Source organism: Neisseria sp. P0020.S005 (assembly GCF_051957055.1).
In the GTDB taxonomy this organism is placed as follows: Bacteria; Pseudomonadota; Gammaproteobacteria; order Burkholderiales; family Neisseriaceae; genus Neisseria; species Neisseria subflava_A.
This window is the reverse complement of record NZ_JBQCWV010000007.1, coordinates 1-55197: the sequence shown is the minus strand read 5'-3', so window position 1 is coordinate 55197 and position 55197 is coordinate 1. Positions and strand designations below refer to the sequence as shown.

Genomic DNA, 55197 nt, shown 5'->3' with positions numbered 1-55197 from the left:
TTCATGGATGACAGTAAGATACGACGCAAAGCATTACCTAAAGTATGACCAAAACCACGTTCAAATGGCTGCATAGACACCTTGGCCCGTGTGGAAGACAAAGTATCTACATCGATTTGACGAGGTTTCAAAAATTCGGTTGTGCTATTTTGCATTTAACTGTCCCTCATTGAGCTAGCATTATTTAGAGTAGAACTCTACCACCAGCTGTTCATTAATATCGCCAGACAATTCTGAGCGATCCGGCATATTTTTGAATACGCCTTCCAATTTGTCGGCATCAACAGATACCCAGCTTGGCAAGCCAATTTGAGTAGCCAGGCTCAATGCTTCTTGGATACGTACCTGTTTCTTAGCTTTTTCACGAACAGCTACAACATCACCTGCTTTAACTTGGAAAGAAGGGATATTAACAACTTGACCGTTTACGACGATAGCTTTGTGAGAAACCAATTGACGTGCTTCAGCGCGAGTAGAGCCGAAACCCATACGGTAAACGACATTGTCCAAACGAGACTCCAGCAATTGCAACAGCAGTTCACCGGTAGAGCCTTTACGACGAGCTGCTTCCGCGAAGTAACGACGGAATTGACGCTCTAATACGCCATAAATACGACGGATTTTTTGTTTTTCACGTAATTGCAAACCGTAGTCTGACAAACGTGGTTTTTTCGCACCGTGTTGACCAGGTGCAGAATCCATTTTACATTTGGAATCCAAAGAGCGACGTGCACTCTTCAAAAACAGATCCGTACCTTCGCGACGTGCTAATTTACATTTAGGGCCAATATAACGTGCCATGTTTTAAATCACTCCAATATTAAATACGACGTTTTTTAGGCGGACGGCAACCGTTATGAGGCAACGGGGTAACGTCAGTAATGCTGGTAATCTTGAAACCAAGAGCGTTTAAAGCACGTACAGAAGATTCACGACCAGGACCAGGGCCTTTAATGCGAACTTCTAAATTTTTAACGCCATACTCTTGGGCAACTTTACCAGCTGCTTCTGCTGCAACTTGTGCTGCAAATGGTGTACTTTTACGAGAACCTTTAAAACCAGCGCCGCCAGAGGTAGCCCAAGACAATGCATTGCCTTGACGGTCAGTGATTGTAATGATGGTATTGTTGAAAGATGCATGAACGTGCACAATACCTTCGCTTACGGTTTTACGTACTTTTTTACGTACACGCGAAGCTGTGTTTGCTTTAGCCATTAATCAAATTCCTTAAAATTTATTTCTTACCGGCAATCGCTTTGCGCGGACCTTTACGGGTACGAGCATTTGTGCGAGTGCGTTGACCACGACAAGGCAAGCCACGACGATGACGGAAGCCGCGATAGCAACCCATATCCATCAGTCGTTTAATGCTCATCGTTACTTCACGACGCAAATCGCCTTCAACTTCATATTTAGCAACTTGCTCACGCAAAGCGTCTAATTGAGCCTCGTCCAAATCTTTTGCTTTAGTAGTAGGAGCAATATTTGCTGCCTCACAAATCAATTTAGCACGAGTCGCACCAATACCATAAATAGCCTGAAGGCCAATTACGATATGGGCATTATTAGGGATATTTACCCCTGCAATACGAGCCATATTTTTTCCTTTTTAGGGCAAAGTATGTCACTATACCACAAAATCAATAGTTAAGAAAACTAGCTTCTTAACCTTGACGTTGTTTGTGACGTGGGTCAGTACAAATTACGCGAACTACACGATTACGACGAATAATCTTGCAATTGCGACAAATTTTCTTTACAGAAGGTTGTACACGCATTTTATTTCCTTTTATCGTTTATCTTGCTCGGAAAACAATCCGAGCACGGGTTAAATCATAAGGAGTTAATTCAACTGTTACCTTATCACCTGGAGAAATACGGATATAGTGCATCCGCATTTTGCCAGATATATGACCAAGTACTACATGATCATTTTCCAGTTTTACTTTAAATGTTGCATTGGGCAAAGTCTCAAGGATTTCGCCCTGCATCTGTATGGTATCTTCTTTAGCCATAAGCCTACTTACGTGACAAAGATTTCATATCTGGACGACTCATCAAGTCTTCATACTGACTACTCATTCGATATGAATTGATTTGTGTCCTAAAATCCATTGTAACGACAACCAAAATGAGCAGAGATGTTCCACCTAAATAGAAAGGAACCTTCAATGCTGTCGTTAAAAATTCAGGTATCAGACAGATTGTAGTGATATACAAAGCACCAAATAATGTCAGTCTCAGTACAACTTTTTCCAAATATCTAGAGGTTTGCTCACCAGGGCGAATACCTGGCACAAATGCACCACTCTTCTTCAAATTTTCAGCCATCTCTTTAGGGCTAAATACTAAAGCAGTATAGAAATAGCAGAAGAAGATAATAGTTGTGGCAAATAATACAATATATAAAGGCTGTCCGTGTTGCAGCATTGCAGCAACCTTATGAAGAACAGAATTCGTACTATTTGAACCAAACCAACCTAAAAGTGTAGACGGAAATAAAATGATACTGGAAGCAAAAATAGGAGGAATAACACCTGCCATATTTAGCTTGAACGGCATATGAATGCTTTGTCCTGGCATCATTCCAGAGCCAAACTGTCTTTTAGCATAATGCACAGGAACTTTACGCTGAGCACTCTCAAAATAAACTACAGCATAGATCAACAGCAAAATACCAATCACAATTGATACCACCATCAACATACTCATAGAGCCTTGTTCAGTCAAAGTTAGCATCCGGACAATACCGGATGGAATACCCGATACAATGCCTGCTGTAATAATTAAAGAAATACCATTACCAATACCACGCTCGGTAATTTGCTCCCCTAACCACATCAGAAACATAGTACCTGTAACCAAACAGACTACTGTAGAAATATGAAACTCAAGCGAACTCGTTACAACAACACCTTGTTGATAAACAAATGTTGCAACACCAAAGCTTTGCAATACAGCCAATAATACCGTCCCATACCTAGTATATTTCGTAATTATTTTCCTACCAGCCTCACCTTCCTTCTTCAAAGCTTTTAAAGAAGGAACAATTTCAGAAGCAAGCTGAACAATAATCGATGCCGAAATATAAGGCATGATACCAATTGCAAATATACTAAAGCGCTCCAACGAACCACCCGAGAACATATTTAACATTCCGAATATGCCGTTTGCAGCGCCTTCGTATAACTTAGCTAATGCAACAGCATCTACGCCCGGTACCGGTATATGAGCACCAATACGGAAAACGACTAAAGCACCTAAAAGGAACACCAGACGTTTTTTCAGATCACCAAATTTGGATAATCCTGATAAAGATTGTTGATTAGCCACTGTAGTGCAAGCCTTATTCTTCTACTTTACCACCGGCAGCTTCAATAGCAGCTTTAGCACCTTTAGTAGCTTTTACACCTTTCAAGGTAACTGCTTTTGAAATTTCACCAGAAGCAATAACTTTTACATTAGAAGCAGTTGCAGAAATCAGACCAGCTTGTTTAAGAACCAAGACATCAATCTCGTTCACAGCAATCAGATTTAATTCACTCAAACGAACTTCAGCATTAGCGGCAGCAGTCAAAGATTTGAAACCACGTTTCGGCAGACGGCGTTGCAAAGGCATTTGACCGCCTTCAAAACCTACCTTGTGGAAGCCACCAGAACGGCTTTTTTGACCTTTATGACCACGACCACCTGTCTTACCCAAGCCGCTACCAATACCACGGCCTACACGACGACTAGCGTGAGTAGCACCCTCAGCAGGTTGAATAGTATTCAAAAACATATTAAGACTCCACTTTCAACAAGTAGCTGATTTTATTGATCATGCCACGGTTTTCAGGGGTATCCAAAACCTCTACAGTATGTTCACGGCGGCGTAAACCTAAACCACGAGCACATGCACGATGAGATTCAATTGTACCAATCAGGCTCTTAACCAATGTAACTTTAATCTTTTTTTGCTCAGTCATGGTTAGCTCCCAAAATATCTTCTACTGTCAAGCCACGTTTAGCAGCAATATCAGCAGGGGTATACAGTTTAGACAAACCGTCTAATGTAGCGCGTACAATATTGTAAGGATTAGTAGAACCATGTACTTTAGCTGAAATGTTATGGATACCCATAGCATCAAATACTAAACGCATTGGACCACCAGCTTTTACACCGCTACCTTCTTTAGCAGGTTGCATAAATACCTTAGTAGCACCATGACGGCCAATAACCTCATGATGAATAGTACCATTTTTCAAAGGTACTTTAATCATAGAGCGTCGAGCTTGATCCATTGCTTTTTGAACAGCAACTGGTACTTCTTTTGATTTACCTTTGCCCATACCGATGCGGCCATCACCATCACCAACAACAGTCAGTGCAGAGAAAGCCATGATACGGCCACCTTTAACTACTTTAGTCACGCGATTAACTGCGACCATCTTTTCAATCAGGCCGTCACCGCGTTCTTCAATTTCATGTTTTGCCATCTGAAAGTCTCCAAATATTAGAAGCTTAAACCATTTTCACGTGCAGCTTCAGCTAAAGCTTTCACACGACCGTGATATTGGAAACCTGAACGGTCAAAAGCAACTTTTTCAACACCCACTGCTTTAGCTTTTTTAGCAATACGCTTACCAACTACAGCCGCTGCTTCAACGTTGCTACCTGATTTCAGGCTACTACGTACTTCAGCTTCCAATGTAGAGGCTTGAGCCAATACTTTATCACCTTCAGCACTAATTACTTGAGCATAAATATGATTATTGCTGCGGAACACACATAATCTTACCATTTTCAAGTCCGCAATACGCGCACGGGTTTTGCGTGCACGACGGAGTCGGGTTGTATGTTTATCCATTAGTGAACCTCAATTATTTTTTCTTGGCTTCTTTCATCACTACTACTTCACCTACATAACGAACACCTTTACCTTTATAAGGCTCAGGAGAACGGAATGCACGAACTTCAGCAGCGACTTGGCCAACCACTTGTTTATCTGCACCAGTCAAAACGATTTCTGTTTGGCTAGGAGTTTGAACAGAAACACCTTCAGGCATTTCGTATACGATTGGATGAGAGAAACCCAAAGACAAGTTCAGAACTTTGCCTTGAGCTTGGGCACGATAACCCACACCAATCAATTGAAGTTTTTTCTCAAAACCTTCAGAAACACCCTTAACCATGTTATTAACCAATGCACGAGCAGTACCAGACATAGCATTAGCCTGTTTACTGTCATTTTTTGCAGCAAAAGTCAATTTACCATCGTTCAGTTCAATAGCAACATCGGAATGCAAAGGAAAAGACAATTCGCCGTTTTTACCTTTGATAACCAATGCATCTGTTCCGAATTTTACTTCTACACCAGCAGGAACAGTCACTGGGTTTTTTGCGACGCGTGACATTTACTTTTCTCCACTAGGCTACGATGCACAACAACTCACCACCAACACCCTCAGAACGGGCTTTGCGATCAGTCATTACACCTTTAGAAGTACTAACAATAGCGACACCCAAGCCATTCATTACGCTAGGGATCTCACTTGATGCTTTGTAAATACGCAAACCTGGACGTGAAACACGTTTAATTTGCTCAATCACAGGACGACCTGCATAGTATTTCAATTGAATTTCCAATACCGGTTTTGCATCAGCAGAAACCGCAAAATCCTCGATATAACCTTCTTCTTTCAAAACTTTTGCAATTGCACATTTCAGTTTAGAGGAAGGCATGGCAACTACTGCTTTATTAGCACGTTGCGCATTGCGAATACGAGTCAACATATCGGAAATAGGATCATGCATACTCATTATTTATACTCCTATTACCAGCTAGCTTTAACAACACCAGGGATCTCGCCACGCATAGCGATTTCACGGATTTTAATACGGCCCAAACCAAATTTACGGAAAGTGCCACGAGGACGACCTGTTAAAGCACAACGACGACGTTGACGTACAGGTGCTGCATTACGAGGAATGGATTGAAATTTCAAACGTGCTTCAAAACGTTCTTCTTCAGTCGCATTAGCATCATTAATAACAGCGAAAATTGCCTCACGTTTAGCTGCAAACTTTTTCGCCAATGCTTGACGTTTCAGCTCACGATTAATAAGTGCTTTCTTAGCCATGATTATCCTTTAAACGGAAACTTGAACAGTGACAACAAAGCTTTCGCTTCTTCATCAGTTTTTGCAGTAGTTGTAATAGTAATATTCAAACCACGCAAAGCATCGATTTTATCGTATTCAATTTCCGGGAAAATAATTTGCTCACGAACGCCCATATTGTAATTGCCACGACCATCAAATGATTTACCGCTTACACCACGGAAGTCACGTACGCGAGGCAACGCAATAGTAATCAAACGATCCAAGAATTCAAACATTTGATCACGACGCAAAGTTACTTTGCAACCAACTGGATAGTTATCACGGATTTTAAAACCCGCGATAGATTTACGAGCAACAGTAACAACTGGTTTTTGACCAGCAATTTTCTCTAAATCAGAAACAGCGTGTTCCATAACTTTTTTATCAGCAACAGCTTCACCCACACCCATATTCAAGGTGATTTTTTCAATACGTGGAACTTCCATTACTGATTTGTAACCAAATTGTTTAACCAATTCAGGAACAACTGTATCTTTATAAAACTCTCTCAAACGAGCCATGTTATCTCCTTATGCTCCAATGATAGAGCCATTTGATTTGAAGAAACGAACGCGTTTAACTTTGCCTTCATTTTCAATCAGCTTAATACCAACACGGTCTGCTTTATTAGTTTCCGGATTCAGGATTGCAACATTAGAAATATCCAAAGGCATTTCTTTAGTAATAATGCCACCCTCAATACCGCGCATTGGATTAGGTTTTTGATGGCGTTTTACAACATTAACACCCTCAACAACAACTTTATCACCCAATACTCGAACTACTTGACCTTGCTTACCTTTATCTTTACCGGTAATCACTACAACCTGATCGCCTTTAATGATTTTATTCATCGCGCTATTCCTTATAATACTTCAGGCGCCAATGAAACGATTTTCATAAATCGCTCAGTACGCAATTCACGGGTTACCGGACCAAAAATACGAGTACCCAGAGGTTCAAGTTTATTATTCAACAACACAGCAGCATTGTTATCGAATTTAATTAACGCACCATCAGGACGACGCACACCTTTAGCAGTACGAACAACTACCGCATTGTATACATCACCTTTTTTGACACGACCACGTGGGGCTGCATCTTTAACTGCAACTTTAATAATATCGCCAACAGAAGCGTAGCGACGCTTAGATCCGCCTAATACTTTGATGCACATTACGCGACGCGCACCAGAGTTATCAGCCACATCTAAGATGGTCTGCATTTGAATCATATTAGTACCTTTAAATTAACCAACTTAATTTACCACTTTCATATAACTCGCACCTTACTTTAAGCTGCTTATTAAATGAAACCATCACGGTTCTAGTAAACCAGTCTTGGATCCCGAAGGGAGAGAAACTTCCATAAGAAGCTGGAAGATAAGAAACGAAGTTTACACGCAAATTAACTTTGCTGCAAGACTTCGTTTCTTATTAAGCTACATTACTGTGTTTTAAATCAAACAGTACGCGCTTTCTCAACCAATTCTTTTACAACCCAAGACTTGGTTTTTGACAAAGGACGAGATTCCTCGATTACCACTACATCACCAATGCCATATTGATTGTTTTCATCATGAGCATGGATTTTAGTTGATAAACGAATAATTTTACCGTACAAAGGGTGTTTAACTTTACGTTCAACCAATACTGTAACAGTTTTGTCCATTTTGTCGCTTACCACTTTGCCTTGCAAAGTACGAACATTTTTAGCTTCGCTCATTACTTAGCACCTTTTTCAGTTAAAATGGTTTTAATACGAGCAATATCGCGACGTACACGTTTCAACTCGCTAGATTTACCCAACTGACCGGTTGCATTTTGCATGCGTAAGCCAAACTGAGCTTTCAACAAGTCCAACAAATCAGAGTTTAATTGCTCAATAGATTTGTCTTTCAATTCATTTGCTTTCATTATTGACCCACCTGTCTTACTACAAAGGTTGTAGGAATAGGCAATTTGGCAGCGGCCAATTCAAATGCTTCACGAGCCAAAGACTCAGGAACACCGTCCATTTCGTACAATACTTTGCCTGGTTTAACTTCAGCAATGTAATATTCCACATTACCTTTACCGCCACCCATACGAACTTGGATAGGTTTCTCAGTAATTGGTTTATCAGGGAATACACGGATCCAAATACGACCGCCACGTTTAATATGACGAGTCATAGTACGACGAGCAGCTTCGATTTGGCGGGCAGTCAAACGACCACGGCCTACGGCTTTCAAACCGAACTCACCGAAACTTACTTTGTTACCGCGGGTAGCAATACCGGTGTTACGGCCTTTTTGTTGCTTGCGATATTTCAGTCTAGTTGGCTGCAGCATTACGTCCACCTGCCTTTCTTTGTTTCTTCTCATGCTCAGGTTTAGAAGATTTAATATTACCTTCTGTATAAACCCAAACTTTCAGACCCAGTACACCATAAGTAGTGTGTGCTTCGCTAGTTGCATAATCTACGTTCGCACGCAAAGTATGCAAAGGTACACGACCTTCACGGTACCATTCGCTACGAGCGATATCAGCACCATTCAGACGGCCTGAAGTCATGATCTTGATGCCTTTAGCACCAGAACGCATTGCATTTTGCATTGCACGTTTCATAGCGCGACGGAATTGAACACGTTTTTCAAGCTGCTGGGCAATACCATCAGCAATGATTTGCGCATCCAATTCAGGACGACGAATCTCTTCAATATTGACATGAACAGGCACACCCATCAGAGCTTGCAAGTCACGTTTCAAGATTTCGATATCCTCACCTTTTTTACCAATAACCACACCTGGACGAGCAGAGTGAATGGTAATACGCGCAGATTTTGCAGGACGTTCGATCACTACGCGACCAACTGAAGCATTGGCCAGTTTTTTACGCAAGTAATTACGAACATCAATATCTTGTTTCAAAACAGTAGAAAAGTCGGTGCTTTTAGCAAACCATTTTGAAGCCCAGTCTTTAGTTACCGCCAGGCGAAAGCCTGTAGGGTTAATCTTTTGTCCCATAGCTTTTCCTTAGTTGCCCACTGTCACATTAATATGACAAGTTTGTTTCTCGATGCGGTTACCGCGACCTTTGGCACGAGCTTGGAAACGTTTCAAGCTTGGGCCTTTGTCAACAAAGATAGTTACCACTTTCAATTCGTCAATATCAGCACCATTGTTGTGCTCGGCATTGGCGATTGCTGATTCCAATACTTTTTTAATCAGCTCAGCACCTTTTTTAGGGCTGAATGCCAAGATATTCAAAGCTTGGGCAACGTCTTTACCACGAATTAAATCAGCCACCAAACGAGCTTTTTGAGCTGAAATACGGGCGTTTTTATGTTGTGCACTTACTCTCATGATTCACCTTATTTCTTTTTAGCCTTTTTATCAGCCAAGTGGCCTTTAAAGGTACGGGTCAATGAGAACTCACCTAATTTATGACCAACCATATTGTCGCTGATGAACACAGGCACGTGAGTGCGACCGTTGTGAACAGCGATAGTTAGACCGATAAAATCAGGCAAAATGGTAGAACGACGTGACCAAGTTTTAATTGGGCGTTTGTCGTTGCTTGCACGAGCAGCATCTACTTTTTTCAGCAAATGCAGGTCTACATATGGGCCTTTTTTTAATGAACGAGCCATACTAATTAACCTTTATTTGAGTAACGACGACGAACAATCATGTTATCCGTGCGTTTGTTATTACGAGTGCGGTAGCCCTTAGCAGGAGTACCCCATGGGCTAACCGGTTCGCGAGCCTCACCAGTACGGCCTTCACCACCACCATGTGGGTGATCAACAGGGTTCATTACAACACCACGAACGGTCGGACGAATACCACGCCAGCGGTTAGCACCAGCTTTACCGATTTTTTTCAGGCTTTGTTCTTCGTTACCAACTTCACCGATAGTTGCACGGCAATTTACGCTAATTTTGCGTACTTCACCAGAACGCAAACGAACTTGTGCGTAAGCACCTTCTTTTGCAAGCAATACCGCAGAAGCACCAGCAGAACGCGCAATTTGCGCACCTTTACCTGGTTTCATTTCGATACAGTGAATAGTTGTACCAACAGGAATATTGCGGATCGGTAGAGTGTTACCTACTTTGATAGCAGCCTCAGCACCGGAAACCAATACTGCACCTGCTTGAATACCACGAGGAGCAATGATGTAGCGACGCTCACCATCTGCATAGCACAACAGTGCGATAAATGCAGTACGGTTAGGGTCATATTCGATACGCTCTACTTTTGCAGGGATACCGTCTTTGTTACGTTTAAAATCTACTACGCGGTAATGATGTTTATGGCCACCACCTTTATGACGGGTAGTAATATGACCATTGTTGTTACGACCGGCAGTAGAATTTTTCTTTTCGAGCAGAGGTGCATAAGGTGCACCTTTGTGCAAACCTTCTGTTACCACGCGAACCATGCCGCGACGGCCTGCAGAGGTCGGCTTCATTTTAACGATTGCCATTTTGTTTATTCCTTATCTGCAGCTGCAGCAGCGGCTTCCAAATCCAACTCTTGACCGGCAGCCAGACTTACATAAGCCTTTTTAACATCGCTGCGACGACCTAAAGTGCGACCAAAACGTTTAACTTTACCTTTAATGGTAACAGTAGTAACGTTTGCAACTTGAACGCCGAACAACAACTCAACGGCTGCTTTAATTTCAGGTTTGGTTGCATTTGCCAAAACTTTAAACGTCATTTGGTTACGTTTTTCAGCCAATACGTTGCTTTTTTCAGAAACGATAGGTGCCAAGATTACTTGAGTCAAACGTTGTTGATTCATACCCATTGCTCCTCTAATTGTGCAACTGCATCTTTAGTGATAACGACTTTTTTGTAACGCAGCAAGCTGTAAGGATCAACTTGTTGAGCTTCCAAAACCAATACGTTAGGCAAGTTGCGTGAAGCCAAGTAAACATTCTCGTCGAGCTGTTTAGTTACAAACAGAACTTGCTCCAAACCCAAATTTTTCACTTGTTCAGCAAAAACTTTGGTTTTAGGAGTTTCAGTAGTCAATGCTTCGATTGCAAACAAACGTTCATCACGAGCCAATTGGGACAAAATAGTCGCCATACCGGCACGGTACATTTTACGGTTCACTTTTTGAGTGAAGTTTTCATCTGGTTTGTTTGGGAATGCACGACCACCTTTACGCCACAGCGGAGAAGAAGTCATACCGGAACGAGCACGACCGGTACCTTTTTGGCGCCATGGTTTTTTAGTAGAGTGGTTTACTTCGGCACGAGTTTTTTGAGCACGATTACCAGAACGGGCATTTGCCAAGTAAGCAGTAACCAGTTGGTGAACCAGAGCTTCATTGTATTCACGAGCAAACAAAGCATCAGAAACAGCCAAGCTGCCAGATACTTGTCCTTTAGCGTCAATTACTTTCAATTCCATTACGCACCTACTTTCACGCTAGGACGAACCACGACGTCGCTGTTAACCGAACCCGGAACAGCACCTTTAACCAACAAGAGTTGGCGTTCAGCATCAACACGTACAACTTCCAATTTTTGAACAGTTGCTTTAGTGTTACCGTATTGACCTGCCATACGCTTACCAGGGAACACGCGACCAGGGTCTTGTGCCATACCGATAGAACCAGGAACACGGTGAGAACGGGAGTTACCGTGGGAAGTACGTTGAGCACCGAAGTTATGACGTTTAATCGTACCAGAGAAACCTTTACCTTTAGAGGTACCGGTTACATCTACCAATTGACCAACTTCAAACATAGAAACGGTAATTTCATCACCGGCTTTCAATTCAGCCAGTTTTTCTTCAGTCAAAGCAAACTCAACCAAACCGCGACCGGCTTCAACACCTGCTTTAGCAAAGTGACCGGCTTCAGTTTTGTTGACACGATTAGCTTTTTTCTGACCAAAGGTAACTTGTACAGCAGTGTAGCCGTCAGTATCTTTGGATTTCACTTGTGTAACGCGGTTGGCAGACATATCCAAAACAGTTACCGGAACAGAAACACCCTGTTCGTCGAACACGCGAGTCATACCAACTTTGCGTCCAACCAGACCTAAAGTCATGATTATTTTCCTTTTAAGTAAAGGGGCGGGCTACGATTGGCCTGCCTTTCAGACAAAGTTAAACTTGATACGGATGTACCAAGTCCGCCATTATAATTGACAAATCAAAGAAATATCAACAAAAATTTCAATTTTACTTCTTAAACCCATCATTTTTTTCGGATGAAGTGTTGCCAAATATCTGAAAATTTTCAGACGGCCTAAGAATTCTATAAAAAACCGAACAGCTAAGCTGTTCGGTTTTTCAGTTCTTATTGAACTTTAATTTCTACATCCACACCTGCTGGAAGATCCAGTTTCATCAGTGCATCAGTAGTTTTGTCAGTCCAGTCCACGATGTCCATCAGACGCAAGTGGGTACGGATTTCCAATTGTTCACGAGAAGTTTTGTTCACGTGAGGAGAACGCAAAATGTTGAAACGTTCGATTTTAGTTGGCAAAGGAATCGGACCTTTAACAACAGCGCCAGTACGTTTGGCAGTTTCAACGATTTCTTGCGCAGAACGGTCAATCAGACTGTAATCATAAGCTTTCAGGCGGATACGGATTTTTTGGTTTGCCATTTATCAATATCCCTCAATTAAGCGATTACAGAAGAAACCACACCCGCACCTACGGTACGACCACCTTCGCGAATCGCAAAGCGCAGACCTTCTTCCATAGCGATTGGCGCAATCAGTTCTACAGTAATGGTTACGTTCTCACCTGGCATTACCATTTCTACGCCTTCTTCCAAAGTAACTGCACCAGTTACGTCAGTAGTACGGAAGTAGAATTGTGGACGGTAGTTAGCGAAGAATGGAGTGTGACGACCACCCTCTTCTTTGCTCAGTACGTATACTTCTGCTTTGAATTTGGTGTGAGGAGTGATAGTACCTGGTTTAGCCAATACTTGACCACGTTCTACGTCTTCACGTTTAGTACCACGCAGCAATACGCCTACGTTGTCACCTGCTTGACCTTCGTCCAGCAGTTTGCGGAACATTTCAACACCGGTACAAGTGGTTTTTTGAGTTTCTTTCAGACCTACGATTTCGATCTCATCACCAACGTGGATGATACCGCGCTCTACACGACCGGTTACTACTGTACCACGGCCAGAGATAGAGAATACGTCTTCGATAGGTAACAAGAAAGGTTTGTCCACAGCACGCTCAGGTGTTGGGATGTAGCTGTCCAAGGCAGCAGCCAATTCGAAGATTTTTTCTTCGTAACCAGCGTCACCTTCCAAAGCTTTCAGTGCAGAACCTTGTACGATTGGGCAGTCATCACCTGGGAAGTCGTAGCTTGACAACAAGTCACGGATTTCCATTTCAACCAGTTCCAACAGCTCGGCATCGTCAACCATGTCGCATTTGTTCATGAATACGATGATGTAAGGTACACCTACTTGGCGAGCCAACAGGATGTGTTCGCGAGTTTGTGGCATAGGACCGTCAGCTGCGGAACATACCAAGATCGCGCCGTCCATTTGGGCAGCACCGGTAATCATGTTTTTAACGTAGTCGGCGTGGCCCGGGCAGTCTACGTGTGCGTAGTGACGGGTTTCAGTTTCGTATTCTACGTGTGAGGTATTAATGGTAATACCGCGGGCTTTTTCTTCAGGAGCGTTGTCGATTTGGTCGTAAGCTTTTGCAGCGCCACCGAATTTTTTAGCCAAAATAGTAGTCAAAGCAGCAGTCAGAGTGGTTTTACCATGGTCAACGTGACCGATGGTGCCAACGTTTACGTGCGGTTTGCTACGTTCAAATTTTTCCTTAGCCATGAGCTAATTCCTTTACATATAAAGATCGATTAAAGAACAATGGCCGTCTGAAAATTTATTTTCAGTTTCAGACGGCCTTTTCTGATTAGCCTTTGCGGGCTTCAGTTACAGCAGCAGCTACGTGAGCAGGAGCTTCAGCGTATTTTTTGAACTCCATGGAGTAAGTAGCGCGACCTTGGGTTGCAGAACGCAAGTCGGTTGAGTAACCGAACATTTCTGCCAGAGGTACTTCGGCGCGAACTTTCTTACCACCGATACCGTCATCATCCATACCCAATACAACGCCACGACGACGGTTCAAGTCGCCCATTACGTCACCCATGTATTCTTCAGGTGTTTCCACCTCAACTGCCATGATTGGTTCCAACAGAGCTGGATTGGCTTTACGCATACCTTCTTTAAAGGCTTGAGAAGCTGCCAATTCGAAGGCCAGTTGCGAAGAGTCAACATCATGCGAAGAACCGAAAATCAAACGTACACGAACGTCAACAACTGGGTAACCGGCAACGATACCGTTAGGCAAAGTATCGCGAATACCTTTATCGACAGACGGAATAAATTCGCGAGGAATCACACCACCTTTAATTTCATCGATAAATTCGTAGCCCGCACCACCTGGTTCCATAGGTTCCATTTTGATCACAACGTGACCGTATTGACCTTTACCACCAGATTGTTTGGCATGTTTGTATTCAGCTTCAACTTCTTTGCGGATGGTTTCACGGTAAGCCACTTGAGGCGCACCGATGTTTGCTTCCACACCGAATTCGCGTTTCATACGGTCAACAATAATTTCCAAGTGCAGCTCACCCATACCGGAAATAATGGTTTGACCGGATTCTTCGTCTGTACGAACGCGGAAAGAAGGGTCTTCCTTAGCCAAACGGTTCAGGGCAATACCCATTTTCTCTTGGTCGGCTTTGGTTTTTGGCTCAACAGCAATGTGAATTACCGGCTCAGGGAATTCCATGCGTTCCAAGATGATTGGTGCGCTTTCAGCACACAGAGTTTCACCCGTGGTAACGTCTTTCAAACCGATTGCAGCTGCAATATCACCAGCGCGTACTTCTTCGATTTCAGTACGATCTGCAGCAGTCATTTGCACCAGACGACCGATACGTTCGCGAGTACCTTTTACAGAGTTCAATACGGTATCACCGGATTTCACCACACCAGAGTAAACGCGGATAAATGTCAATTGACCAACGTATTTATCATTCAACATTTTAAACGCCAATGCAGAGAATTTCTCTTCATCGCTGGCTTGACGGCTGTCGGCTTCTTCAGTGTTAGGGTTAACACCTTGAACTGGAGGAATGTCGGTAGGAGCAGGCAGCAATTCTACAACTGCGTCCAACATACGTTGAACACCTTTGTTTTTAAATGCTGAACCGCACAACATTGGTTGAATTTCACCGGCCAAAGTACGTTGACGCAATGCGCCTACGATTTCTTCTTCGGTCAGCTCATCACCGCCCAAGTATTTGTCCATCAATTCTTCGCTGGCTTCTGCTGCAGCTTCAATCATGTTTTGACGCCATTCTTCGGCAGTCTCAACCAATTCAGCAGGAATATCGCCATAGGTAAAGGTTGTACCTTTATCGGCTTCATTCCAAATAATGGATTTCATTTTCAACAGGTCAACAACACCGCTGAAGCTGTCTTCCGCACCAACCGGAATCACGATAGGTACTGGGTTTGCGCGCAAACGGGTTTTCATTTGCTCAACAACGCGGAAGAAGTTGGCACCTTGACGGTCCATTTTGTTTACAAATGCCAAGCGAGGTACTTGGTATTTGTTAGCTTGACGCCATACGGTTTCAGATTGAGGTTGAACACCGCCTACTGCACAGTAAACCATTACCGCGCCGTCCAATACACGCATAGAACGCTCTACCTCTACGGTGAAGTCAACGTGTCCCGGGGTGTCGATGATGTTGAAACGGTGCTCAGGGAACTGTTTCGCCATACCAGACCAATAAGAAGTCACAGCAGCAGAAGTAATGGTAATACCACGCTCTTGCTCTTGTTCCATGTAGTCGGTAGTAGCCGCGCCGTCATGCACTTCGCCCAATTTATGAGTCAAACCTGTATAGAACAGAATACGTTCTGTTGTGGTTGTTTTACCCGCGTCAATATGGGCAGAAATACCAATATTGCGATACAGGCTGATAGGGGTCTTACGAGCCATTTTGTTAGCCTTTCGATATTAGAAACGGAAGTGAGAGAATGCTTTGTTAGCTTCAGCCATGCGGTGTACTTCTTCACGTTTTTTCAACGCACCGCCACGACCTTCAGCCGCATCAATCAGTTCGCCTGCCAAACGCAGGTCCATAGATTTCTCACCACGTTTACGGGCCGCATCGCGAACCCAGCGCATTGCCAAAGCCAGACGACGTGAAGGACGAACTTCAACAGGAACTTGGTAGTTTGCACCACCTACACGGCGGCTTTTCACTTCCACGATAGGTTTGGCGTTTGCAATGGCTTCGTTAAACACTTCGATTGCTACTTTGCCGGTTTTTTTCTCAATTTGTTCCAGCGCACCGTAAACGATACGTTCTGCAACAGATTTTTTACCGTCAATCATCAATACGTTCATGAATTTAGTCAGCTCAACGCTGCCGAATTTAGGATCTGGCAGTACGTCGCGCTTAGGGACTTCTCTACGTCTTGGCATTTTAATTTCCTTTAATCTATTCAGTTGGGTCAATTCCCATGAATACCCAATTGAGCATTCACTTACTCGGCCGTTATTCAGCTTAGGCGGCCGACGTGCCTATTTGAGTCCCGATAATTATTTAGGACGCTTAGCACCGTATTTAGAACGGGCTTGTTTACGGTCTTTAACACCTGCAGTATCCAAAGAACCGCGTACAGTGTGGTAACGTACACCTGGCAAGTCTTTTACACGACCGCCGCGAATCAATACGACGCTGTGCTCTTGCAGGTTGTGACCTTCACCGCCGATATATGAAATTACTTCAAAACCGTTAGTCAGGCGAACTTTACATACTTTACGCAATGCAGAGTTAGGTTTTTTAGGGGTAGTTGTGTATACACGGGTGCACACGCCACGTTTTTGCGGGCAAGCTTCCAGTGCAGGCACTTTGTTTACGTACACAGGCTTTTGACGGCCTTTGCGTACCAATTGGTTAATAGTTGGCATATTTTCTCGTCCTGTTGAGTTAAATACTTGCCGACACCATGTCGACAAGATTGGAATTATATTTTTATTGCAAGGGTTTAGTCAAGCAAATGACTGATAAAGTTTGGTGTTTTCCAATTTATGTCTAAATTTTAGAAACAAAGGTCGTCTGAAACATTCAGACGGCCTTTACCATTTTAAATATGGTTCTCTACTTATTTTCTCCATTGCTTTCCTTATTTATTCAGACGGCCTTAAACTCCACCCTCTTTTAAGTCCTCTAAAAAATAAAACCGCAAGACTGGCTTGCGGTTTTATTTTCACAATAATCGCTCGGGATTATTCGTCTGAAGCTTCGGTTTCAGAAGTTTCTTGATCGGCTTGCTGCCATTGTTGATGACGGCTGCGGTGGTAGGTCAAACCTGTACCGGCAGGAATCAATCGACCGACAATCACGTTCTCTTTCAAACCGCGCAGCTCGTCTTGTTTGCCCATAATAGCAGCCTCGGTCAAGACGCGGGTTGTTTCTTGGAACGATGCCGCAGAAATGAAGCTGTCTGTAGACAAGGAAGCTTTGGTAATACCCAGCAACACGTTTTCGTAACGTGCCGGCTCTTTGTCTTCAGCCATGGCTTTTTCATTGGCAAGCATTACATCGCCACGCTCAACTTGTTCGCCGGTAATGAACTCTGTATCACCGGAATCGACAATGTTCACTCGACGCAGCATTTGACGGATGATGACTTCGATGTGTTTATCGGAAATCTTCACACCCTGCAGGCGGTAAACCTCTTGTACCTCTTGAACAATGTAGCGAGCCAATGCTTCGATACCTTGCAGACGCAGAATATCGTGTGGATCTACGGCACCGTCTACGATGGTTTCACCGCGGTTTACCACTTGACCGTCGTGTACCAAAATCTGTTTCTCTTTAGAAATCAGGGTTTCGTATGCTACACCGTCTACGTCGGTAATAATCAGGCGCTGTTTACCTTTGGTTTCTTTACCGAAGGAAACGGTACCGGTAATTTCAGCCAACATACCTGCATCTTTCGGCACGCGTGCTTCAAACAATTCGGCTACGCGTGGCAGACCACCGGTAATATCGCGGGTTTTAGAAGACGCTTGTGGAATACGTGCCAACACATCACCCTTACCGACTTCCTGACCTTCACGGATGGTAATCACCGCACCGACCGGGAATGCCATAGAAACTGGGGTAGTCGTACCAGGGATGCAAATTTCCAAACCATTTTCATCCAACAGTTTGACAGTCGGACGCAACAGTTTAGAAGCACTAGAAGAACGACGTTTACCGTCAATCACGACCAAAGTAGACAAACCGGTTACATCGTCAGTTTGTTTCGCAACGGTAACACCCTCTTCCACGTTTTCGAATTTCACCATACCTGCGTGTTCGGTAATCATCGGACGGGTATGCGGATCCCAAGTTGCCAAAGTTTGACCGGCTTTAATGGCTTCACCGTCTTGTACCAGCAGGATTGCACCGTAAGGTACTTTGTGACGTTCACGTTCGCGACCGATATCGTCGTGAATCACTACTTCACAAGAACGGCCGATGACAACCAACTCGCCTTTGTTGTTGGCAACGTAACGCATTTGGCTGCTGAAACGAGCTGTACCATTGGATTTGGCTTCCACTTGGCTGGCAGCAGCCGCACGAGATGCCGCACCACCGATATGGAACGTACGCATGGTCAGCTGAGTACCTGGCTCACCAATAGATTGTGCAGCAATTACACCTACAGCTTCACCAGCGTTAACCAGTTTACCGCGCGCCAAGTCGCGGCCATAACAGTGTGCACACAAACCATGACGGGTTTTACAAGTAATTGGCGTACGGACTTTAACCTCGTCAACACCAGATTGGTCAATGATATCGACTAATTTCTCAGTCAGCAGTGTACCTGCCTCAACCAATGTTTCTCCTGTTGAAGGATCAACAACATCTGATGCTGTAACACGGCCTAAAATACGATCGCGCAACGCTTCAATTACGTCACCGCCTTGTACTACTGCTTTCATGACAAAGCCGTCTGAAGTACCGCAATCATCTTCAACAACGACCAAGTCTTGAGTTACGTCTACCAGACGACGGGTCAGGTAACCAGAGTTTGCCGTTTTCAACGCGGTATCTGCCAAACCTTTACGCGCACCGTGGGTCGCAATAAAGTATTGCAATACGGTCAAACCTTCGCGGAAGTTAGAGGTAATCGGCGTTTCGATAATAGAGCCGTCAGGTTTGGCCATCAAACCACGCATACCGGACAACTGTTTAATCTGAGCTGCAGAACCACGGGCACCAGAGTCGGCCATCATGTAAATAGAGTTGAAGGATTCTTGATCAACTTCGTTGCCGTCACGGTCGATGACTTTTTGTTTGGACAGGTTGTCCATCATCGCTTTAGCGATCTTATCGCCGGCACGACCCCAAATATCGACCACTTTGTTGTAACGTTCACCGTTGGTTACCAAACCTTGACGGTATTGATCTTCGATTTCTTTAACTTCGGCATTAGCCTCGGCCAGCAAAGCTGCTTTTTCTTTCGGAATTTCCATATCGTCAACCGCAATGGAAATACCGCCTTTAGCCGCAAAACCGAAACCGGTGTACATCAAGTGGTCGGCGAAAATAACTGTGTCACGCAGACCGCACAGACGGAATGATGCGTTAATCAGTTTAGAAATTTCTTTTTTCTTCAGCGCTTTGTTGATGTACTCGAACGGCAGGCCTTTAGGCAAGATTTCGCTCAACAATGCACGGCCGACAGTTGTTTCGTAACGGTTAACAACAGGCTCAAACTCACCTGCTTCGTTTTTCACCCATTCACGCAGACGTACGGTAATTTTCGTACCCAGTTCAACCTGTTTGGTATGGTATGCACGATGCACTTCTTTCACATCGGCAAACAGGCTGCCTTCGCCTTTGGCATTGATACGGTCGCGGGTCATGTAGTACAGACCCAATACGATATCTTGAGAAGGTACGATGATTGGTTCGCCGTTGGCTGGAGACAATACGTTGTTTGAAGCCAGCATCAGCGTGCGTGCTTCCATTTGTGCTTCCAAGCTCAATGGAACGTGTACAGCCATTTGGTCACCGTCAAAGTCGGCGTTAAATGCGGCACACACCAATGGGTGCAGCTGAATCGCTTTACCTTCGATCAGGATAGGTTCGAACGCTTGAATACCCAAACGGTGCAGGGTTGGCGCACGGTTCAACATAATCGGATGTTCGCGGATTACTTCTTCCAAGATATCCCATACTTCAGGTACTTCTTGTTCTACCAATTTTTTCGCAGCTTTAACGGTAGAAGCCAAACCTTGTTTTTCCAATTTGTGGAAAATGAATGGTTTGAACAGTTCCAAAGCCATTTTTTTCGGCAGACCACATTGGTGCAGACGCAGGTATGGGCCTACGGTAATCACGGAACGACCGGAGTAGTCCACACGTTTACCCAGCAGGTTTTGACGGAAGCGGCCGCCTTTACCTTTAATCATGTCTGCCAATGATTTCAGCGGACGTTTATTGGCACCGGTCATGGCTTTACCGCGACGGCCGTTATCCAACAGAGAGTCAACTGCTTCTTGCAACATACGTTTTTCATTACGAACGATGATGTCAGGCGCATGCAGTTCCAACAGACGTTTCAGACGGTTGTTACGGTTGATAACGCGACGGTACAAATCGTTCAAATCGGAAGTGGCAAAACGACCACCATCCAATGGAACCAACGGACGCAAATCAGGCGGCAATACCGGCAGCACATCCATAATCATCCATTCCAGCTTCATGCCGGAACGATGGAAGGCTTCCAATACTTTCAAACGTTTGGCGATTTTTTTGATTTTGGTATCAGAACCGGTAGACTCCAACTCTTGACGCAGGATTTCGATTTCGCCGGTAATGTCCAAGGTACGCAGCAATTCGCGGATACCTTCTGCACCCATTTTGGCATCGAAGTCGTCGCCGTATTCGTCCAGTTTGTTGTAGTAATCGTCTTCAGTCAGCAATTGACGACGTTGCAACGGAGTCATGCCGGGATCGGTTACCACAAATGCTTCAAAGTACAATACGCGTTCGATATCGCGCAAAGTCATGTCCAGTACCATACCCAAGCGGGAAGGCAGAGATTTCAAGAACCAAATATGGGCAACAGGTGCAGCCAATTCAATGTGGCCCATGCGTTCGCGGCGCACTTTGGACAGGGTCACTTCTACGCCACATTTTTCACAGGTTACACCTTTAAATTTCAAGCGTTTGTATTTACCGCACAAACATTCATAGTCTTTGACCGGGCCAAAGATTTTGGCGCAGAACAAACCGTCGCGCTCAGGTTTGAATGTACGGTAGTTGATGGTTTCAGGTTTTTTAACTTCGCCATAAGACCATGAGCGGATGGTTTCGGGAGAGGCAATACCGATTTTGATGGCATCAAACTCTTCTTCCATGCCGGCAGTTTGCAACGGATTAAATAAGTTCAACAAATTCATTTTTGCTCCTTGAAGGAAGTATTTTTACTGCATGGCGGATTTTCGATATTGGGAAACGGTACTTTTGATTTCAGACGGCCTAAATGCCGATTGCTTCATTCTTATTCTGAAACCGCTTTTTCAGACGACCTTAAAAGGCCGTCTGAAAACTTCTGTTTAGTAGCGTTCCAAATCGATATCCAAGCCCAGTGAGCGAATCTCTTTAACCAATACGTTGAAGGATTCAGGCATACCGGCATCGATTTTGTGTTCGCCTTTGACGATGTTTTCGTACATTTTGGTACGGCCGTTCACGTCGTCAGACTTCACAGTCAGCATCTCTTGCAGCGTGTATGCCGCGCCGTATGCTTCCAATGCCCAAACCTCCATCTCACCGAAACGTTGGCCACCGAACTGAGCTTTACCGCCTAGAGGTTGCTGGGTAACCAGACTGTATGGACCGGTAGAACGGGCATGCATTTTTTCGTCAACCAAGTGGTGCAGTTTCAGATAGTGCATCACACCAACTGTAACCTTGCGGTCAAATGCTTCGCCTGAACGGCCGTCATACAGCGTGATTTGAGTTTTACTGTCGTTGAAGCCCAGTTTCTCAACCTCAGGATCTTCACTTGGGTAAGCCAAGTTCAACATTTCGCGGATTTCAGACTCTTTCGCACCGTCGAATACAGGAGAGGCGAAAGATGCACCTTTGCGCAGGTTGGAAGCCAATTCGATGATTTCTTCATCTGTCAGGCTATCCAAATCTTCTTTCTTACCGCTACCGTTGTAGAGTTTGTTCAAGAATTCACGCAACTCGCTGGCTTTGCGTTGCTCTTTCAGCATGCGGTCGATGCGTTCGCCGATACCTTTTGCTGCCCAACCCAAGTGAACTTCCAAAATCTGACCGATGTTCATACGGGAAGGTACACCCAACGGGTTCAGTACGATGTCTACCGGACGGCCGTCAGCCATGTAAGGCATGTCTTCCACTGGCAGAATGCGTGATACCACACCTTTGTTACCGTGGCGACCCGCCATTTTGTCACCGGCTTGCAGACGGCGTTTGATGGCGATAAATACTTTCACCATTTTTTGTACGCCCGGTTGCAACTCGTCGCCTTGGGTCAGTTTTTTCTTCTTGATCTCATACAACTCATCCGCTTCTTCGCGTTTTTGTTGCAGGCTCAATTTAATCAGTTCCAACTGTTTGGCCAAGTCTTCGTCAGCCAGACGGATGTCAAACCAATCATGTTTGCTGGACAGGCTTGCCAAATATTCGGTAGTGATTTCACTGCCTTTAGCCAGCTTCATCGGACCACCATTAGCTTTTTGACCCACAATCATACGTTCGATACGGTCGAATGCGTCATTATCGAAAATACGCAATTGATCGCCCAAATCTTGACGGTAACGTTTCAATTCAGAATCAATAATGGATTGAGCACGTTTGTCGCGTTGGATACCTTCACGAGTGAAGACTTGAACGTCGATAACGGTACCGCTCATGCCGGTAGGCATACGCAATGAAGTATCTTTTACGTCAGATGCTTTTTCACCGAAGATGGCACGCAGCAGTTTTTCTTCAGGAGTCAGTTGGGTTTCGCCTTTAGGTGTTACTTTACCTACCAAGACGTCACCTGCTTCTACTTCTGCACCGATATACACGATACCGGATTCATCCAAACGGTTTTGCATACGCTCAGACAAGTTCGGAATATCGCGGGTAATGTCTTCCGCACCCAGTTTAGTGTCACGTGCAACAACGTTCAGTTCTTCAATGTGAATCGAAGTATAACGATCGTCCGCAGCCACTTTTTCTGAAATCAGAATCGAGTCTTCGTAGTTGTAACCGTTCCATGGCATGAAGGCGATGGTCATATTTTGACCCAAAGCCAACTCGCCCAAATCGGTGGATGCACCGTCGGCCACCAAGTCACCACGTTGCAACACATCGCCTGCTTTTACGGCCGGACGTTGGTTGATGTTGGTAGATTGGTTAGAACGGGTGAATTTAACCAAGTTGTAAATATCGACACCCACTTCACCGGCAGTCGCTTCATCATCATGAACACGAACTACAACACGGTTGGCATCTACATACTCAACCACACCGCCGCGGCGGGCAACGATTGCAGTTGCAGAGTCAACGGCAACAGATCGCTCGATACCGGTACCAACCATCGGTTTTTCAGGGCGCAGACACGGTACAGCCTGACGTTGCATGTTGGCACCCATCAATGCACGGTTCGCGTCATCATGTTCCAAGAATGGAATCAGAGATGCTGCAACGGATACCACTTGGCCTGTTGCCACGTCCATATATTGAACGCGGTCAGGCGTTGCCATAATGGTTTCGCCTTTTTCACGACAAGTAACCAAGTCGCCGATCAGATTGCCGTCTTTGTCCAAATCGGCATTCGCCTGTGCAATCACATAACGGCCTTCTTCGATAGCAGACAAGTAGTCGATTTCTTCAGTTACTTTACCATCGACAACACGGCGGTAAGGGGTTTCCAAGAAACCATAATCATTGGTACGCGCATAAACGGACAATGAGTTGATCAAACCAATGTTTGGACCCTCAGGTGTTTCAATAGGACATACACGGCCATAGTGGGTCGGATGTACGTCTCGCACCTCAAAGCCTGCACGTTCGCGAGTCAAACCGCCCGGACCCAATGCAGATACACGGCGTTTATGGGTTACTTCAGACAATGGGTTGGTCTGATCCATAAATTGGCTCAATTGGCTGGAACCGAAGAATTCTTTAATCGCAGCAGAAACAGGTTTCGCATTGATCAAGTCATGCGGCATCAAGTTCTCAGATTCTGCTTGGTTCAAACGCTCTTTAACTGCACGTTCTACACGAGCCAAACCGCTGCGGAATTGGTTTTCAGTCAACTCACCCACAGAACGAACACGACGATTACCCAAGTGGTCAATATCGTCTACTTCGCCATGACCGTTACGCAGTTCAACCAATGTAGCAATAGAAGCAACGATGTCTTCAACACTCAGAACGTAACCGCCTTTTTCAGCTGCTCCGGCCAAAGTTTCATTCAGCAAACGGCCATACCAAGAGTTTTGTTGTGCTTCAGACAATTTTTGTTCGTATGTGCGCGTATTAAATTTCATACGGCCTACGCGAGACAAATCATAGCTGTCTTCACTGAAGAACAAGCGGTTGAAGAGCTGCTCAACAGCTTCTTCGGTAGGCGGTTCGCCAGGACGCATCATGCGGTAAATCGCTACGCGTGCAGCTTGCTGATCAGCAGTTTCGTCTGTACGAAGAGTGCTGGAGATGTAACCGCCTTGATCCAATTCATTGATATAAAGGGTCGTAATTTCTTTTACGCCATGGATATCAAGTTTAGCCAACAGTTCTTCTGTAATTTCATCGTTAGCAGAAGCCAATACCTCGCCGGTTTCCGGATCAATCAGGTCGGCAGCCAATGCTTTGCCAATCAGGCTTTCTGGCTCTACATCCAAACGAGTCAAGCCTGCATTGGTAATATCACGGATATTTTTCGCAGTAATGCGTTTACCTTTGGCGACCAGTACATTGCCTTCTTTATCCAATATATCAACTTTGGCAGTTTCACCTTTCAGACGGCCTGCAACCAGATCAGTTTGAACACCGTTTGAAGACAAATAGAAAGTTTCTTTATCGTAGAAAATATCCAAGATTTGTTCATTGTTGTAGCCCAAAGCTTTCAACAAAATCGTAACCGGCATTTTACGGCGACGGTCGATACGGAAATACAGCAAATCTTTTGGATCAAATTCGAAATCCAACCATGAACCACGGTAAGGAATAATACGAGCAGAGAACAACAGCTTACCGGAAGAATGTGTTTTACCACGGTCATGCTCAAAGAACACACCAGGAGAACGGTGCAGCTGGGAAACAATCACGCGCTCAGTACCATTGATAACAAAAGAGCCACTTGGCGTCATCAATGGGATTTCGCCCATATACACTTCGTTTTCACGAACTTCTTTTACAGTCGGCTTAGATGCTTCTTTATCCAAAATCACCAAACGGATACGGGCACGCAATGGAGCCGCATAAGTAATGCCGCGCAATTGACATTCAGGAATATCGAACAAAGGCTCGCCCAATGTGTAATGCACAAACTCCAAGCGCGCATAACCGTTATGGCTCACAATCGGGAAAATAGAATTAAATGCTGCTTGCAGACCATCATCAGTGCGTTGGTCAAAAGCATTTTCCAGCTGCAAAAATTTCGCATAAGAATCAATTTGGGTTGCCAGCAGGAAAGGAACATCTAAGACATTCTCTCGCTTTGCAAAACTCTTACGGATACGTTTTTTCTCGGTAAACGAATAGCTCATATACACTCCGAAAAGCAATTTTAAATAATAGGCCGTCTGAAACAACGGCATGCATCAATCTGATATTTACATTTATTTGCAATGATTTTATAAAGGCTATGCAAATAAATGTAAACAATGCCTGATGCTTATTTTAAGAAGTAAAATAAGGCTGGCAGAAAACTGCCAGCCTTCATAGGAAGCATCAAATTATTTGATTTCGACTTTAGCGCCGGCTTCTTCCAGTTGTTTTTGGATGTCTTCAGCTTCAGCTTTAGAAACACCTTCTTTCAGAGTTTTAGGTGCACCGTCAACGATGTCTTTAGCTTCTTTCAGACCCAAGCCAGTGAGAGCGCGGACAACTTTAATCACGCCAACTTTTTGATCACCGGCAGAAGCCAATACTACGTCAAATTCAGTTTTTTCTTCAGCAGCAGCTGCACCAGCACCTGCAGGGCCTGCAACTGCAACTGCAGCAGCAGAAACACCAAATTTTTCTTCAAAAGCTTTAACCAGGTCGTTCAATTCCATTACGGTCAAAGAACCAACGGCTTCCAAAATGTCTTCTTTAGTAATAGCCATGCTATTTATACTCCAAATATTGTATTAAAAAATAATTGATTAAATGAAACAAAATCGATTAAGCGGCTTCTTCGCCAGCTTTTTTCTCTGCCAAAGCAGCCAAACCACGTGCAAAGCCTGATACAGGAGCTTGCATAACGAACAACAGTTTGGACAACAGCTCTTCGCGGCTTGGAATAGAAGCCAACTCAGCAACCTGAGCAGCATCCATTACTTCGCCATTGTAAGAACCGGCTTTAATGATAATTTTGTCATCTTTTTTCGCGAATTGGTGCAGCACTTTAGCAGCAGCAACAGCATCTTCAGAAGCAGCATAAACCAATGGACCAACCATTTGATCGGCCAAATCTGCGAATGAAGTACCCTCTACTGCACGACGAGCCAGAGTATTTTTCAGAACGCGCAAGTAAACGCCTTCTTTACGTGCATTTGCACGAAGCTCAGTCATGCTGGAAACACTGATACCGCGATATTCAGCGACTACGAGAGTTTGTGCGTTAGCAATTGCTGCGCTAATTTCCTCTACGGCCACTTTCTTGGTTTCAATATTGAGACTCAAGGTCTACCTCCCACTGTTTATAAACAGGATACCGAAATGATATCCCACCAGCGCGGTAACCTAAAAAGACATCTTACAAGCAATCTTGCAATGTGTTTCAGGACTACCGTCTGCGTAGGGCAGTTACGATTAAATCTTACGATCCCTACGGTCTTGGACATCTACTTAATTTTAAGTAGCCCAAATTCAGGTAATCCAGAAAACCGGATCACCTGAAAATTTCTTAGTTGTTCACGCTTGCAGTATCAACGCGAACACCCAAACCCATAGTGCTGGATACAGCAACTTTTTTCAGGTACTGGCCTTTAGCAGCAGCAGGTTTGGCTTTAACGATAGCATCCAGCAACGCATTGAAGTTTTCTTTCAAGTCAGCTTCAGCGAAAGAAGCACGACCGATAGTTGCATGAACGATACCGGCTTTATCTGTACGGTATTGTACTTGACCTGCTTTTGCATTTTTAACTGCTTCAGCAACGTTAGGAGTAACAGTACCTACTTTAGGGTTTGGCATCAGACCACGAGGACCTAAGATAGTACCCAATTGACCAACGATACGCATTGCATCAGGAGAAGCAATAACAACGTCAAAGTTCAGGTTACCAGCTTTGATTTCAGCGGCCAGATCTTCAAAACCGACAATATCTGCACCAGCTTCTTTAGCAGCATCTGCATTTGCACCTTGGGTAAATACAGCTACGCGAGTTGTTTTACCGGTACCTTTAGGCAGAACGACTGAACCACGAATAACTTGGTCAGATTTACGAGGATCAACACCCAAGTTGAAAGATACATCAACAGACTCGTCAAATTTAGCAGTAGCAGCTTTTTTAACCAAAGCAATTGCTTCGTCGATTGCGTACAGTTTGTTAGCTTCAACAGAAGAGCGCAGAGCTTTCAAGCGTTTAGATACTTTAGCCATTATACAACATCCTCCACGTCCAAGCCCATTGAGCGAGCAGAACCTGCGATAGTACGAACAGCCGCATCCAAGTCAGCAGCAGTCAAATCAGGCTCTTTAGTTTTAGCAATTTCTTCCAACTGAGCGCGAGTCAATTTACCCACTTTGTTAGTCAGAGGATTAGAACTACCTTTTTGCAGACCAGCAGCTTTTTTCAACAAGATAGAAGCCGGTGGAGTTTTCATCACAAAAGTGAATGATTTATCTGCAAATGCAGTAATCACGACTGGAATTGGCAAACCAGGTTCCATACCTTGGGTTGCAGCATTAAATGCTTTACAGAATTCCATGATGTTCAAACCACGCTGACCCAAAGCAGGACCAACTGGGGGAGATGGATTGGCTTTACCTGCAGGAATTTGCAGTTTGATGTAGCCGATAATTTTCTTTGCCACTTAAGGACTCCTAAAAACGGGTATAACGCGGAACCATTCCGCTTCCCAAACAGAATTTGCGATTATATCCGCTTAAAAAAAAATTTTCAAGCGAATTAAACCACTTAAATCTTTTCAACCTGACCGAACTCTAATTCAACCGGTGTTTCACGACCAAAAATCTGAACTGAAACACGCAGTCTATTACGCTCGTAGTTAACTTCATCAACAATTCCATTGAAATCAGCAAATGGGCCTTCATTCACACGAACCTGCTGACCAACCTCAAATTCAACTTTTGGTTTTGGCTTCTCAACACCTGTTTTGGCTTGTTGCAAAATAGCATCTGCATCTTTTTGAGAAATTGGGATTGGACGATTTCCGCTACCACCTACAAAACCATTTACTCGAGGGGTACTCTTAACCAAGTGCCATGAATCATCGGTCATTTCCATTTCGACCAACACATAGCCTGGATAGAATTTACGCTCACTGATGGTTTTTCGGCCATTCTTGATATCTACCACTTCCTCTACAGGAACGAGAATCTGACCGAAATATTCTTCCATGTTTTCACGAGCAATACGCTCTTTCAATGTTTTTTGAACATTTTTCTCGAAACCGGAATAGGCCTGCACCACATACCAACGCTTTGACATCTTTACCCTTTCCTATTTAATAAAACATCAAAAAACAACCATGAAATAATTGTATCTGCCGCATAAATGAAGGCTGCTAAAACTGCAACGAAGATAATCACGAATACAGTCATTTTGACCGCTTCATCACGACTCGGCCAAACTACCTTCTTGAACTCAGTCCAAGAGCTCTTAAAATATGCAAACAGACCTTCTTTCTTTTCAGGAGCCGGCTTATTACTTACCACAACTTCCTTTTTATGATGGTCTTCTTTGCGTCCAGACGGATGTTCTGTCATCTTTACTCACTTATCAATACCCCACCCGCCCTCATTTTAGATAGTGGCATTGATCCATTAATTAATTCCAAATAATCTTAAAACTTAAGTACAAAAAAATTAACCGGCACAAGGCCGGTTAATTTTTTATTTGGCAGGCCAAGAGGGTCTCGAACCCCCAACCCTCGGTTTTGGAGACCGATACTCTACCAATTGAGCTATTGGCCTCTAAACTTAAGCGATTACAGAAGAAACCACACCCGCACCTACGGTACGACCACCTTCGCGAATCGCAAAGCGCAGACCTTCTTCCATAGCGATTGGCGCAATCAGTTCTACAGTAATGGTTACGTTCTCACCTGGCATTACCATTTCTACGCCTTCTTCCAAAGTAACTGCACCAGTTACGTCAGTAGTACGGAAGTAGAATTGTGGACGGTAGTTAGCGAAGAATGGAGTGTGACGACCACCCTCTTCTTTGCTCAGTACGTATACTTCTGCTTTGAATTTGGTGTGAGGAGTGATAGTACCTGGTTTAGCCAATACTTGACCACGTTCTACGTCTTCACGTTTAGTACCACGCAGCAATACGCCTACGTTGTCACCTGCTTGACCTTCGTCCAGCAGTTTGCGGAACATTTCAACACCGGTACAAGTGGTTTTTTGAGTTTCTTTCAGACCTACGATTTCGATCTCATCACCAACGTGGATGATACCGCGCTCTACACGACCGGTTACTACTGTACCACGGCCAGAGATAGAGAATACGTCTTCGATAGGTAACAAGAAAGGTTTGTCCACAGCACGCTCAGGTGTTGGGATGTAGCTGTCCAAGGCAGCAGCCAATTCGAAGATTTTTTCTTCGTAACCAGCGTCACCTTCCAAAGCTTTCAGTGCAGAACCTTGTACGATTGGGCAGTCATCACCTGGGAAGTCGTAGCTTGACAACAAGTCACGGATTTCCATTTCAACCAGTTCCAACAGCTCGGCATCGTCAACCATGTCGCATTTGTTCATGAATACGATGATGTAAGGTACACCTACTTGGCGAGCCAACAGGATGTGTTCGCGAGTTTGTGGCATAGGACCGTCAGCTGCGGAACATACCAAGATCGCGCCGTCCATTTGGGCAGCACCGGTAATCATGTTTTTAACGTAGTCGGCGTGGCCCGGGCAGTCTACGTGTGCGTAGTGACGGGTTTCAGTTTCGTATTCTACGTGTGAGGTATTAATGGTAATACCGCGGGCTTTTTCTTCAGGAGCGTTGTCGATTTGGTCGTAAGCTTTTGCAGCGCCACCGAATTTTTTAGCCAAAATAGTAGTCAAAGCAGCAGTCAGAGTGGTTTTACCATGGTCAACGTGACCGATGGTGCCAACGTTTACGTGCGGTTTGCTACGTTCAAATTTTTCCTTAGCCATGGCAATATCCTATAATCTAAGCTTTTTGAAAATAAAGGGTAATAATGAGATGGTGCCCATGGGCAGATTTGAACTGCCGACCTCTCCCTTACCAAGGGAGTGCTCTACCCCTGAGCTACATGGGCGAAATTGTTTGGAGCGGGTGAAGGGAATCGAACCCTCACCGTAAGCTTGGAAGGCTTCTGCTCTACCATTGAGCTACACCCGCATACTCACTTTTTTGCTCCAAGTAAGAATTTTTGGTGGAGGGAGAAGGATTCGAACCTTCGAAGCTCACGCAACAGATTTACAGTCTGCCCCCTTTGACCGCTCGGGAATCCCTCCAAAAGAGAACGTCAGTTTATTGGCAACTCAGATTTCCGTCAAGATTTTTTTTCATTTATTTCTTTAAAAATATACAAGCTTTTGCTTTTAAACACTATTTATTTAAACTGAATGATTTTTTCGTACTTAGCCATCAGTTCTTCGTGCGTTTCAGGATGCTCTTCATCGATCAAGATACAATCGACAGGGCATACCTGTTGACACTGAGGCTCATCGTAATGGCCTACACATTGCGTACACAAATTTGGATTGATTTCGTAAATTTCTTCACCTTGCGAAATGGCATCATTTGGACATTCCGGTTCGCACACATCGCAGTTAATGCACTCATCTGTAATAAAGAGCGACATTTCTATTTCCTTTTTTCTTAAATTATCAAAACCGATTGGGCGCGGATTATAGCACAAATGACGTCGGAACAATCCGTTTGAAAGAATGTTTTACACCTTGGGAATGATTCTCAAATTCTATACTATTCAGCAACTTGCGAATAGAGTAACAATTCAAACCTACTCATTCCCGCCTTTCCTTCCCGATAAACTTCCAGCCAATCCGGTTTTTCAGGCAGCTTCCCTGCTTCAATATAGACCATTGCCCCATTTTTCAAGTGGCTTTGCAATCGGATAAACAGATTTTGCCAATCTTCCCATGCAAATGGCGGATCAAGAAATATGACATCAAATTTTTCAGACGGCCTTGTCAGATAAATCATGCCGTCTGAACACTCGATTTCCACCTGTTTCAAACCTAATTCACGGATATTTTTCTGAAGCGTTTGAACTGTTTGGCGGTGGTTATCGACCATTACCACTTTTGCCGCATTACGAGAAGCAGCCTCCATTCCCAAAGCACCGCTGCCGCTGAATAAATCTAATATTGTTTTTCCAGTTAAATCCTGACCCAACCAGTTAAACAGTTTTTCACGCACGCTGTCAGGCGTCGGGCGCAGACCGTCTGCAGATAAAAATGTTAACTTTCGCCCCCTGCATTGTCCGCCAATGATACGTACTTGATTGCTGTGTTTGGAATGTTTGTTATTTGCCATAATTCTTAAAAGATGCCGATTTTTCAGACGGCCTCAATTATATAGTGAAACTGCTATCAAGCCGTATTTCATATTCTTTTAGATACAACAAGGCCGTCTGAAAATCATTTTTCAGACGGCCTAGGCTTTTACTTCTGCACAGAAGCAGCCAGCTGTCTCAACAACTCAATTTCCTTATCCTTCTGCTCCAGCATTTCCCGGCAATGTTTTAACTCCTGATTCAACAACTCCAATTTCATAGCCATATCACTTGAAGCATATAAAGCGATATCGCCTCCACTGTCTCCTTCATTAATCTGTAAAACCATCCCGTTATTACCCGATTTCAACAAATCCCACATATCTACTTTAAAGATAGTCGCCAACTGCTCTAGTCTTGGAATATTCAATTGTGTCTCACCTCGCTCAATCTTAGCGTATCCACCGGCAGACATGGCTAACTTTTCCGCCATTTCTTCCTGAGACCATTTATTTAATTCGCGTATCAAGCGGATCTTTTCGTGAGTTTCCATAAAATTAAAGTTTCTGTATAAATAGTTGTATTATTGGGATAGATTTTAAACTTTTACTTTCTAGAATGGCAAGATTCCAACTCTTATAATTTTATTCCATTTGTCTAATAAAGGGATATCAATATGAAAATTAAAATCTTATTACTCGCCTTTTCTTTTACAGCGTTAATAGGTTGCAGCAGCGATTATGATGACGCCAAAACTTACTTAAAATGTGGCATTGCAGCAAGACATTTAGAACAATTCAAAGGGCTGAATAAAATCCAACAAAAATTAGATCGTTTTAACAATTTACAACTATTAACTCCCCGAGATATAGCCATGATGGCAGAAGAAACTAGAGAGGAAATAGGCTTATCGAATGGTGAATCTTCTGATTTTTGGAAACTACTTAAGCTAACCAAAATTTATAACTCTTCAGAATGTACAGAAATACATGAACAACCAGAAATTCCTACAGGATGGTTATACTATCTTCTTTATCCTTTTCTCTAATACATTTTGATACCTTTGCAAAATAGCCTGTTCACGAAATTTGATGTATAAAAATGTGCTAAAAATTTAGTAACTTATATGCTTGCAAAGCTCTCTGTCTTATTTGAACCAAAAATGAACCGTATTTTATCGGACTTTAAAACGACACGCGGATTCAAATAAACCAATCACAGAAAAGCAAAGGTCGTCTGAAAATTTTTCAGACGACCTTTTCTCTTTTAAACCGACCTAATCTCACTCTTTCGGTGCAGGCGGTTCAATCTGTTCTTTCCAGCCGCATTCTTTTTGCGGGCAGACTTTTTCCACGCCCCAGCGTTTGGTGGTTTTGATGGTCAATACCGGCCACGCGCATTTTGGACAGGTTTCTGCAATGGGTGGGTTCCATGTGGCGTAGTTACAATCCGGATAGGTGCTGCAACTGTAAAACAGTTTGCCGTAGCGGGATTTACGCTCGACGAGGTTGCCTTTTTTACATTGTGGGCACTGGACGCCGGTATCTTTCGGTTTTTCCAGCGGTTCAACGTGTTTGCATTTCGGATAGTTGGCGCAGCCGATGAATTTGCTGCCAGTGCGGCTGTATTTGTACACTAGGCGACCGCCGCATTTAGGGCATTCGCGTCCGTCAAGTTCGGCTTGTTCTGCCTCGGCTTTCGCTATGCGCTCGGCGGCTTCTTCAGCAGTTTCGTTGACGTTGCGCGTGTAGCTGCACTCGGGATAGCCGGCGCAGGCGACGAAACGACCCATTTTGCCAAATTTGATTTGCAGTTTGTGCTCGCCGCATTTCGGACAGGTTTCGTCAAGTTCCTGCGTGGTAAATTTGGCGCGTTCGATACCCTCTTTTTCTTCCACTTGCTTGATAAACGGCTTCCAGAATTTATCCATAACGGGAATCCATTGGCGTTTGCCGTTGGCAATTTCGTCAAGCTGGTCTTCAAGTTTGGCGGTAAAGTGGTAATCGACGTATTGGGCGAAGTGTTCGGTCAAGAATTTATTGACGATGTCGCCTGTGTCGGTGGGCATGAAGCGTTTTTGCTCAAGGGTAACATATTCGCGGTCTTTGAGCGTGGAAATAATACTGGCGTAGGTTGAAGGGCGGCCGATACCGTATTCTTCAAGGGCTTTAACCAGCGTGGCTTCGTTGTAGCGCGGCGGCGGGGTGGTGAAGTGTTGCTCGCCGTAGAGTTTGTCCACAGGCAGTTTGTCGCCTTCACTCATTTCGGGCAGTTTTTTGCTGTCTTCGCTCTCTTCGTCATCGCTGCTTTCTTCATACACGCTCAAAAAGCCTGCGAAAGTCTGCACTTGTCCGGTTACGCGGAATACGCCTTTGCCGACGGTAATATCGACGGTGGTTTGGTCGAATTTGGCGGGCGTCATCTGACAGGCGACGGTACGTTGCCAAATCATTTGATAGAGTTTGAACTGATCTGCGCTCAAGAAGGGTTTGACGCTTTCGGGCGTGCGGTACACGGAAGTCGGACGGATCGCTTCGTGTGCTTCTTGGGCGTTTTTGGATTTGGTTTTGTACTGCTTGGCCGAACTCGGCAGATATTCTTTGCCGATTTTGTTTTCGATGTAATGGCGAATTTCAGTTAACGCTTCATCAGCCAAATTCACGCTGTCGGTACGCATATAGGTAATCAGACCGATGGCACCCTGCCCTACGTCTATACCTTCATAAAGCTGTTGGGCAGTACGCATGGTGCGGTCGGTGGTAAAACCGAGTTTGCGCACGGCATCCTGCTGCATAGTAGAAGTGGTGAACGGCGCGGCGGGATTGCGGCTGCGCTTTTTCTTTTCAATGGCGGTAACGACAGCTTCTTTGCCTTCGAGTTCTTTCAACACGTCGGCTTGCGCGGCTTCATTCGGCAGGTCGAATTGTTCGAGTTTTGCGCCGTTGTATTGGGCCAGTTTGGCGGTGAACTTACTGCGGCCTTTGTGGCTGTCGAGATGTACCGTCCAATATTCCTGCGCTTCAAACGCGCGGATTTCGTTTTCGCGCTCACAAATCAGGCGCAAAGCAGGGCTTTGTACACGGCCTGCGCTCAAACCGCGGCGGATTTTTTTCCACAACAATGGCGAGAGGTTAAAACCGACCAAATAATCCAACGCACGACGGGCTTGTTGCGCATCGACCAAGTCCATTTCGATTTCGCGCGGATGGGCAACCGCATCGAGCACGGCGTTTTTGGTGATTTCGTGGAACACGACACGCTGCGGCTTGATGTTTTTCAGGCCGCGTTTGGATTTAAGGATTTCCAAAAGATGCCAAGAAATGGCTTCGCCTTCCCTATCCGGGTCGGTTGCGAGGTAGATGTTTTCAGCTTCTTTGGCACCGGCAACGATGGCATCGACGTGTTTGCTGTTGCGGCTGATCAGTTGGTATTTCATGGCAAAGCCATTGTCGGGATCGACTGCTCCGCTTTTCGGAACCAAATCACGGACGTGGCCGTAAGACGCCAAGATTTCAAAATCACCGCCCAGATATTTTTTCAGGGTTTTGGCTTTGGACGGGGATTCGACGATTAATAGGTTTTTCGCCATTATTGTTCTCTTTTGGATGTATTGGATTTATGTTTCAGACGGCCTTTATTATTGAGGCCGTCTGAAAAAAGGTTTAGTGCATCACGTTTTGTCCGGTCAACGCACTCATCAAGTCATCGCCTATCAGGACGGGCAACTCGCTCTTATGCATCCACAACACCAACAATACCAACACTTTGGCGGTATCGAGGGTGATTTCGTCCGATGGAATGTGCATCAGGGCGTGAATGACGATTTCGCGTTGCTCATAAGTAATTGCGTGTTCGGTAACCAAATACTGCATCAAGCCCATGACTTCCTGCGGCAGGTTTTCAGCTTCTTCACGGCAAAATACGCGCAGGGAGTCGCTGTTAAACGGCTCGGCATAGAATTCGGACGTATTGAACAAGACTTCCATCATCATCAATGTATTGCCGATTTCCGTAGCATCAAAACCCGCATCTTCCAAGAGGCGACCCAAATCCTCCGGAGGCGGACAATTGTCGAAATCTTGGAAGTGTTCGATTAAATAGGCAATGACTTCGGTCATGCTGGTTCCTTAAATATAGATAATTTATGCTTTGACACGCTGATAACGGCCGCCCGGTAAGGCGGCAACAATACCGTCAAGTTCGTATTCCAAAAGCTGTGCGTACACGTCTGCTGCTGCCGTATTGGTTTGTTGCGCCAAAATATCGGGGTGTATCGGGTCGTAACCCATTGCTTCCAATAAAGCGCTTGTTGATGGGGCGGCAGATAGGTTTTCAGACGGCCTTTGCGGTTCATCCGCTATTATTTTTTGTTGCAGATGTTTGGTTCGATCGTTTTTCAGTTTTACCGTCTTATTTATAGAATATGATGGAACAGGCGTATTTTGCAATAGCTGCGGACACTCATGGAGAATATCGTCCAGACATTCCACCAGTTTTGCCCCGTCTTTAATCAGCTTGTGACAGCCTTTGCTGTGCGGATTGTCTATCGAACCGGGCACCGCCATCACTTCGCGCCCCATCTCCGCCGCCAGCTTGGCAGTAATCAATGAGCCGGATTCCAATGCCGCCTCGACCACCAATGTCAGCTGCGACAATGCGGCAATCAAACGGTTGCGGCGCGGAAAGTTGCCTGCAAACGGACGCGTATCTAAAGGGAACTCGCTGACAATCAATCCCCTTTCGGCAATTTCATAAGCAAGGTTTTTATTGGACGGCGGATAAATGCGGTCTATACCGGTTCCCCAGACGGCGATGGTGCCGCCATCTGCCTGCAATGCCCCCTGATGGGCGGCGGTATCGATACCCGAAGCCATACCCGATACGACGGGAATGCCTTTTTCGCTCAACGCCCTGCCGAAATCTTTGGCAATCCGCATTGCCTGCGGCGTGGCATGGCGGCTGCCGACAATCGCGGCAGAAGGTGTGTGCAGCAGCTCTGCATTGCCGCGTAAAAACAAGACCGGCGGCGCGGTAATGCCTTGTGTCAGCATTTCGGGGAAATCATCATCTTGCAGCAGCAACAAACGGCAACCGTCCTGCGTTTCCCATTGTAAAGCGGCTTCGGCAGACCGCTGCGCCAAAGCCCGTTTGTCCTCATTGCGCCACGATTCGGCTGCCTGTTTATGGCGTACCAACGCGGCAATTCTATCTGCCGGCGCATTCAAGGCAGCTTGTGCGCTACCGAATTGCTGCAACAGCACCAAAAAACTTTCTGCGCCGATATAGGGCGTAAATGCCAGTTGCAACCAAGCAAAACGCTCGTTTTCCGTCATCAATCTGTTCCCTTTTCGTAATGTTTTTTTCAGACGGCCTGAAGTAAATCAAGGCCGTCTGAAAATTTTATTGATATAAAGCTTTAGTTTCCCATCACAGTAACTTTCTCAGAACATCATTTTTATCCAATATACGACTAATCAGATATTCATCATCAGGTTTTAAGTTATCCATTAGCTCATCTACAACGGCCATACGGCTACGTAGAAATTTCAAAAGCTCCGGATTTGGGTTTTCTTTATTGTATTCATCATAGCGAGCCTGAACTAAAGACTGCTGACTTTGGCCTAAAATCTCTAAAGCTACTTCATAATCAAAATATCCTAACATTGGATAACTCCTTTTCAAAAGTACATCTTTACATTAAAGCATATTTATATCTTTATGTTTTAGCCATTACTGCTGCATTTCATTTTGAATCGCCTGAATGACAAAATCTTTCAAAGAAATACCATGTTGAGCACAATATTTTTTCAATTCTTGGTGCATTGATTCAGACATAATCAATGTATAGTGTTTTTCCGACTCAGTTGTAATCTGAGCAGTTTTGCCGACTTTCGTATTCTTTCGGCTTAAAAGGCAAAATAACAATGCCGAGCCATATCATTATTTTTATAAAGTATTGCTTGCCTAAGCAAACCGTCAAATGACGATGCCGTCTGAAAAACCTGATGGCTTTCAGACGGCCTCTTTTATGTTTGAACCGATATTGCGCTTATTCTTCGGATTTGTCGGCGCTGCGGCGCGATACGCTGATACCGAGTTGTTTGAGTTTGCGGTAAAGGTGTGTACGCTCCAAACCGACCTTTTGCGCCACGCGGCTCATATTTTGGCCTTCTTGGGCGATGTGGTACTCAAAGTAGCGGCGCTCGACTTCTTCCCTCAATTCGCGCAAAGGCATATTGAAATTGAAGCCACCGATGATTTCTGTCGCCGTCGCGTTTTCCTTCTGACCCAAAGCCACGGCAACAGCCTGATCGTCCACTTCTTTGCCGTCCGATTCCAACATGATGTTTTTCACTGTTTCGGCAAGCTGGTCGTAATTGCCCGGCCAATCGTATTGGCGCAAAACCACCAACGCGCTATCGCTGAATTTTACCGGCTGGATTTTTTGACTTTCGGCCAAATCGGTCATGATGCGGTTGATTAAAAAGACGATATCGTCCGGTTGGCTGCGCAAAGAAGGAACATTGATGCACTCTTTCAACAGCTCCGCCAGTCGGCCGGCAACGACGTCATCAGCGCTCTCACCGCGTTTAAAGCCGCATGAAGCAATCACACGGACATTGTAGCGGTCGGCTTTTTCAAGCAAGAAAGCAATGCCGTTTTGGATATTTTTGCTGTAACGGGCAATATCGCCGACATACAAAATACCGCCCGATGCTTTTTGCAACAACTCCAACGGCGTATCGACAATGTGTTCGACACGGTCGGTTGCCACCCAAGGCGTACCGCTTTTGTGCAGATAGCGGGCGACAATTTCAAACGGCGAGCCTGCCTCACCGGCCAACAACAGCGGGCGATTGTGTTTGGCGGCCGCTTCAATGCTGCCGTTCATTTCTTGAATAACCGGGCTGTTGCCCAGTTTGTCCAAAGTCATGCCGGAGGCCGTCTGAACTTCGCCATGTTTCAAGGCGCGTTCTACCGCAGACAAGAGTTTTTGCAGGGCAATCGGTTTTTCCAGAAAATCGAGCGCGCCGATTTTAGTGGCTTCAACCGCGGTGTCAATGCTGGCATGACCGCTCATCATAACAACAGGCATATTGAGTTGGCCGTTTTTCGCCCACTCTTTCAACAAAGTGATGCCGTCGCAATCGGGCATCCAAATGTCCAGCAACACCATGGCCGGACGCGTTTGATAACGCAATTGGCGCGCTTCTTCGGCATTTTCAGCCAAAGTGACGGTATAGCCTTCATCTTGAAGGATTTCGGAGAGCAGGTCGCGGATGCCTACTTCATCATCTACAATCAAAATATCACTGCTTCGCATAAGTTTCTGCCATTTCCGGTAAAGCTATTTTGACACACGCGCCGCCGCTGTTCTGATTGCTCAGGCTGATACGGCCGCCATGCTCCTCGATAATTTTTTTCACAACGGGCAAACCCAGCCCCGTTCCTGTCGGTTTGTCGGTAACGTACGGCTCAAAAGCATTGTGCAGCATTTCTTTGCTGAAACTTTTACCGTTGTTGCAGACGGTCAGGAAAACCTGTCCGCCTTCGCGCCCTGTTTCGACGTTTACTTGCGGCGCTTCGTCCGACTCCGCCGCTTCTGCGGCATTCTTAAATAGGTTATGCAACACTTGGCGCATCGCCGTCGTATCGGCGGCAATCGGCAGAGCATCCGTGTTGAGCCGTGCATTAAATTTGCACGCGCCGGCCTCATATAATACCAATACTTCCGACACCAAACCGTTTAAATCTTGTTTTTCTAAATTCAGAGACGGCGCACGCGCATAATTGCGGAATGCTTCGACCATTTCTTTCAGCGCGGCAACCTGTTTGACGATGGTATCGGTTGAACGACTGAGGATTTGGGCGTCTTGCTCGTCAAGTTTATCATGCAATTTCCATGCCAATCTCTCGGCAGAAAGCTGGATAGGCGTAAGCGGATTGCGGATTTCATGCGCCAAGCGTTTCGCCACTTCGCCCCATGCGGCCTCTTTTTGCGCGCGTATCAAGACGGTAATGTCATCAATCACCATCACCACGCCGTTATCGTTATCCTCCGGCAGGATGGTGGCCTTGCCCAATAAGATTCGGGCATCGTCGGGCGCGGCATATTCGACTTGGACGGGTTTGTCGCTGTCGGCGGTTTCATTAATGGCGGCAAACACATCGGCCAACAGGGTTTGCTGCGGCGATTTGCCGTGCCATTGATGCCAGTTGCTGCCCCACAAAGACACCAGCGAAACGCCCAAAATCTGTTCGGCAGCCTTGTTAAAGGTTTTCAGACGGCCATCGGCATCCAAAGTAATCACGCCTGTGGTCAAACTTTCCAACACGCATTCCAAATAATGGCGGGCGGCTTCTTCGCGCAAACGGTTGCGCTCGTCTGCCTCTTTGGCAATCGCCAATTGCTCGGTCATGTGGTTGAACAATTGGGTCAAACGGCCGAACTCGTCATTGCGGAATACCGGCCGGGTCTGGCTGAAGTCACCCTGAGCCACCGCCCGCGCGCCCTCTGCCAACGACAACACCGGTGCCACAAAACGACGGGCAAAATACAAAGCCATAACCAAAGCCAAAAAGATAGCCAACAATGTCGCGACCAACAGCGTGGACAAGAAAAAGGTTTGCAGGCCTTTTTTGGTATAACTCAGCTCGGCATATTTGGCGCGGGCCGCTTCAATCAACGTCGCGTCTTGGGCAACATCTTTCGGAATCGGCTGCCGGAAAAATAACGCATAATCCTGATTTTTATGCGTACCGATCAGCATCCAGCCTTGAGCATACAGCACGCCGCCGATGTTTTCCAAACTGCGTACCGAGCCGGTCTGCTCCAGCTGCTCCCATCCTTCTTTGTTAAGCTCGGGTTGATTTAGTTTCAGGGGGTTGATGCTTTTCTCGGCTTTATGGGTGGTCGCGTTATAAAGCGCCAGCTGGGCAAAGTCGGCAGTAAGCGCGGATTGGGTCAGCGTTTGCCCCAAGTTGCCGTCCAGCGAAGCGGCGCTGATTAAGTCGATCTGCACCGGCGTGGCGTTGCTGACAGCGTTGTCTACCGCCAAGTTCAGCGCGGATTTGCTCAAGTTTAAGCTGCGCTCTAGAGCCTCATGGGTATCGTTGCCAAACCAAGAATTAATCGTACCGTTAATAAACTGGGCGGAAATACCGAACAAAAACACGCCCGGCAATACGGCAACCAAGGTAAACATCCCCGACAGCCGACGCGCAATCTGCGAACCGAACACGCTTTTGCTGTTGTCGCGCATCAAAAGCACGACATAGCGCACCAACACCGCCGCCAACACCAGCAACAGCAAGCCGCACAAGGCGACAATCCACCAGAAATAATCGGACAATACGTTGCTGCTGCCCGTTGCAACAGTCAGACCGTACAACAAAACAACGGCGAATACGGCGGCAATCAGAAGAAAGCGGCGCATGGTTTACTCCTGCACGACCGACAAGGATTTCCAACCGGAATCCAAATGCCAGTTTTTAGAAGTCAGGGCATTGATTTGGAACGGTTTGGGCAGCTTGGCGGTTGTCAGCAGCAGGCGGATTTCAGCCTTCGTGTCTTTAGCGGCCACATCACTCAGCGCGCCCTTGGACAAAACCTTCCAATTCGCGACCGCGCCCACTGCGCGCAAGGCAGTCTCAAGCGTATCGTACTCGGTAGAAAACGTACCGACGGTAACGCGATAGCGGTTGGTCAGTGGATGGAAGGACAATTTGTATTGAATCGTGCTGTCGTTGTTGAGCAGCTGGTCGAATTTGAATTTATAAGACGACATGGACGGCGCTGACAGCTGCCAACTCAAATTGAAATGCAGGGGGACACCCTGTTTGAGTGCTTCTTTAAGCTGGTCGGGCAGGTCGGTGCGGAAACGGCTGCTGACAGAAAGCTGTCCGGCATGGGTCAGCTTTGCCTCGGCACGGGTCGCACTGATGCCCTCGCCCGCCGCATTCAACGACACGGCGAGCAAGAGCGGTACAATCAGCGTTTTACTGCTTTTTAATAAGCGCGTAATAAAAGCCATCTTGATGTTTGTTCGGTAAAAGCACATGCGATTCGATCAACTCAGCATCGGCATGGCGGTTAAGGAATTTTTGCAACTGACCGTCGTTTTCTTCGACAAAGACCGAGCAGGTAGCCAGCAACATCCTGCCATTTTTCGTCAGGGTCTGCCACAGTGCGTCTAATAATGCTTCCTGTTGGCGTGCGGTTTTGACGGCATCGGTCGGTCGGCGCAGCCATTTGACGTCGGGATTGCGGCGCGCCACACCCGAAGCGGTACACGGCACATCGGCCAAGACAGCGTCAAAGGCCTTGCCATCATACCACGCTGTCAAGTCCTGCGCATCGGCACAAGCCAAAGAGGCATTTTGAAAGCCTAAACGGTCAAGATTACTCTTCACCCTGTTCAGACGGCCTTCGTCTATATCCAAAGCGGTAACATGACAATCTGCCAGTTCCAAGATATGGCCTGTCTTGCCGCCCGGCGCCGCACAGGCATCGAGGATGCGTTCGCCGTCTTTCGGGTTCAACAAATAGGCAGCACGTTGCGCACCAAAATCCTGCACCGACACCAGGCCGTCTGAAAAACCGGGCAGGCGGCTTACCGGCACGGCTTCTTCCAACATCACGGCGTATTCGTCCAAAGCCCTGGCCGCAATACCTTCCGCAGCCAGTTTTTCCAAATAGCTTTCGGCATTGCCGTGTCGGCGGTTGACGCGCAAAGTCATCGGCGGATGCGATTGCAGCGCAGTGGTAATGTTGTGCCAATGTTTCGGATAATGGTTTCTCAAGTAAGCCACCCACCACAGCGGCAAATTGTGTTTCGCCACATCGTCTTTTTTGCAGGAAGCCGCGAGCTTGTCGCGTTCACGCAAAAAGCGGCGCAAAATCGCATTGGCAAACGAGCGGAACTGGCCGCGACCGATTTTGGCAATGCTTTCCACCGCTTCATTGACCACGGCATGAGACGCATTGCGCGTGTAATGCAGTTGGTACATCGCCGCCAAAAGCAGGCTTTCAAGCTGCGGATTGTCAATCGGCTTCTTCAACATTTGACCAAGCATGTGCTTCAAACTGCCCAAATAACGTTGGCAACCGTAGGCAATATCCTGCAACGCGCCGTTTTCCTGCGCCGTCAGCTGCGGATGCGTCGCGCGGATTTCCGCCAAGACATCCTGAAGATTGCGCCCTTCGGCAACTGCGGCAACGCTGTCGGCGGCCAGTTTTTGGGCGAGGGACATACTCATATTTTTGCTTTCTGATTTATATTTGATTTCAAGTGTTCGGCGGATTTCAGACGGCCTGTTCGGTAGCCAGCAATGCCCGATAATATTCGGCATCTGTTTTGGAAAAACAGCAAAAGATGATTTTTTCCACTGCCGGACATTGCGGCAGGGTTTGCTTCAAACTCTCCAAAGCGATACGCGCGGCGGCTTCGGCCGGGAAGCGGTACACACCGGTGCTGATGCACGGAAAGGCGATGCTGTGAAGATCGTGTTTCTGGGCAAGCAGCAAGGAATTGGCATAGGATTGTGCCAATTTAGCCTCTTCATTTTGTTTTCCGCCAAACCATACCGGCCCGACCGTGTGGATGACAAAACGCGCAGGCAAACGATAGCCTTGGGTTATTTTGGCTTCGCCTGTGCGGCAACCGCCCAAAGTGCGGCACTCGTCCAGCAGCTCTTTGCCCGCGGCGCGGTGTATTGCACCGTCTACGCCGCCACCGCCCAACAGCGATGAATTGGCAGCATTGACAATCGCATCGACTGCCAATCGGGTAATATCGCCTTCGACCACTTCAAAAACAGCCATTGTCTTCTTTCCTCTACGTTGATTTCCAGCCTGTTACAAAACCGTTCCGACTTCAATCGTTCTGCCTGCCGCAAATGCCTGTATGCTCATGCGTTTGCTGCCGGAAGGCTGCAATTCAGTGATGTTCAGCGCATTTTCACCACACGCCACCAGCAGGCCGTCTGAAGTGCAAGACAATACTTCGCCTGCCTTACCCTGTTTGGCCACCACTTCGGCTCGCCAGATTTTCATCGGTTTGCCTTGATACTCGACCCACGCGGCAGGTACGGGGTTAAAGGCGCGGATTTTGCGTTCGATAATGTCCGCGCTTTCGTTCCAATCGATACGCGCTTCTTCTTTGCTCAATTTTTGGGCGTAGGTAACGCCTTCTTCAGGCTGCTTAACCGCGTTCAGACGGCCTTCCGCCTTCAAACGCTGCAAGTCGGCCACAATCGCTTCCGCACCCAAACCCATCAACGCGTCATGCACTTCGTTGGCAGTATCCGTAGGTTGAATGGCGTAACGGTGTTCGCTGACCACATCGCCGGTATCCAAGCCGATGTCCATCTGCATGATGCACACGCCGGTTTCGGCATCGCCGGCTTCAATCGCACGTTGAATCGGTGCCGCGCCACGCCAACGGGGCAACAGCGAAGCGTGGATATTGAGGCAGCCGTGTTTGGGCGTATCCAACACATCCTGCGGCAAAATCAAGCCATACGCGGCCACCACCATCACATCCGCGCCCGTATCTTTGAGCATTTGCAGGGCTTCGGTGTTATTGCGCAACTTTTCCGGCTGCGCCACGGTCAAACCTAATTCCAAGGCAGCCTGTTTGACCGGCGATGCGGTCAACTGCATACCGCGGCCTTTGGGGCGGTCGGGCTGGGTCAACACCAGCGGAATTTCAAAACCTGCGGCGGCGATGGCTTTCAAGGCGGCGGCGGCAAAATCGGGCGTACCGGCAAAGATGACTTTCATGTTGTGTCCTTGTGGAAATGGTTTGAATGGGCGCGTTGGGCAAACTGTTTCAGCTGAAAAGGCCGTCTGAAAGATTGAAAACCGAAGTCTGCCTTCTGTTTTGTCTTTTCAGACGGCCTTTAAGCGATGCGCAGGTCAGATGGTGTGTTTCTGACGTTTTTTCAGTTTGGTTTTGATGCGGCCTTGTTTCAGCTGCGATAAGTGTTCGACAAACACGATGCCCATCAGGTGGTCCAATTCGTGCTGCACGCAGATTGCCAGCAGGCCGTCTGCTTCCAGCGTGAATTTCTCGCCTTTTTCATTCAAGGCTTCAACTTTGACGCGCTCGGCACGGGTCACGGTATCGTAAATGCCCGGTACGGACAGACAGCCTTCTTCATAAGTTGTCTCGCCGTCTTTTTCGACAATGACGGGATTGATGAACACGCGCGGCTCGCTGCGGTCTTCGGTCAAATCCATCACGACGATGCGCTCGTGTACGTCGACCTGAGTGGCCGCCAAGCCGATACCGCGTGCTTCGTACATGGTTTCAAACATATCGGCAACCAATGTCTGGATGCGCTCGTCGATTTTTTCAACAGGTTTGGCGACCGTGTGCAAACGCTCGTCAGGGTATTGGAGGATGTTCAGTAAAGCCATAATATTCTCGTTTTATAAAGCTGATGTGTGATTTTCATACAGATTCGGTTTCCGCCGCCACAATCTCCTGTCATGACAGCAACATTCAATGCTAAAATAACGCCGAAAAATGTTAAGATAGCGCGACGGAGGCCGTTCGTTATCGTATTGATGAATGGGCGGCAGTTCGCAAACTCCAGCCTTCTCTGTTTATCATCTGAAGACAAACCGAATCGATTTCAAGGGGAACGGTTATGCAACAACGTATTATAACCCTGCTTTGCATAGCAGGCATGGCTATTTCTGCCCACACTCAGGCAGCTTCTTTAAAAATCCGCCCCAATGCGCCGCAACGCTACGTCGTTAAAAACGGCGATACCTTGTGGGGTATTTCCGGTAAATATCTGTACAGCCCATGGCAATGGAACCGCCTTTGGGGCGCCAATCGCAACGCCATCCGCAATCCGCATCTGATCTATCCGGGTCAGGTGTTGGTTTTACGCTACGTCAACGGCCAGCCACGACTGGGTTTTGAACATGCCCAAACCCGTTCAGACGGCATTCCCGTGATCAAACTGCATCCGCGCGTACGCGAAACTTCCGGCTACGGCATTCCGACTGTCAACGTCAATCTCTACCGCATGTTCATGAAACATCCGCAGATTATCGCTCCAGAAGAAACCGCCAACGCGCCGCGCCTGATTGCCGGCCCCGACAACCGCGTCCTCTACACCCAAGGCAACCGCGTGTACGCATACGGCCTGACCGAACCCGGCCGCTACCTGACCTACCGCGTCAATAAAAACATCACCGATCCGGAAACCGGCAAATTCCTCGGTCAAGAAGTCGTGTTCAGCGGCATCGCCAACACGCTGCCTTACACCGACTCCGCATTGGAACACCGTACCCGCGCTTCTGACGAAAAACTCAAAAGCAACGAGTATTACACCCAAGTCAACAAAGCCATGAAGCTGCGCACCCAGTCCGCGCAACCTTTGGTTATCGAAGAAGCCGTTTCCGAAATCCGCAAAGACGACTATCTGCTGAAACTGCCCGAAGGCCTCGACAGCTTCAATGTGATGCCTCACGCCCCTGCCCGTCCAATTCAGGCCAAAGTCGTTTCCATCTTCGACGGCGTGGGCGAAGCCGGCCAGTTCCAAACCATTACTTTGGATAAAGGCGAACTCGACGGCTTGGACAAAGGCACTGTGGTCAGCCTCTACAAACGCGGCCGCCAAGTCCGTGTCAATCTGTCCAACAACCTGATTCGCAAGCCGAAAGACAAAGATACGGTTGAATTGGTTTCCATTCCGGCGGAAGAAATCGGTTTGGCAATGGTGTACCGCACATCCGACCATCTGGCCTCAGCCATTATTTTGGAAAGCCTGAACAGCGTTTCCATCGGCGATACCGCCTCCGAACCCGGCCGCGATTTGGACAATATGGCCGATGAAAAAACCATGGACAAACCGGCCGAAGACGAACAGGAAAGAGAAATCGAACTAGAAGTCCGCAGCTGATTGAGCTCTTTTAGCAGCCATCCGTCAAATAAAGGCCGTCTGAAAACCTGTTTTTCAGACGGCCTTTTGATTGCTGCCCATCAGAATAAAGAAATCTGTAACACGTTGTTTAAAGCGCAAACAACTTCTCATTTCTACAGCCGGTAATAGGCTTTTCGTCTTTCCGTTCTGCCATTCAAATCGGAAATATGAAAAGCACGGCACGCCATTTATTGCCTGTTGATTGTTCCATCTGTTCCTTCCAATCAAAAAGGCCGTCTGAAATCTTCAGACGGCCTTTTTATCTACAACTCAAATCCGATTATTTGAATTTGTAAGTGTATTGCAAGCCCAAGATGTCTGCTTTGTTTTTGAAGCGTGCAGAAGATGCACCGCGGCTGTCTACGTCGTTGCCGCTGGCTTTGCCGGTGCGGTAAACCGTGTCATTGATGTGGATATGGCTGTACGCCGCATCGATAACATGGTTTTTACCCAGTTGATATTTGGCACCAACGGAGAACCAGATACGGTTGCCGTCAGGCAGGCTGTTCATGCGGTCTTCAGCGCTTTTAACCGGTGATTTGTCGAAAGCGATACCGGCACGCAGTTGCAATGGTTCGGTAACTTGGTAAGAGCCGCCGAATGCAACTTTATAAGTGTTGCGCCAGTTAGGCGTAATGACGGTACGGTCGGATTGGCCGTTGACAACTTTTTTGGTGTTTTCAAACACCAGCTCGGCTTTGTTGAAGCGGCTGTGGCGTGTCCAAGTCACATCGCCGAACAGGTTGGTTTTGTCGGTGGCGCGGTACATACCGTGAACAGACAAAGACTCAGGCGTGACAATTTTCACGCTGGCTTTTTCGTTCGGCACATAACCGCGTGCAGCCATTGCACCCAAATCCCAAGCGCGTTTTGCATATGCGCCGTCCGCTTCCCAATCGGCAGTGCCTTTCAGTGTATGCGATACTTTGGAACGATAGTTCACACCCACGCGTGCGCGATCGTTGATGTCCCACATCCACGCCAGTTGGTAGCCGAAGCCCCAATCGTGGCCTTTTACATCGGCATGACCGTCAGCTTTGCCGGTCGCATCGACAGCAACGGGACGCCCTGCTTGACGGGAAGCCAAGCCGCTGGCCAACTGGCTGATGGCGCCGGAAGCATCCCAGTCGGAGTATTTGCGCAATTCGGCTTTGGAATATTGGGCAATCAAACCAGCACCGACGGCGTGCTGCTCATTCAGTTTCCACGCGACTACCGGCTCGATGGCGATGGTGGTCAAACCCAGTTTGTTGATGTTGTGGCGCAAGACGGAATCTTTTTCATATTCGGTTGCAGAGCCGAAGGGAACGTACACGCCCAAACCCAAAGTTACATCGTCGCTGGCTTTGTATGCACCATAGACGTGCGGAGCAACGGTGGTTTCGGTAATTTTGCCGCTGGTCGAGCCGCTGACATCGGCACCCGTGCGGAAGTGTTTCGCAGATTCCGCCTCATAATGAATGCTTGGGAAAACGATATTGGCGTTGACGGAAATTTGGCTGCTGTCGATTTTGCTCAAACCGGCCGGATTGTAGAAAATGGTTGATGCATCGGCGGCTTCGGCGGCGGCGGCGTTGGCTGTGCCTTGTGCGTTAACGGATTGTGTGCCGAAGTGGTAGCCGGAGGCTTGGACGGCGGTAGATAACAGTGCTGCGCTTAAAATAAATGCTGTTTTTTTCAGATTGAAATGAATCATTTTGGTTTACCGTGAAAGTAGCGGACAAAGAAAAAGGCCGTCTGAAACGTCCTTTATTGATGTAGTATAGGCACTCAATTCTATACTACATCATTATTTTTGCCTAATCTTTTCTTTTTTTACACAAAAAAAGCAGGCTAAAACAGCCTGCTTTTCCAATCATCGGATCACTGCAATTATTTAACCTGCAACACTTCCAGCGTATTGGTCGAACCAGATTCGCGCATTTGCGAACCGCTGGTAATGATGTATTGGTCGCCGCTTTGGAGGATTTTGTGTTCTACCAGCATGGCTTCCACTTCGTTCAGCGCGGTATCGTGATCGGTACTGGTTGCCAAAATCAACGGACGCACGCCGCGGTACATCGCCATGCGGCGTTGTGCTGAAACACTCGGCGTCAGGGCAAAAATCGGCAGGGTGATGTTGTGGCGGCTGACTTCGAAGGCGGTCGAACCGCTTTCAGTCAGGGCAACGATAGCTTTGGCGTGAACCGCGCGCGCCACGCTGACCGCACCGCCGGCAATCGCCAAGTTGGTGCTGACGGCTTCGGGATAATCGACCTGTTCGGCAACGCCGTTGAGCGAATCTTGTTCTTTTTCCGCAGCCGCACAAATAATCGCCATTTGGCTGACGGTTTCAAACGGATACGCGCCGACGGCGGTTTCGGCGGAACACATCACCGCATCGGTACCGTCCAATACTGCGTTGGCCACGTCGCTGACTTCGGCGCGGGTCGGTACGGGGTTGGTAATCATCGATTCCATCATTTGAGTTGCGGTAATGCTGAAGCGGCGCAACTCACGGGCGCGGCGGATCATGCGTTTTTGCAGTGCGGGTACGGCGGCATGGCCGACTTCCACTGCCAAGTCGCCGCGGGCAACCATAATACCGTCGCTGGCAAGGATGATTTCGTCCAGGTTTTCAATGGCTTCTACGCGCTCGATTTTGGAAACCAAACCGGGGCGTACGGCAGTGCTGCCTTTCATTTCTTCTTCGACTTTGGCGCGTGCGATGTGCAAATCTTCGGCAGATTTCACAAAGCTGATGGCCAAGTAGTCGCAACCGATGGCAATCGCCGTTTTCAGGTCGCGGAAGTCTTTTTCGGTCAACGCGCCGGCAGACAGGCCGCCGCCGCGTTTGTTGATACCTTTGTTACTTTTCAGCACATGGCTGTTTTCTACTCTTGTAATAATCTTACTTCCTTCAACCGCTTCAACGGTCAAAGTCAACAGACCGTCATCCAGCCACAAAACATCGCCGGCAGCGACGTCATTCGGCAAATCACGGTAGTCCAAACCCACCGCTTCGCGTGTGCCTTCGCCTTCAAGTGCGGCATCTAAAATCAAGGTTTCATCTTTATTCAGCTCGATGCTGCCGCCGGCAATTTTGCCGACACGGATTTTCGGGCCTTGCAAATCGGCCAGAATAGCCACTTCCTGGCCTGCGCGTTTCGCGGCTTCGCGCACGATGCGGGCATTTTCTTCATGGAACTCCGGCGTACCGTGGCTGAAATTGAAACGGACGACATTAAGACCGCCGACACGGATCATGTCTTCCAACAATTGCACATTGTTGCTGCCCGGACCCAGTGTGGCAACAATTTTGGTATTGTGGCTGATACGGGTTAAATCACGTTGCAATTGGCTCATGTAAACGTCCTTTCCTGTTGATTTCACGTTTGATAATGAAGAAGATTGTACTCTTAATGCAATAATGTTGGCGTAAAATTACATCATTTTCTGACTTAAACTAAATTTATTTTTGCATTAACCTACTTTTCTATCGGATACAATACACTCTCACGTCGTCATGTTTAATTTTCAGACGGCCTCCCTCATACTAATAGAATACCCAACTGATCCATGAAACGTTTTTTGACTCCGCTACCCATCGGCATCGTTTTGGCCGACCTGATCTACGGTTTCGTACTTAATGTCATGCAAGGCTTAAATTTGCAACAAACCGCCGCCAACCAGTCCGGTACAATTTCCGTTACGCCCGACATTGCCTTCAACAGCCTGCAAATCGTCGCCAACGGCGGCATGGTCTGTATCATCGGCTTCGGTTTGATTGTTTTGTTCCAACTCAACCGCGCCGTATTACGCCAACAAATCCTGCCCATCGGTATTTTCCGAACCCTCGGCCTGTTGGCTGTTTTGGCATTCAGCATTTCGTCTTTGTGGGAATGGTTGCATGCCGCTTTGTCGCTGCTTTCCGGGCACAACGTTTTAAACTTCAGCAACCCGCGTTATCTGGTTACCGCAGCCTGCATGCCCATCATCGCTTTCTTGTGCATCTTGCGCCTGTACAATTGGTATCGCTTACATCGGACTGTAGCCACTGACGACACCGTCACGCCCCTCTAATCAAGCTGCAAAAAGGCCGTCTGAAACAGGAAAACCTATTTCAGACGGCCTTGTCATTGTATATCTCAACGTTGATGGCTGGTTTCTACACCGGCCTTAATCTCACCATACATTTGCGAGCTGCCTCCGCTGCCCGATGCGCAGGCCGCCAAGCTCAGTGTCAAAACAACCGCAGTCAAAATCTTCAACATTGGATTCCCTCTTTCTACAAAAATTATTTCGGATCGCAACGGAAATGGTAAGCGCAAATTTCAAATCCGTTTTTGAAGTAGAGACGATGCGCACCTGCACGGTCATGGTTAACATGGACATTCAGATGGATTTTGGTCGCGCCAGTTTCCGCACCGATTTTGCGTACTTCTTCCAACAAGCGAGAAGCATAGCCTTTTTGGCGGCATTGCGGCATGGTTACGAGATCATCAATATGGATATGGTAACCGCTGGCCAAGTTATGTGCAGTATGGAAACCGCATACGGCCACGGCATTTTGTTTGCCTTCTTCAAAAATACCCAACAGGCGGTAGCCGGTTTTGCGCTGGTGCTCGTTGATTTGTTCGACGAAACGGTGAATATCAGTCAAAGAAGAACGCAAAATGCTCAGTGCCGCAAAAGCAGTCGCGGTTTCTTCCGGCGGAATTTCACGCAATACGCCGACCACAGGCGCGGCAGCTTGGGGCTCAGGCTGCGCATTGGCCGCTTCGGCACGCTCGGCGGCATGTTTTTCTTCAATCGCCTGCGCCAACAAAACGCGCTCGACCGGCACTTCGCCCTGCTGTTTGCTCTCCTGCTCTTTGAGTAAGGCTTTGCAATCAATCACGCGCAAATCGTTATCCGCTGCAAAATCCATCAAGAAACGGAACATTTGCGGATTGTCTTCTTCCAGTTTTTTATCGACTGCCACACAACGAACATTGTCCACCAAAATCGGGCGCACCCAATTCGAATAGGAAAGGCGGTTGTCTTTAGTGAAGGAAGACAAAATACCGCACAGGCGCTCCGCCCAGTCGCTTGGTCGGAAAATCTTGCCTTTGCTGGTTGTACCATGGATCACAACTTCATAAGGATTACACACTAACATAAGCAACTTCCTGAAAGTAAATGGCTGAAGGAATATTTCGCCAGTGCCAACATCAGAAAAAGTTCCGATACATAGCAACAGATGATTAAAAAAATATCAGTAAGGTTTTGAAATACGATAATGATGAGACGGCTTGCCGATCCTGACAATCCGTTTCGAATTCTTTGATTATTATACCCGATACGCCTCTTTTTCTTCAAAAATCATTTGAAAAATAACAACAGGCCGTCTGAAACCAAGTATTTCGGTTTCAGACGACCTGCATATTTTGAATATCAATACAACAATTTCTTGCGGGGCTTTTGCTCGCCACTGGATTTAATTTCTAACAAATTGAAATTCAGTATGCCCAAATCCAAGACACTTTCAGAAGTGCATTGATCGCCAAAGGCATTTTCATAAGTGGCCTTCAGTTTCAACACGCCACCAAATGTCTGATCTGGCAATTCGGCAGCCAGCGCCAACATACTTGCAAACACGCTGCCATACAATTCGCCCGATGCCAGCATATCTACACCGCCGGAAAACATTTCCAAGCGCATAACCGCATCGGCAACCAGCTTGCTCGGCAAGTGATCAGGCAAAGGCTCTGCCTCGAAACGCACATTCTTCGCCAAGCCCTTACCGCTATTGCGGACAACCAAAACCAATAAATCTGTTTGCCCGTCAGAACGTTGCAACGTCGCATGCAAAACAGGATGAATGCTTTCTTTTTGAATCAGCTGCTCACGGTGCAACATCTTGCTTTTTGCTTTGGATCGCGCAGAGACGACAGCCCAAATCAACCAAACCAATGCAACGGCAGAAATGGCAGTGACTAAAAGGGGAAGGTTGGTCAAATAGGCTTGCTGATTAAACCAAACTTGTGCTGCCAAAAATCCGGCAAAGAAAATCAAGACGTATAAAATTGGGGCAAACCGGCTTAGTATGGATGAGTGCATAAGTTTTCCTACATTTCGTGTCGTGTTATAAAAAATAATGCCTTTTGAGCAAATGATGTCATCAACTCAGAAGGCATTATTTTAACGTAATTTTAACGCAATTTGCTTAATATCTTGCTTTTTATGAAACTGATGTCTCAAGCAGACAACTCAAACCGCACGGCTGTGTTTTCAGACGGCCTGAGATTTTTATCAGGCTTCGGCAACCGAATCACGCGAGAAGGTTTTTTCGCAATAATGACATTTCAAACGCGTCTGACCATTATGTGAACGGACATAAAAGCGGCTGATGACCGGCTCGCCATGACTGGCACAATTGGTATTCGGGCAGCGGAACACTTCCGAAATTTCCTCCGGCAATGACAAATGCTGTTTATCGATTACTTTAAACTGATCGATTTTGTTTACCACTGCTTCAGGGGCAAATAAAGCCAAACGGTTAGCCGCATTGGCATCCAACCATACGCCGCTGACTTTGATAATGTCTTTGCTTCCCTGCGTTTTGCTGGGCAAATTAAAGCCGACCGTAACCGCGCTGCCATAATGCAGCAGCTTAAATTGCCTTAGAATGGCCAAGCCTTTACCGGCAGGAATATGGTCAATTACCGTACCTTGTTCAATCGCTTCAACGCTAAGTTTTGAGTTTTCCATCTTTCGCTCCTTAAACTTCTTCGTTCAATACCAAAGATAAAATCGCCATCCGTGCATACACACCATTGGTTGCCTGTTCAAAATAATAGGCATGAGGTGTTTTATCCACATTCGGATGAATTTCATCTACCCTCGGTAAAGGATGCAAGACGCGCAAATTGGGTTTGGCATTTGCCAACATTGACGCATCAAGATTGAATTTACCCTGGATTTTGGCAAATTCCTGCTCATCAAAACGTTCGCGCTGAACGCGGGTCATGTACAAAATATCCGCCCATTCGACCGCTTCTTCCAAGCCGGGCAAAATTTGATAAGGACACCCGGCCTCTTCCAGTTCTTCAGTGATATAGTCCGGCATCGCCAAGCTAGGAGGGGAAACAAACGCAAATTCACAACCCCAACGCTTCAGCGCCTGACATAATGAATGTACCGTACGGCCATATTTTAAATCGCCGGCCATCGCAATTTTCAAATTGCTTAAACTGCCTTGTGTTTCATAAATCGTTACCAAATCCAAAAGCGTCTGGCTCGGATGTTGGTTGGTACCATCGCCGGCATTAATCACAGGTACGCTCGAAAATTCAGCCGCCACACGGGCCGCACCGTCTTTCGGGTGTCGCTGAATAATCGCATCCGTATAGCTGGAAATAATCCTCGCAGTATCTGCAAGCGTTTCACCCTTTTTCGCGCTGGTATTCGCACCATCGGAAAAACCGATAACTTTCCCACCCAAACGCTGTACCGCCGTTTCAAAAGACAAACGCGTACGAGTGGACGGTTCAAAAAAGCACGAACCAATCAATTTGCCTTCAAGCAAATCTTCACGAGGCTGCTTTTTCAACTTCAAGGCCGTCTGAAGCAGTAATTCGAGCTGCTCCGTCGTCAAATCTGAAATTGAAATAATATGTTGCCGATAAAGCGGATTAGGCATGACCATTCCTTCCCATAAAAAAGCCCGCAACAGGCGGGCGTTTCAAGCAAACCGATTCCATCGTTGCCCGACATTATCCTGTCGGACAATCACAACCATGTTCCTACCACACCCATGAAATCTTCCGCATTATCGCACATTTAACAGACAGCTGCTTCTTTCAAGTTTTCAGATTCTTTCAAGTTTTCAGACGGCCTGATACCTTTGCAAAATAACCCTCGGTACTCCACAGCTGAAACCCAAGCACAGGGATTCGGTATTTTCAGTTATTGCCCAATAAAAGCCCCCATTGGTCCAAGTCTTCATTGCCACTGCCCATACAAAGCCGCCCATCAACCCGAACCGGCAAACGGTTCAGCCTCTGGGCGGCATATACGGCACAAACGTCCGTCAGGCTTATTTTTTCACGGCAGGCTGTGCGGCCTTAGGCGCGGCAGGAGAAACCGTCGCCTCCGCCTTCAATTTGTTCAGTACCGCATCACCGATGCCCTTCACGTTTTTCAGCTCCTCCACC

65 protein-coding genes, 4 tRNA genes and 1 pseudogene (1 of these 70 only partly in view) are annotated in these 55197 nt (G+C 46.5%); 3 read left to right on the top strand and 67 right to left on the bottom strand.

Features of this window, described 5'->3' with window-relative positions:
* From ACTHTU_RS07105 to ACTHTU_RS06870, 48 genes are all read right to left on the bottom strand, one after another.
* On the bottom strand, positions 1-155 hold the 5' portion of the coding sequence (locus ACTHTU_RS07105; protein ID WP_070608379.1) for a DNA-directed RNA polymerase subunit alpha. Its footprint begins 832 nt before the window's first position; only the first 155 of its 987 coding nucleotides appear in the window; the start codon lies at positions 153-155; its stop codon lies beyond the left edge, outside the window.
* Between the two features lie 25 nt (positions 156-180).
* Positions 181-801 carry a 30S ribosomal protein S4 gene (gene rpsD / locus ACTHTU_RS07100; protein ID WP_039863983.1) on the bottom strand — a complete coding sequence of 207 codons (621 nt, stop codon included), beginning with the start codon at positions 799-801 and terminating at the stop codon, positions 181-183.
* 19 nt (positions 802-820) lie between these two features.
* Positions 821-1216 carry a 30S ribosomal protein S11 gene (gene rpsK / locus ACTHTU_RS07095; RefSeq protein WP_002216249.1) on the bottom strand — a complete coding sequence of 132 codons (396 nt, stop codon included), beginning with the start codon at positions 1214-1216 and terminating at the stop codon, positions 821-823.
* A gap of 19 nt (positions 1217-1235) precedes the next feature.
* Positions 1236-1598: a 30S ribosomal protein S13 gene (gene rpsM, locus ACTHTU_RS07090; protein WP_003749295.1), complete on the bottom strand. Its 363-nt coding sequence runs from the start codon at positions 1596-1598 to the stop codon at positions 1236-1238.
* 67 nt (positions 1599-1665) lie between these two features.
* Complete coding sequence (rpmJ, locus tag ACTHTU_RS07085) at positions 1666-1779, bottom strand: 50S ribosomal protein L36 (RefSeq protein ID WP_003697674.1); 114 nt, start codon at positions 1777-1779, stop codon at positions 1666-1668.
* Between the two features lie 18 nt (positions 1780-1797).
* Complete coding sequence (gene infA / locus ACTHTU_RS07080) at positions 1798-2016, bottom strand: translation initiation factor IF-1 (RefSeq protein WP_003684714.1); 219 nt, start codon at positions 2014-2016, stop codon at positions 1798-1800.
* A gap of 4 nt (positions 2017-2020) precedes the next feature.
* Positions 2021-3334, bottom strand: a complete 1314-nt coding sequence (gene secY / locus ACTHTU_RS07075; protein WP_440362154.1) for a preprotein translocase subunit SecY — start codon at positions 3332-3334, stop codon at positions 2021-2023.
* Between the two features lie 13 nt (positions 3335-3347).
* On the bottom strand, positions 3348-3782 hold the full coding sequence (gene rplO / locus ACTHTU_RS07070; protein WP_070645682.1) for a 50S ribosomal protein L15: 435 nt from the start codon (positions 3780-3782) through the stop codon (positions 3348-3350).
* Position 3783: 1 nt separating this feature from the next.
* Positions 3784-3969 carry a 50S ribosomal protein L30 gene (gene rpmD, locus ACTHTU_RS07065; protein WP_003684808.1) on the bottom strand — a complete coding sequence of 62 codons (186 nt, stop codon included), beginning with the start codon at positions 3967-3969 and terminating at the stop codon, positions 3784-3786.
* Positions 3962-4480, bottom strand: a complete 519-nt coding sequence (gene rpsE / locus ACTHTU_RS07060; RefSeq protein ID WP_003684704.1) for a 30S ribosomal protein S5 — start codon at positions 4478-4480, stop codon at positions 3962-3964. The genes rpmD and rpsE overlap by 8 nt, the downstream gene beginning before the upstream one ends.
* A 17-nt stretch (positions 4481-4497) precedes the next feature.
* Positions 4498-4851, bottom strand: a complete 354-nt coding sequence (gene rplR, locus ACTHTU_RS07055) for a 50S ribosomal protein L18 (RefSeq protein ID WP_440362153.1) — start codon at positions 4849-4851, stop codon at positions 4498-4500.
* A gap of 13 nt (positions 4852-4864) precedes the next feature.
* Positions 4865-5398 (bottom strand): 50S ribosomal protein L6, encoded by a 534-nt coding sequence (gene rplF / locus ACTHTU_RS07050; protein ID WP_070645683.1) that lies wholly within the window; start codon positions 5396-5398, stop codon positions 4865-4867.
* A gap of 13 nt (positions 5399-5411) precedes the next feature.
* A complete protein-coding gene (gene rpsH / locus ACTHTU_RS07045) occupies positions 5412-5804 on the bottom strand; it encodes a 30S ribosomal protein S8 (RefSeq protein WP_063075320.1) in 393 nt (130 codons plus the stop codon).
* A gap of 14 nt (positions 5805-5818) precedes the next feature.
* On the bottom strand, positions 5819-6124 hold the full coding sequence (gene rpsN, locus ACTHTU_RS07040) for a 30S ribosomal protein S14 (RefSeq protein ID WP_003684736.1): 306 nt from the start codon (positions 6122-6124) through the stop codon (positions 5819-5821).
* 2 nt (positions 6125-6126) lie between these two features.
* Complete coding sequence (gene rplE / locus ACTHTU_RS07035; protein WP_003684750.1) at positions 6127-6666, bottom strand: 50S ribosomal protein L5; 540 nt, start codon at positions 6664-6666, stop codon at positions 6127-6129.
* A 9-nt stretch (positions 6667-6675) separates the two neighbouring features.
* On the bottom strand, positions 6676-6999 hold the full coding sequence (gene rplX / locus ACTHTU_RS07030; RefSeq protein WP_036493506.1) for a 50S ribosomal protein L24: 324 nt from the start codon (positions 6997-6999) through the stop codon (positions 6676-6678).
* Positions 7000-7010: 11 nt separating this feature from the next.
* Positions 7011-7379, bottom strand: a complete 369-nt coding sequence (gene rplN / locus ACTHTU_RS07025; protein WP_002215434.1) for a 50S ribosomal protein L14 — start codon at positions 7377-7379, stop codon at positions 7011-7013.
* Between the two features lie 227 nt (positions 7380-7606).
* Positions 7607-7870 (bottom strand): 30S ribosomal protein S17, encoded by a 264-nt coding sequence (gene rpsQ / locus ACTHTU_RS07020; protein WP_003684766.1) that lies wholly within the window; start codon positions 7868-7870, stop codon positions 7607-7609.
* Positions 7870-8061 (bottom strand): 50S ribosomal protein L29, encoded by a 192-nt coding sequence (gene rpmC, locus ACTHTU_RS07015; RefSeq protein ID WP_003684705.1) that lies wholly within the window; start codon positions 8059-8061, stop codon positions 7870-7872. The genes rpsQ and rpmC overlap by 1 nt, the downstream gene beginning before the upstream one ends.
* The gene (gene rplP / locus ACTHTU_RS07010; RefSeq protein ID WP_003684741.1) at positions 8061-8477 is read right to left on the bottom strand and encodes a 50S ribosomal protein L16; all 417 of its coding nucleotides are present in this window, start codon (positions 8475-8477) and stop codon (positions 8061-8063) included. The genes rpmC and rplP overlap by 1 nt, the downstream gene beginning before the upstream one ends.
* The gene (gene rpsC, locus ACTHTU_RS07005; protein WP_003684753.1) at positions 8461-9153 is read right to left on the bottom strand and encodes a 30S ribosomal protein S3; all 693 of its coding nucleotides are present in this window, start codon (positions 9151-9153) and stop codon (positions 8461-8463) included. Before rpsC ends, rplP begins: the two co-directional genes overlap by 17 nt.
* Before the next feature lie 9 nt (positions 9154-9162).
* Positions 9163-9492 carry a 50S ribosomal protein L22 gene (rplV, locus tag ACTHTU_RS07000; RefSeq protein ID WP_003749277.1) on the bottom strand — a complete coding sequence of 110 codons (330 nt, stop codon included), beginning with the start codon at positions 9490-9492 and terminating at the stop codon, positions 9163-9165.
* Positions 9493-9500: 8 nt separating this feature from the next.
* Positions 9501-9779: a 30S ribosomal protein S19 gene (gene rpsS, locus ACTHTU_RS06995; protein WP_002215422.1), complete on the bottom strand. Its 279-nt coding sequence runs from the start codon at positions 9777-9779 to the stop codon at positions 9501-9503.
* A 5-nt stretch (positions 9780-9784) separates the two neighbouring features.
* A complete protein-coding gene (rplB, locus tag ACTHTU_RS06990; protein WP_003684813.1) occupies positions 9785-10618 on the bottom strand; it encodes a 50S ribosomal protein L2 in 834 nt (277 codons plus the stop codon).
* Between the two features lie 5 nt (positions 10619-10623).
* A complete protein-coding gene (gene rplW / locus ACTHTU_RS06985; protein ID WP_440362152.1) occupies positions 10624-10938 on the bottom strand; it encodes a 50S ribosomal protein L23 in 315 nt (104 codons plus the stop codon).
* Entirely contained in the window at positions 10935-11555 is a 621-nt protein-coding gene (gene rplD / locus ACTHTU_RS06980; protein ID WP_440362151.1) for a 50S ribosomal protein L4, read from the bottom strand. Before rplD ends, rplW begins: the two co-directional genes overlap by 4 nt.
* Positions 11555-12199, bottom strand: a complete 645-nt coding sequence (gene rplC, locus ACTHTU_RS06975) for a 50S ribosomal protein L3 (protein WP_004464584.1) — start codon at positions 12197-12199, stop codon at positions 11555-11557. The genes rplD and rplC overlap by 1 nt, the downstream gene beginning before the upstream one ends.
* Positions 12200-12450: 251 nt before the next feature.
* Positions 12451-12762: a 30S ribosomal protein S10 gene (gene rpsJ / locus ACTHTU_RS06970; RefSeq protein ID WP_002642322.1), complete on the bottom strand. Its 312-nt coding sequence runs from the start codon at positions 12760-12762 to the stop codon at positions 12451-12453.
* 17 nt (positions 12763-12779) lie between these two features.
* Positions 12780-13964, bottom strand: a complete 1185-nt coding sequence (gene tuf, locus ACTHTU_RS06965) for an elongation factor Tu (protein WP_004520187.1) — start codon at positions 13962-13964, stop codon at positions 12780-12782.
* An 85-nt stretch (positions 13965-14049) separates the two neighbouring features.
* Entirely contained in the window at positions 14050-16155 is a 2106-nt protein-coding gene (fusA, locus tag ACTHTU_RS06960; protein ID WP_036491326.1) for an elongation factor G, read from the bottom strand.
* Between the two features lie 18 nt (positions 16156-16173).
* A complete protein-coding gene (gene rpsG / locus ACTHTU_RS06955; RefSeq protein ID WP_002240962.1) occupies positions 16174-16644 on the bottom strand; it encodes a 30S ribosomal protein S7 in 471 nt (156 codons plus the stop codon).
* Positions 16645-16761: 117 nt separating this feature from the next.
* Positions 16762-17133, bottom strand: a complete 372-nt coding sequence (gene rpsL / locus ACTHTU_RS06950) for a 30S ribosomal protein S12 (protein ID WP_002218431.1) — start codon at positions 17131-17133, stop codon at positions 16762-16764.
* 318 nt (positions 17134-17451) lie between these two features.
* The gene (gene rpoC / locus ACTHTU_RS06945; protein ID WP_070461127.1) at positions 17452-21627 is read right to left on the bottom strand and encodes a DNA-directed RNA polymerase subunit beta'; all 4176 of its coding nucleotides are present in this window, start codon (positions 21625-21627) and stop codon (positions 17452-17454) included.
* A gap of 156 nt (positions 21628-21783) precedes the next feature.
* Positions 21784-25962, bottom strand: a complete 4179-nt coding sequence (rpoB, locus tag ACTHTU_RS06940) for a DNA-directed RNA polymerase subunit beta (protein WP_293205226.1) — start codon at positions 25960-25962, stop codon at positions 21784-21786.
* A 189-nt stretch (positions 25963-26151) separates the two neighbouring features.
* Entirely contained in the window at positions 26152-26523 is a 372-nt protein-coding gene (gene rplL, locus ACTHTU_RS06935; protein WP_070583257.1) for a 50S ribosomal protein L7/L12, read from the bottom strand.
* 58 nt (positions 26524-26581) lie between these two features.
* Positions 26582-27082, bottom strand: a complete 501-nt coding sequence (gene rplJ, locus ACTHTU_RS06930) for a 50S ribosomal protein L10 (protein ID WP_070711968.1) — start codon at positions 27080-27082, stop codon at positions 26582-26584.
* A 223-nt stretch (positions 27083-27305) separates the two neighbouring features.
* Positions 27306-28001, bottom strand: coding sequence for a 50S ribosomal protein L1 (gene rplA, locus ACTHTU_RS06925; protein ID WP_003677918.1), 696 nt, complete (start codon positions 27999-28001; stop codon positions 27306-27308).
* The gene (rplK, locus tag ACTHTU_RS06920; protein WP_440362150.1) at positions 28001-28435 is read right to left on the bottom strand and encodes a 50S ribosomal protein L11; all 435 of its coding nucleotides are present in this window, start codon (positions 28433-28435) and stop codon (positions 28001-28003) included. Before rplK ends, rplA begins: the two co-directional genes overlap by 1 nt.
* A 104-nt stretch (positions 28436-28539) precedes the next feature.
* The gene (nusG, locus tag ACTHTU_RS06915) at positions 28540-29073 is read right to left on the bottom strand and encodes a transcription termination/antitermination protein NusG (RefSeq protein ID WP_003680697.1); all 534 of its coding nucleotides are present in this window, start codon (positions 29071-29073) and stop codon (positions 28540-28542) included.
* 2 nt (positions 29074-29075) lie between these two features.
* Positions 29076-29351 (bottom strand): preprotein translocase subunit SecE, encoded by a 276-nt coding sequence (gene secE / locus ACTHTU_RS06910; protein WP_440362149.1) that lies wholly within the window; start codon positions 29349-29351, stop codon positions 29076-29078.
* Between the two features lie 131 nt (positions 29352-29482).
* Positions 29483-29558, bottom strand: a tRNA-Trp gene (locus ACTHTU_RS06905).
* 6 nt (positions 29559-29564) lie between these two features.
* On the bottom strand, positions 29565-30749 hold the full coding sequence (gene tuf, locus ACTHTU_RS06900; protein ID WP_004520187.1) for an elongation factor Tu: 1185 nt from the start codon (positions 30747-30749) through the stop codon (positions 29565-29567).
* Positions 30750-30799: 50 nt separating this feature from the next.
* Positions 30800-30874, bottom strand: a tRNA-Thr gene (locus ACTHTU_RS06895).
* Between the two features lie 9 nt (positions 30875-30883).
* A tRNA-Gly gene (locus ACTHTU_RS06890) sits at positions 30884-30957 on the bottom strand.
* A gap of 32 nt (positions 30958-30989) precedes the next feature.
* A tRNA-Tyr gene (locus ACTHTU_RS06885) sits at positions 30990-31073 on the bottom strand.
* 98 nt (positions 31074-31171) lie between these two features.
* A complete protein-coding gene (locus ACTHTU_RS06880) occupies positions 31172-31423 on the bottom strand; it encodes a YfhL family 4Fe-4S dicluster ferredoxin (protein WP_003679513.1) in 252 nt (83 codons plus the stop codon).
* 122 nt (positions 31424-31545) lie between these two features.
* Positions 31546-32118 (bottom strand): 16S rRNA (guanine(966)-N(2))-methyltransferase RsmD, encoded by a 573-nt coding sequence (rsmD, locus tag ACTHTU_RS06875; RefSeq protein WP_107867952.1) that lies wholly within the window; start codon positions 32116-32118, stop codon positions 31546-31548.
* Positions 32119-32246: 128 nt separating this feature from the next.
* The gene (locus tag ACTHTU_RS06870; RefSeq protein ID WP_107867953.1) at positions 32247-32630 is read right to left on the bottom strand and encodes a helix-turn-helix domain-containing protein; all 384 of its coding nucleotides are present in this window, start codon (positions 32628-32630) and stop codon (positions 32247-32249) included.
* Between the two features lie 123 nt (positions 32631-32753).
* Between ACTHTU_RS06870 and ACTHTU_RS06865 the strand changes: the two genes are divergently transcribed.
* The gene (locus ACTHTU_RS06865; protein ID WP_070711750.1) at positions 32754-33125 is read left to right on the top strand and encodes a hypothetical protein; all 372 of its coding nucleotides are present in this window, start codon (positions 32754-32756) and stop codon (positions 33123-33125) included.
* Between the two features lie 234 nt (positions 33126-33359).
* Here ACTHTU_RS06865 and topA read toward each other — a convergent pair whose 3' ends face one another.
* The 11 genes from topA to def all read right to left on the bottom strand — a co-directional run bounded on the left by topA (position 33360) and on the right by def (position 45500).
* A complete protein-coding gene (gene topA, locus ACTHTU_RS06860) occupies positions 33360-35666 on the bottom strand; it encodes a type I DNA topoisomerase (protein WP_070836933.1) in 2307 nt (768 codons plus the stop codon).
* A gap of 73 nt (positions 35667-35739) precedes the next feature.
* Positions 35740-36195 (bottom strand): DUF494 family protein, encoded by a 456-nt coding sequence (locus ACTHTU_RS06855; RefSeq protein WP_003679497.1) that lies wholly within the window; start codon positions 36193-36195, stop codon positions 35740-35742.
* Between the two features lie 24 nt (positions 36196-36219).
* Positions 36220-37410: a DNA-processing protein DprA gene (gene dprA / locus ACTHTU_RS06850; RefSeq protein WP_440362148.1), complete on the bottom strand. Its 1191-nt coding sequence runs from the start codon at positions 37408-37410 to the stop codon at positions 36220-36222.
* Positions 37411-37504: 94 nt separating this feature from the next.
* The gene (locus ACTHTU_RS06845; RefSeq protein ID WP_440362147.1) at positions 37505-37741 is read right to left on the bottom strand and encodes a hypothetical protein; all 237 of its coding nucleotides are present in this window, start codon (positions 37739-37741) and stop codon (positions 37505-37507) included.
* Between the two features lie 385 nt (positions 37742-38126).
* Positions 38127-39401, bottom strand: a complete 1275-nt coding sequence (locus ACTHTU_RS06840) for a sigma-54-dependent transcriptional regulator (protein ID WP_049331243.1) — start codon at positions 39399-39401, stop codon at positions 38127-38129.
* A complete protein-coding gene (locus tag ACTHTU_RS06835) occupies positions 39388-41514 on the bottom strand; it encodes a sensor histidine kinase (protein ID WP_107724229.1) in 2127 nt (708 codons plus the stop codon). The genes ACTHTU_RS06840 and ACTHTU_RS06835 overlap by 14 nt, the downstream gene beginning before the upstream one ends.
* A gap of 3 nt (positions 41515-41517) precedes the next feature.
* Positions 41518-42111 carry a DUF4390 domain-containing protein gene (locus ACTHTU_RS06830; protein ID WP_004520180.1) on the bottom strand — a complete coding sequence of 198 codons (594 nt, stop codon included), beginning with the start codon at positions 42109-42111 and terminating at the stop codon, positions 41518-41520.
* Positions 42077-43336 (bottom strand): 16S rRNA (cytosine(967)-C(5))-methyltransferase RsmB, encoded by a 1260-nt coding sequence (gene rsmB / locus ACTHTU_RS06825; protein WP_440362146.1) that lies wholly within the window; start codon positions 43334-43336, stop codon positions 42077-42079. The genes ACTHTU_RS06830 and rsmB overlap by 35 nt, the downstream gene beginning before the upstream one ends.
* Before the next feature lie 46 nt (positions 43337-43382).
* Positions 43383-43901 carry an O-acetyl-ADP-ribose deacetylase gene (locus tag ACTHTU_RS06820; protein ID WP_440362145.1) on the bottom strand — a complete coding sequence of 173 codons (519 nt, stop codon included), beginning with the start codon at positions 43899-43901 and terminating at the stop codon, positions 43383-43385.
* A gap of 33 nt (positions 43902-43934) precedes the next feature.
* Positions 43935-44861, bottom strand: coding sequence for a methionyl-tRNA formyltransferase (gene fmt / locus ACTHTU_RS06815; RefSeq protein ID WP_440362144.1), 927 nt, complete (start codon positions 44859-44861; stop codon positions 43935-43937).
* Positions 44862-44996: 135 nt separating this feature from the next.
* Positions 44997-45500: a peptide deformylase gene (def, locus tag ACTHTU_RS06810; RefSeq protein WP_003678675.1), complete on the bottom strand. Its 504-nt coding sequence runs from the start codon at positions 45498-45500 to the stop codon at positions 44997-44999.
* Between the two features lie 233 nt (positions 45501-45733).
* Here def and ACTHTU_RS06805 point away from each other — a divergent pair, with 233 nt between their 5' ends.
* Positions 45734-46999: a LysM peptidoglycan-binding domain-containing protein gene (locus tag ACTHTU_RS06805; protein WP_107724234.1), complete on the top strand. Its 1266-nt coding sequence runs from the start codon at positions 45734-45736 to the stop codon at positions 46997-46999.
* A gap of 301 nt (positions 47000-47300) precedes the next feature.
* Here ACTHTU_RS06805 and ACTHTU_RS06800 read toward each other — a convergent pair whose 3' ends face one another.
* Both ACTHTU_RS06800 and pyk read right to left on the bottom strand, forming a co-directional pair.
* The gene (locus ACTHTU_RS06800; protein WP_128582159.1) at positions 47301-48716 is read right to left on the bottom strand and encodes an OmpP1/FadL family transporter; all 1416 of its coding nucleotides are present in this window, start codon (positions 48714-48716) and stop codon (positions 47301-47303) included.
* Between the two features lie 176 nt (positions 48717-48892).
* The gene (pyk, locus tag ACTHTU_RS06795; protein WP_440362143.1) at positions 48893-50365 is read right to left on the bottom strand and encodes a pyruvate kinase; all 1473 of its coding nucleotides are present in this window, start codon (positions 50363-50365) and stop codon (positions 48893-48895) included.
* Between the two features lie 213 nt (positions 50366-50578).
* On the opposite strand from pyk, the gene ACTHTU_RS06790 reads away from it, so the two are divergent.
* Positions 50579-51082 carry a hypothetical protein gene (locus ACTHTU_RS06790; RefSeq protein WP_263339080.1) on the top strand — a complete coding sequence of 168 codons (504 nt, stop codon included), beginning with the start codon at positions 50579-50581 and terminating at the stop codon, positions 51080-51082.
* Between the two features lie 65 nt (positions 51083-51147).
* Here the strand turns inward: ACTHTU_RS06790 and ACTHTU_RS06785 are convergent, their stop codons facing one another.
* The 6 genes and pseudogenes from ACTHTU_RS06785 to ACTHTU_RS06760 all read right to left on the bottom strand — a co-directional run.
* Positions 51148-51273 (bottom strand): hypothetical protein, encoded by a 126-nt coding sequence (locus ACTHTU_RS06785; RefSeq protein WP_263339083.1) that lies wholly within the window; start codon positions 51271-51273, stop codon positions 51148-51150.
* A 23-nt stretch (positions 51274-51296) separates the two neighbouring features.
* Positions 51297-52160: a GNAT family N-acetyltransferase gene (locus tag ACTHTU_RS06780; RefSeq protein WP_049336349.1), complete on the bottom strand. Its 864-nt coding sequence runs from the start codon at positions 52158-52160 to the stop codon at positions 51297-51299.
* A 275-nt stretch (positions 52161-52435) separates the two neighbouring features.
* Positions 52436-53101 (bottom strand): hypothetical protein, encoded by a 666-nt coding sequence (locus ACTHTU_RS06775; RefSeq protein ID WP_070813706.1) that lies wholly within the window; start codon positions 53099-53101, stop codon positions 52436-52438.
* A gap of 192 nt (positions 53102-53293) precedes the next feature.
* Positions 53294-53752 carry an aspartate carbamoyltransferase regulatory subunit gene (gene pyrI, locus ACTHTU_RS06770; protein WP_070813707.1) on the bottom strand — a complete coding sequence of 153 codons (459 nt, stop codon included), beginning with the start codon at positions 53750-53752 and terminating at the stop codon, positions 53294-53296.
* Positions 53753-53762: 10 nt separating this feature from the next.
* Entirely contained in the window at positions 53763-54683 is a 921-nt protein-coding gene (pyrB, locus tag ACTHTU_RS06765; RefSeq protein WP_049322220.1) for an aspartate carbamoyltransferase, read from the bottom strand.
* 396 nt (positions 54684-55079) lie between these two features.
* Positions 55080-55197: pseudogene (locus ACTHTU_RS06760) on the bottom strand (ComEA family DNA-binding protein); the annotation flags it as partial.

What these genes read in the sequence shown, in the direction of transcription:
- def (WP_003678675.1), bottom strand. Translation starts at nt 45,500, where the DNA reads ATGGCTTTACTGAACATCCTCCAATACCCTGACGAGCGTTTGCACACG.
- rplA (WP_003677918.1), bottom strand. Translation starts at nt 28,001, where the DNA reads ATGGCTAAAGTATCTAAACGCTTGAAAGCTCTGCGCTCTTCTGTTGAA.
- rplD (WP_440362151.1), bottom strand. Translation starts at nt 11,555, where the DNA reads ATGGAATTGAAAGTAATTGACGCTAAAGGACAAGTATCTGGCAGCTTG.
- rplB (WP_003684813.1), bottom strand. Translation starts at nt 10,618, where the DNA reads ATGGCAATCGTTAAAATGAAGCCGACCTCTGCAGGCCGTCGCGGCATG.
- rpmC (WP_003684705.1), bottom strand. Translation starts at nt 8,061, where the DNA reads ATGAAAGCAAATGAATTGAAAGACAAATCTATTGAGCAATTAAACTCT.
- secE (WP_440362149.1), bottom strand. Translation starts at nt 29,351, where the DNA reads ATGACAGAACATCCGTCTGGACGCAAAGAAGACCATCATAAAAAGGAA.
- ACTHTU_RS06790 (WP_263339080.1), top strand. Translation starts at nt 50,579, where the DNA reads ATGAAACGTTTTTTGACTCCGCTACCCATCGGCATCGTTTTGGCCGAC.
- rplL (WP_070583257.1), bottom strand. Translation starts at nt 26,523, where the DNA reads ATGGCTATTACTAAAGAAGACATTTTGGAAGCCGTTGGTTCTTTGACC.
- rpsD (WP_039863983.1), bottom strand. Translation starts at nt 801, where the DNA reads ATGGCACGTTATATTGGCCCTAAATGTAAATTAGCACGTCGCGAAGGT.
- fmt (WP_440362144.1), bottom strand. Translation starts at nt 44,861, where the DNA reads ATGAAAGTCATCTTTGCCGGTACGCCCGATTTTGCCGCCGCCGCCTTG.
- rplV (WP_003749277.1), bottom strand. Translation starts at nt 9,492, where the DNA reads ATGAGAGTAAGTGCACAACATAAAAACGCCCGTATTTCAGCTCAAAAA.
- ACTHTU_RS06800 (WP_128582159.1), bottom strand. Translation starts at nt 48,716, where the DNA reads ATGATTCATTTCAATCTGAAAAAAACAGCATTTATTTTAAGCGCAGCA.
- dprA (WP_440362148.1), bottom strand. Translation starts at nt 37,410, where the DNA reads ATGACGGAAAACGAGCGTTTTGCTTGGTTGCAACTGGCATTTACGCCC.
- pyrB (WP_049322220.1), bottom strand. Translation starts at nt 54,683, where the DNA reads ATGCCTAATCCGCTTTATCGGCAACATATTATTTCAATTTCAGATTTG.
- rplC (WP_004464584.1), bottom strand. Translation starts at nt 12,199, where the DNA reads ATGACTTTAGGTCTGGTTGGACGCAAAGTTGGTATGACTCGCGTGTTC.
- rplX (WP_036493506.1), bottom strand. Translation starts at nt 6,999, where the DNA reads ATGAATAAAATCATTAAAGGCGATCAGGTTGTAGTGATTACCGGTAAA.
- rpsE (WP_003684704.1), bottom strand. Translation starts at nt 4,480, where the DNA reads ATGGCAAAACATGAAATTGAAGAACGCGGTGACGGCCTGATTGAAAAG.
- topA (WP_070836933.1), bottom strand. Translation starts at nt 35,666, where the DNA reads ATGGCGAAAAACCTATTAATCGTCGAATCCCCGTCCAAAGCCAAAACC.
- rplO (WP_070645682.1), bottom strand. Translation starts at nt 3,782, where the DNA reads ATGTTTTTGAATACTATTCAACCTGCTGAGGGTGCTACTCACGCTAGT.
- rpsM (WP_003749295.1), bottom strand. Translation starts at nt 1,598, where the DNA reads ATGGCTCGTATTGCAGGGGTAAATATCCCTAATAATGCCCATATCGTA.
- rpsG (WP_002240962.1), bottom strand. Translation starts at nt 16,644, where the DNA reads ATGCCAAGACGTAGAGAAGTCCCTAAGCGCGACGTACTGCCAGATCCT.
- rpsQ (WP_003684766.1), bottom strand. Translation starts at nt 7,870, where the DNA reads ATGAGCGAAGCTAAAAATGTTCGTACTTTGCAAGGCAAAGTGGTAAGC.
- rsmD (WP_107867952.1), bottom strand. Translation starts at nt 32,118, where the DNA reads ATGGCAAATAACAAACATTCCAAACACAGCAATCAAGTACGTATCATT.
- nusG (WP_003680697.1), bottom strand. Translation starts at nt 29,073, where the DNA reads ATGTCAAAGCGTTGGTATGTGGTGCAGGCCTATTCCGGTTTCGAGAAA.
- rsmB (WP_440362146.1), bottom strand. Translation starts at nt 43,336, where the DNA reads ATGAGTATGTCCCTCGCCCAAAAACTGGCCGCCGACAGCGTTGCCGCA.
- tuf (WP_004520187.1), bottom strand. Translation starts at nt 30,749, where the DNA reads ATGGCTAAGGAAAAATTTGAACGTAGCAAACCGCACGTAAACGTTGGC.
- ACTHTU_RS06805 (WP_107724234.1), top strand. Translation starts at nt 45,734, where the DNA reads ATGCAACAACGTATTATAACCCTGCTTTGCATAGCAGGCATGGCTATT.
- ACTHTU_RS06880 (WP_003679513.1), bottom strand. Translation starts at nt 31,423, where the DNA reads ATGTCGCTCTTTATTACAGATGAGTGCATTAACTGCGATGTGTGCGAA.
- rpsJ (WP_002642322.1), bottom strand. Translation starts at nt 12,762, where the DNA reads ATGGCAAACCAAAAAATCCGTATCCGCCTGAAAGCTTATGATTACAGT.
- rpmD (WP_003684808.1), bottom strand. Translation starts at nt 3,969, where the DNA reads ATGACTGAGCAAAAAAAGATTAAAGTTACATTGGTTAAGAGCCTGATT.
- ACTHTU_RS06835 (WP_107724229.1), bottom strand. Translation starts at nt 41,514, where the DNA reads ATGCGCCGCTTTCTTCTGATTGCCGCCGTATTCGCCGTTGTTTTGTTG.
- ACTHTU_RS06785 (WP_263339083.1), bottom strand. Translation starts at nt 51,273, where the DNA reads ATGTTGAAGATTTTGACTGCGGTTGTTTTGACACTGAGCTTGGCGGCC.
- ACTHTU_RS06830 (WP_004520180.1), bottom strand. Translation starts at nt 42,111, where the DNA reads ATGGCTTTTATTACGCGCTTATTAAAAAGCAGTAAAACGCTGATTGTA.
- rpsC (WP_003684753.1), bottom strand. Translation starts at nt 9,153, where the DNA reads ATGGGACAAAAGATTAACCCTACAGGCTTTCGCCTGGCGGTAACTAAA.
- ACTHTU_RS06870 (WP_107867953.1), bottom strand. Translation starts at nt 32,630, where the DNA reads ATGGAAACTCACGAAAAGATCCGCTTGATACGCGAATTAAATAAATGG.
- pyrI (WP_070813707.1), bottom strand. Translation starts at nt 53,752, where the DNA reads ATGGAAAACTCAAAACTTAGCGTTGAAGCGATTGAACAAGGTACGGTA.
- ACTHTU_RS06855 (WP_003679497.1), bottom strand. Translation starts at nt 36,195, where the DNA reads ATGACCGAAGTCATTGCCTATTTAATCGAACACTTCCAAGATTTCGAC.
- ACTHTU_RS06840 (WP_049331243.1), bottom strand. Translation starts at nt 39,401, where the DNA reads ATGCGAAGCAGTGATATTTTGATTGTAGATGATGAAGTAGGCATCCGC.
- rpsH (WP_063075320.1), bottom strand. Translation starts at nt 5,804, where the DNA reads ATGAGTATGCATGATCCTATTTCCGATATGTTGACTCGTATTCGCAAT.
- tuf (WP_004520187.1), bottom strand. Translation starts at nt 13,964, where the DNA reads ATGGCTAAGGAAAAATTTGAACGTAGCAAACCGCACGTAAACGTTGGC.
- rpsS (WP_002215422.1), bottom strand. Translation starts at nt 9,779, where the DNA reads ATGGCTCGTTCATTAAAAAAAGGCCCATATGTAGACCTGCATTTGCTG.
- rplP (WP_003684741.1), bottom strand. Translation starts at nt 8,477, where the DNA reads ATGCTGCAGCCAACTAGACTGAAATATCGCAAGCAACAAAAAGGCCGT.
- infA (WP_003684714.1), bottom strand. Translation starts at nt 2,016, where the DNA reads ATGGCTAAAGAAGATACCATACAGATGCAGGGCGAAATCCTTGAGACT.
- ACTHTU_RS06865 (WP_070711750.1), top strand. Translation starts at nt 32,754, where the DNA reads ATGAAAATTAAAATCTTATTACTCGCCTTTTCTTTTACAGCGTTAATA.
- rpsL (WP_002218431.1), bottom strand. Translation starts at nt 17,133, where the DNA reads ATGCCAACTATTAACCAATTGGTACGCAAAGGCCGTCAAAAGCCTGTG.
- rplF (WP_070645683.1), bottom strand. Translation starts at nt 5,398, where the DNA reads ATGTCACGCGTCGCAAAAAACCCAGTGACTGTTCCTGCTGGTGTAGAA.
- pyk (WP_440362143.1), bottom strand. Translation starts at nt 50,365, where the DNA reads ATGAGCCAATTGCAACGTGATTTAACCCGTATCAGCCACAATACCAAA.
- fusA (WP_036491326.1), bottom strand. Translation starts at nt 16,155, where the DNA reads ATGGCTCGTAAGACCCCTATCAGCCTGTATCGCAATATTGGTATTTCT.
- rplW (WP_440362152.1), bottom strand. Translation starts at nt 10,938, where the DNA reads ATGAATCAACAACGTTTGACTCAAGTAATCTTGGCACCTATCGTTTCT.
- ACTHTU_RS06845 (WP_440362147.1), bottom strand. Translation starts at nt 37,741, where the DNA reads ATGTTAGGATATTTTGATTATGAAGTAGCTTTAGAGATTTTAGGCCAA.
- rplR (WP_440362153.1), bottom strand. Translation starts at nt 4,851, where the DNA reads ATGGATAAACATACAACCCGACTCCGTCGTGCACGCAAAACCCGTGCG.
- rpsN (WP_003684736.1), bottom strand. Translation starts at nt 6,124, where the DNA reads ATGGCTAAGAAAGCACTTATTAATCGTGAGCTGAAACGTCAAGCATTG.
- ACTHTU_RS06780 (WP_049336349.1), bottom strand. Translation starts at nt 52,160, where the DNA reads ATGTTAGTGTGTAATCCTTATGAAGTTGTGATCCATGGTACAACCAGC.
- rplN (WP_002215434.1), bottom strand. Translation starts at nt 7,379, where the DNA reads ATGATTCAAATGCAGACCATCTTAGATGTGGCTGATAACTCTGGTGCG.
- rpoB (WP_293205226.1), bottom strand. Translation starts at nt 25,962, where the DNA reads ATGAGCTATTCGTTTACCGAGAAAAAACGTATCCGTAAGAGTTTTGCA.
- rpsK (WP_002216249.1), bottom strand. Translation starts at nt 1,216, where the DNA reads ATGGCTAAAGCAAACACAGCTTCGCGTGTACGTAAAAAAGTACGTAAA.
- rpoC (WP_070461127.1), bottom strand. Translation starts at nt 21,627, where the DNA reads ATGAATTTGTTGAACTTATTTAATCCGTTGCAAACTGCCGGCATGGAA.
- ACTHTU_RS06775 (WP_070813706.1), bottom strand. Translation starts at nt 53,101, where the DNA reads ATGCACTCATCCATACTAAGCCGGTTTGCCCCAATTTTATACGTCTTG.
- rplE (WP_003684750.1), bottom strand. Translation starts at nt 6,666, where the DNA reads ATGGCTCGTTTGAGAGAGTTTTATAAAGATACAGTTGTTCCTGAATTG.
- ACTHTU_RS06820 (WP_440362145.1), bottom strand. Translation starts at nt 43,901, where the DNA reads ATGGCTGTTTTTGAAGTGGTCGAAGGCGATATTACCCGATTGGCAGTC.
- rpmJ (WP_003697674.1), bottom strand. Translation starts at nt 1,779, where the DNA reads ATGCGTGTACAACCTTCTGTAAAGAAAATTTGTCGCAATTGCAAGATT.